50 protein-coding genes, 1 tRNA gene, 1 pseudogene and 1 other annotated feature (1 of these 53 only partly in view) are annotated in these 57671 nt (G+C 36.7%); of the genes and pseudogenes, 44 read left to right on the plus strand and 8 right to left on the minus strand.

The genetic code is table 11. From position 1 onward, the window contains the following. From secA to whiA, 14 genes are all read left to right on the plus strand, one after another. Window positions 1–332, plus strand: the final stretch of a protein-coding gene (secA, locus tag RZ79_RS01935) for a preprotein translocase subunit SecA (RefSeq protein WP_054449759.1). It extends 2032 nt beyond the left edge of the window; only the last 332 of its 2364 coding nucleotides appear in the window; the start codon falls outside the window, past its left edge; it ends in the stop codon at window positions 330–332. Between the two features lie 56 nt (window positions 333–388). Beyond that, window positions 389–1505 (plus strand): peptide chain release factor 2 gene (gene prfB / locus RZ79_RS01940; protein ID WP_155457555.1). Its coding sequence is split into 2 segments (ribosomal slippage): window positions 389–460 and window positions 462–1505, totalling 1116 coding nucleotides; the frame shifts between segments, so codons are not numbered across the junction. A gap of 10 nt (window positions 1506–1515) precedes the next feature. Continuing rightward, entirely contained in the window at window positions 1516–2670 is a 1155-nt protein-coding gene (locus RZ79_RS01945; protein ID WP_054449761.1) for a PDZ domain-containing protein, read from the plus strand. Between the two features lie 57 nt (window positions 2671–2727). Then, on the plus strand, window positions 2728–3006 hold the full coding sequence (locus RZ79_RS01950; protein WP_053795219.1) for a PspC domain-containing protein: 279 nt from the start codon (window positions 2728–2730) through the stop codon (window positions 3004–3006). An 11-nt stretch (window positions 3007–3017) separates the two neighbouring features. Beyond that, window positions 3018–3353: a phage holin family protein gene (locus tag RZ79_RS01955; RefSeq protein WP_053792512.1), complete on the plus strand. Its 336-nt coding sequence runs from the start codon at window positions 3018–3020 to the stop codon at window positions 3351–3353. A 63-nt stretch (window positions 3354–3416) separates the two neighbouring features. Continuing rightward, window positions 3417–4355 (plus strand): HPr(Ser) kinase/phosphatase, encoded by a 939-nt coding sequence (gene hprK / locus RZ79_RS01960; protein ID WP_041152536.1) that lies wholly within the window; start codon window positions 3417–3419, stop codon window positions 4353–4355. A 24-nt stretch (window positions 4356–4379) separates the two neighbouring features. After that, the gene (lgt, locus tag RZ79_RS01965) at window positions 4380–5201 is read left to right on the plus strand and encodes a prolipoprotein diacylglyceryl transferase (protein WP_034531938.1); all 822 of its coding nucleotides are present in this window, start codon (window positions 4380–4382) and stop codon (window positions 5199–5201) included. Between the two features lie 21 nt (window positions 5202–5222). Further along, entirely contained in the window at window positions 5223–6239 is a 1017-nt protein-coding gene (locus RZ79_RS01970) for an NAD(P)H-dependent glycerol-3-phosphate dehydrogenase (RefSeq protein ID WP_054449762.1), read from the plus strand. A 44-nt stretch (window positions 6240–6283) separates the two neighbouring features. Beyond that, on the plus strand, window positions 6284–7159 hold the full coding sequence (gene galU / locus RZ79_RS01975; RefSeq protein WP_034531942.1) for a UTP--glucose-1-phosphate uridylyltransferase GalU: 876 nt from the start codon (window positions 6284–6286) through the stop codon (window positions 7157–7159). Between the two features lie 84 nt (window positions 7160–7243). Then, window positions 7244–8167 carry a thioredoxin-disulfide reductase gene (gene trxB / locus RZ79_RS01980; protein ID WP_034531944.1) on the plus strand — a complete coding sequence of 308 codons (924 nt, stop codon included), beginning with the start codon at window positions 7244–7246 and terminating at the stop codon, window positions 8165–8167. A gap of 153 nt (window positions 8168–8320) precedes the next feature. Then, a complete protein-coding gene (gene uvrB, locus RZ79_RS01985) occupies window positions 8321–10333 on the plus strand; it encodes an excinuclease ABC subunit UvrB (protein WP_282570585.1) in 2013 nt (670 codons plus the stop codon). A 12-nt stretch (window positions 10334–10345) separates the two neighbouring features. Continuing rightward, window positions 10346–13201 carry an excinuclease ABC subunit UvrA gene (uvrA, locus tag RZ79_RS01990; RefSeq protein ID WP_054449764.1) on the plus strand — a complete coding sequence of 952 codons (2856 nt, stop codon included), beginning with the start codon at window positions 10346–10348 and terminating at the stop codon, window positions 13199–13201. A 104-nt stretch (window positions 13202–13305) separates the two neighbouring features. After that, window positions 13306–14292, plus strand: coding sequence for a gluconeogenesis factor YvcK family protein (locus tag RZ79_RS01995; protein ID WP_034531947.1), 987 nt, complete (start codon window positions 13306–13308; stop codon window positions 14290–14292). 11 nt (window positions 14293–14303) lie between these two features. Then, window positions 14304–15242, plus strand: a complete 939-nt coding sequence (gene whiA, locus RZ79_RS02000) for a DNA-binding protein WhiA (protein WP_034531949.1) — start codon at window positions 14304–14306, stop codon at window positions 15240–15242. A gap of 52 nt (window positions 15243–15294) precedes the next feature. On the opposite strand, the gene clpP is transcribed toward whiA, so the two are convergent. After that, a complete protein-coding gene (gene clpP, locus RZ79_RS02005) occupies window positions 15295–15888 on the minus strand; it encodes an ATP-dependent Clp endopeptidase proteolytic subunit ClpP (protein ID WP_034531950.1) in 594 nt (197 codons plus the stop codon). Between the two features lie 98 nt (window positions 15889–15986). Further along, window positions 15987–16058: transfer RNA gene (locus tag RZ79_RS02010), tRNA-Arg, on the minus strand. Window positions 16059–16312: 254 nt separating this feature from the next. On the opposite strand from RZ79_RS02010, the gene gap reads away from it, so the two are divergent. From gap to RZ79_RS02070, 12 genes are all read left to right on the plus strand, one after another. Further along, entirely contained in the window at window positions 16313–17326 is a 1014-nt protein-coding gene (gene gap / locus RZ79_RS02015; RefSeq protein WP_054449765.1) for a type I glyceraldehyde-3-phosphate dehydrogenase, read from the plus strand. Between the two features lie 163 nt (window positions 17327–17489). Then, entirely contained in the window at window positions 17490–18704 is a 1215-nt protein-coding gene (locus RZ79_RS02020; protein ID WP_034531954.1) for a phosphoglycerate kinase, read from the plus strand. 173 nt (window positions 18705–18877) lie between these two features. After that, on the plus strand, window positions 18878–19639 hold the full coding sequence (gene tpiA / locus RZ79_RS02025; RefSeq protein ID WP_054449766.1) for a triose-phosphate isomerase: 762 nt from the start codon (window positions 18878–18880) through the stop codon (window positions 19637–19639). Window positions 19640–19737: 98 nt separating this feature from the next. Continuing rightward, entirely contained in the window at window positions 19738–21057 is a 1320-nt protein-coding gene (gene eno / locus RZ79_RS02030) for a phosphopyruvate hydratase (RefSeq protein ID WP_034531957.1), read from the plus strand. 101 nt (window positions 21058–21158) lie between these two features. Beyond that, the gene (locus RZ79_RS02035) at window positions 21159–22685 is read left to right on the plus strand and encodes a ClC family H(+)/Cl(-) exchange transporter (RefSeq protein WP_237756529.1); all 1527 of its coding nucleotides are present in this window, start codon (window positions 21159–21161) and stop codon (window positions 22683–22685) included. Between the two features lie 100 nt (window positions 22686–22785). Further along, entirely contained in the window at window positions 22786–23025 is a 240-nt protein-coding gene (gene secG / locus RZ79_RS02040) for a preprotein translocase subunit SecG (RefSeq protein WP_034531960.1), read from the plus strand. Window positions 23026–23175: 150 nt separating this feature from the next. Next, window positions 23176–25527, plus strand: coding sequence for a ribonuclease R (rnr, locus tag RZ79_RS02045; protein ID WP_054449768.1), 2352 nt, complete (start codon window positions 23176–23178; stop codon window positions 25525–25527). A 21-nt stretch (window positions 25528–25548) separates the two neighbouring features. Then, the gene (gene smpB, locus RZ79_RS02050; protein WP_054449800.1) at window positions 25549–26022 is read left to right on the plus strand and encodes an SsrA-binding protein SmpB; all 474 of its coding nucleotides are present in this window, start codon (window positions 25549–25551) and stop codon (window positions 26020–26022) included. 83 nt (window positions 26023–26105) lie between these two features. Beyond that, complete coding sequence (locus tag RZ79_RS02055; RefSeq protein WP_054449769.1) at window positions 26106–26795, plus strand: uracil-DNA glycosylase; 690 nt, start codon at window positions 26106–26108, stop codon at window positions 26793–26795. Between the two features lie 11 nt (window positions 26796–26806). Continuing rightward, a complete protein-coding gene (gene pta, locus RZ79_RS02060) occupies window positions 26807–27772 on the plus strand; it encodes a phosphate acetyltransferase (RefSeq protein ID WP_054449770.1) in 966 nt (321 codons plus the stop codon). A 19-nt stretch (window positions 27773–27791) separates the two neighbouring features. Further along, complete coding sequence (gene tsaE, locus RZ79_RS02065) at window positions 27792–28268, plus strand: tRNA (adenosine(37)-N6)-threonylcarbamoyltransferase complex ATPase subunit type 1 TsaE (RefSeq protein WP_054449771.1); 477 nt, start codon at window positions 27792–27794, stop codon at window positions 28266–28268. A 2-nt stretch (window positions 28269–28270) separates the two neighbouring features. Then, window positions 28271–28846 carry a GNAT family N-acetyltransferase gene (locus RZ79_RS02070; protein ID WP_054449772.1) on the plus strand — a complete coding sequence of 192 codons (576 nt, stop codon included), beginning with the start codon at window positions 28271–28273 and terminating at the stop codon, window positions 28844–28846. On the opposite strand, the gene RZ79_RS02075 is transcribed toward RZ79_RS02070, so the two are convergent. Further along, entirely contained in the window at window positions 28789–29325 is a 537-nt protein-coding gene (locus tag RZ79_RS02075) for a 3'-5' exonuclease (protein ID WP_054449773.1), read from the minus strand. The two genes, RZ79_RS02070 and RZ79_RS02075, sit on opposite strands and share 58 nt — an antisense overlap. Window positions 29326–29489: 164 nt before the next feature. Between RZ79_RS02075 and murB the strand changes: the two genes are divergently transcribed. Together murB and RZ79_RS02085 are read left to right on the plus strand one after the other, a co-directional pair. Beyond that, window positions 29490–30374 (plus strand): UDP-N-acetylmuramate dehydrogenase, encoded by an 885-nt coding sequence (gene murB / locus RZ79_RS02080; RefSeq protein ID WP_054449774.1) that lies wholly within the window; start codon window positions 29490–29492, stop codon window positions 30372–30374. A gap of 11 nt (window positions 30375–30385) precedes the next feature. Then, window positions 30386–32347, plus strand: a complete 1962-nt coding sequence (locus RZ79_RS02085; RefSeq protein ID WP_054449775.1) for a cation:proton antiporter — start codon at window positions 30386–30388, stop codon at window positions 32345–32347. 30 nt (window positions 32348–32377) lie between these two features. On the opposite strand, the gene RZ79_RS02090 is transcribed toward RZ79_RS02085, so the two are convergent. Continuing rightward, on the minus strand, window positions 32378–33037 hold the full coding sequence (locus tag RZ79_RS02090; RefSeq protein WP_053795238.1) for a DUF1361 domain-containing protein: 660 nt from the start codon (window positions 33035–33037) through the stop codon (window positions 32378–32380). A 160-nt stretch (window positions 33038–33197) separates the two neighbouring features. On the opposite strand from RZ79_RS02090, the gene cdaA reads away from it, so the two are divergent. The 8 genes and pseudogenes from cdaA (at window position 33198) to RZ79_RS02135 (ending at window position 43875) form a co-directional block, all read left to right on the plus strand. Further along, entirely contained in the window at window positions 33198–34043 is an 846-nt protein-coding gene (gene cdaA, locus RZ79_RS02095) for a diadenylate cyclase CdaA (RefSeq protein ID WP_041152555.1), read from the plus strand. Next, the gene (locus RZ79_RS02100) at window positions 34043–35002 is read left to right on the plus strand and encodes a CdaR family protein (protein WP_041152556.1); all 960 of its coding nucleotides are present in this window, start codon (window positions 34043–34045) and stop codon (window positions 35000–35002) included. Before cdaA ends, RZ79_RS02100 begins: the two co-directional genes overlap by 1 nt. A 36-nt stretch (window positions 35003–35038) precedes the next feature. Continuing rightward, window positions 35039–36391, plus strand: a complete 1353-nt coding sequence (gene glmM, locus RZ79_RS02105) for a phosphoglucosamine mutase (RefSeq protein ID WP_054449776.1) — start codon at window positions 35039–35041, stop codon at window positions 36389–36391. Window positions 36392–36693: 302 nt separating this feature from the next. Next, window positions 36694–38517, plus strand: coding sequence for a glutamine--fructose-6-phosphate transaminase (isomerizing) (gene glmS, locus RZ79_RS02110; protein ID WP_054449777.1), 1824 nt, complete (start codon window positions 36694–36696; stop codon window positions 38515–38517). A 292-nt stretch (window positions 38518–38809) separates the two neighbouring features. Then, a complete protein-coding gene (locus RZ79_RS02115; protein WP_162200344.1) occupies window positions 38810–40429 on the plus strand; it encodes a glycoside hydrolase family 73 protein in 1620 nt (539 codons plus the stop codon). A 65-nt stretch (window positions 40430–40494) separates the two neighbouring features. Next, window positions 40495–41532 (plus strand): annotated as a pseudogene (locus tag RZ79_RS02120) (ABC transporter ATP-binding protein); the annotation flags it as partial. Between the two features lie 188 nt (window positions 41533–41720). Continuing rightward, window positions 41721–42029: a hypothetical protein gene (locus tag RZ79_RS02125; protein WP_053795998.1), complete on the plus strand. Its 309-nt coding sequence runs from the start codon at window positions 41721–41723 to the stop codon at window positions 42027–42029. A 658-nt stretch (window positions 42030–42687) separates the two neighbouring features. Then, a complete protein-coding gene (locus RZ79_RS02135; RefSeq protein WP_054449779.1) occupies window positions 42688–43875 on the plus strand; it encodes an aminotransferase-like domain-containing protein in 1188 nt (395 codons plus the stop codon). A gap of 44 nt (window positions 43876–43919) precedes the next feature. Here RZ79_RS02135 and RZ79_RS02140 read toward each other — a convergent pair whose 3' ends face one another. Beyond that, window positions 43920–45956, minus strand: coding sequence for a KUP/HAK/KT family potassium transporter (locus RZ79_RS02140; protein WP_054449780.1), 2037 nt, complete (start codon window positions 45954–45956; stop codon window positions 43920–43922). A gap of 161 nt (window positions 45957–46117) precedes the next feature. Between RZ79_RS02140 and RZ79_RS02145 the strand changes: the two genes are divergently transcribed. Then, the gene (locus RZ79_RS02145) at window positions 46118–47218 is read left to right on the plus strand and encodes an SLC13 family permease (RefSeq protein ID WP_054449781.1); all 1101 of its coding nucleotides are present in this window, start codon (window positions 46118–46120) and stop codon (window positions 47216–47218) included. Between the two features lie 74 nt (window positions 47219–47292). After that, window positions 47293–48078, plus strand: coding sequence for a glucose-1-dehydrogenase (locus RZ79_RS02150; protein WP_054449782.1), 786 nt, complete (start codon window positions 47293–47295; stop codon window positions 48076–48078). A gap of 47 nt (window positions 48079–48125) precedes the next feature. Here RZ79_RS02150 and RZ79_RS02155 read toward each other — a convergent pair whose 3' ends face one another. After that, window positions 48126–49457, minus strand: coding sequence for an MFS transporter (locus RZ79_RS02155; protein ID WP_237756535.1), 1332 nt, complete (start codon window positions 49455–49457; stop codon window positions 48126–48128). 181 nt (window positions 49458–49638) lie between these two features. Here RZ79_RS02155 and RZ79_RS02160 point away from each other — a divergent pair, with 181 nt between their 5' ends. Both RZ79_RS02160 and RZ79_RS02165 read left to right on the plus strand, forming a co-directional pair. Continuing rightward, window positions 49639–50529: a magnesium transporter CorA family protein gene (locus RZ79_RS02160; protein ID WP_054449784.1), complete on the plus strand. Its 891-nt coding sequence runs from the start codon at window positions 49639–49641 to the stop codon at window positions 50527–50529. 239 nt (window positions 50530–50768) lie between these two features. After that, window positions 50769–51638 (plus strand): GRP family sugar transporter, encoded by an 870-nt coding sequence (locus tag RZ79_RS02165; protein ID WP_054449785.1) that lies wholly within the window; start codon window positions 50769–50771, stop codon window positions 51636–51638. A 49-nt stretch (window positions 51639–51687) separates the two neighbouring features. Here the strand turns inward: RZ79_RS02165 and RZ79_RS02170 are convergent, their stop codons facing one another. Beyond that, window positions 51688–52194, minus strand: a complete 507-nt coding sequence (locus RZ79_RS02170; protein WP_054449786.1) for an HdeD family acid-resistance protein — start codon at window positions 52192–52194, stop codon at window positions 51688–51690. A 176-nt stretch (window positions 52195–52370) separates the two neighbouring features. On the opposite strand from RZ79_RS02170, the gene RZ79_RS02175 reads away from it, so the two are divergent. Continuing rightward, a complete protein-coding gene (locus RZ79_RS02175; protein ID WP_054449787.1) occupies window positions 52371–52697 on the plus strand; it encodes a hypothetical protein in 327 nt (108 codons plus the stop codon). 24 nt (window positions 52698–52721) lie between these two features. Here the strand turns inward: RZ79_RS02175 and asnS are convergent, their stop codons facing one another. Then, a complete protein-coding gene (gene asnS / locus RZ79_RS02180) occupies window positions 52722–54110 on the minus strand; it encodes an asparagine--tRNA ligase (protein WP_053791592.1) in 1389 nt (462 codons plus the stop codon). A 58-nt stretch (window positions 54111–54168) separates the two neighbouring features. Beyond that, window positions 54169–54377, minus strand: a binding site (T-box leader). Between the two features lie 157 nt (window positions 54378–54534). On the opposite strand from asnS, the gene RZ79_RS02185 reads away from it, so the two are divergent. The 3 genes from RZ79_RS02185 (at window position 54535) to RZ79_RS02195 (ending at window position 57581) form a co-directional block, all read left to right on the plus strand. Next, window positions 54535–54927 (plus strand): tautomerase family protein, encoded by a 393-nt coding sequence (locus RZ79_RS02185; protein ID WP_054449788.1) that lies wholly within the window; start codon window positions 54535–54537, stop codon window positions 54925–54927. A 303-nt stretch (window positions 54928–55230) separates the two neighbouring features. Next, the gene (locus RZ79_RS02190) at window positions 55231–56193 is read left to right on the plus strand and encodes an NAD(P)H-quinone oxidoreductase (protein WP_054449789.1); all 963 of its coding nucleotides are present in this window, start codon (window positions 55231–55233) and stop codon (window positions 56191–56193) included. A gap of 185 nt (window positions 56194–56378) precedes the next feature. Continuing rightward, window positions 56379–57581, plus strand: a complete 1203-nt coding sequence (locus RZ79_RS02195; RefSeq protein ID WP_054449790.1) for a GH25 family lysozyme — start codon at window positions 56379–56381, stop codon at window positions 57579–57581. The last annotated feature ends 90 nt before the right edge of the window (window positions 57582–57671 follow it).

Genomic DNA, 57671 nt, shown 5'->3' on the forward strand with positions numbered 1-57671 from the left:
ATAAATCAGCTGATGAAATCAAGGACTTCTTGGTTGAATTATCTGAAAAAGTTTATAATGAAAAGAAAGAACAACTATACGACCCAGAACAAATGCTAGAATTTGAAAAGGTTGTTGTATTAAGAGTTGTTGATTCTCACTGGACTGATCATATTGATGAAATGGATCAATTGAGACAATCAATTGGTTTAAGAGGTTATGGTCAATTGAACCCATTAGTTGAATACCAACGTGAAGGTTATCAAATGTTTGAAGAAATGGTCTCAGATATTGATTACGATGCCACAAGATTGTTCATGAAAGCTGAAATCAGACAAAACATCGAAAGATAATAATAAAGCGAAGATGAACAGAAGTTCACTTCGCTTTTTTGGTAAGGAGAGTAAGAATGGAACTAGCTGATGCTAAAAATGAAATAAGTCAAATCAAAAAAGCCATCCAAGGCTTTAGGGGGTCTCTTTGACTTAGATTCCCTTCAAGAAAGCATTGAAATTAATGAAGCCAAGATGGCCGAACCTGGATTCTGGGATAATCCAGAAACTGCCCAAAGCTTTATTAATGAAAATAATCGATTAAAGAAAAAATACGATAATTTTAATGAACTAAATGAAGAGGCTGAAGACCTAGAGGTTAACCTAGAATTAATCGAAGAGGAAAACGATGATTCTATGATGGAAGAATTCGAAGAAACTTTAGCACAAACTAAGTCACATCTTGAAAAGTACAGATTAGGGATGCTACTAAATGGTAAGTATGATGCCAACAATGCCATTCTGGAAATTCATCCAGGAGCGGGTGGAACTGAATCACACGATTGGGGCATGATGCTGTTTAGAATGTATACCAGATGGGCTGATCAAAATGGATTCAAATTAGAAACATTGAACTACCAAGCTGGAGAAGTGGCCGGAATTGATACTGCCACCATCATGGTTAGTGGTGAAAATGCCTACGGATACCTAAAATCAGAAAAAGGTGTTCACCGTCTAGTTCGAATTTCACCATTTGATTCTGCCGGACGTCGCCATACATCATTTGCTTCTGTCGATGTAATGCCAGAACTAGATGACACTGTCGACATTGAGATTAATCCTGCCGACTTACGAGTTGATGTTTACCGTGCCAGTGGTGCTGGTGGACAACACGTTAACAAAACATCTTCAGCAGTTCGTATTACTCATGAACCTACCGGGATTGTTGTGGCCAGTCAAGCTCAACGTTCACAACTACAAAATAGAGAAACTGCCATGAACATGTTGAAGTCCAAACTTTACGAACTAGAAGAAGAAAAAAAGGAACAGCAAAAGGCACAACTCGAAGGTGAACAAAAAGAGATTGGTTGGGGGTCGCAAATCAGATCTTATGTTTTCCATCCATATTCAATGGTTAAAGACCATCGAACCAATTATGAAACAGCAAAGGCGCAAGATGTTATGGACGGCGACCTAAATCCATTCATTAATGCATACTTGCAATGGAAACTAAGTAAAAGAAATCCAGAATAGGGGAATTTAAATGAATAATTTATGGATGACATTGTTAATATTTATTCAGCCAGTACTATGGTTGGGAATATTAAGAAATTACATTATCTACCGTAAGCGTATCAAACGTGAAAGAAACGACTTTAACACTTCAATTTCTCCAAACGATTTTGAAATGAAACATTTTTGGCTAAGCTTCATCGTGTTAGGAATTGTCGGAAGCATAATTTCAATGGTACTAGGAATTTATCTATCACTTCCTTGGATCATTATCTATGAAGCATTGCTACTAATAAACTTAATTATTATTCCAGGTCAATTCTTTACAGTGTTAAATCTATTAATTGCGACAGCTTTGACATTTGTAACGTATAAATTTGACTTGTTTACGTATATTAATACAGAAGGTATCAACACTTCATCTACTTCGCTATCAAATGCATTATTGCTGTTAGTGACAGTATTTTTTGTTTCCGCATTGTACATGAAGATGTTCTTAGGAAACTATCAATCACCAAAGATTTTTAAAAACCAACGTGGTAACAAGGTTGCCGGTTATTTAAACAAGGAATTTGCGGTCCTACCAATTGCCGTATTAATTCCAGGTGATCAAATTCATGCATTGATTAGTTGGTGGCCAGTATTTTCAATGGGTCAACATCAATTCACAATCTTTATCCTACCGGTATTGATTGGGATTAGATTTACCATTTTCAAATCAATGCCAAAAGAATTTTTCAAAAAGTTATCTAATCGATTGTTATGGTTAACATGTTTGGGTATTATTCTAGTTGTTGCAACTTATCTACTAAATGGTGTCGATAACATTGAATTGATTTCAATGACAGTGATGGCAGTATTATACCTACTAGTTCTAATCAGAACTAAACGTAAAGACAACAAGAAATCTAAGTGGTTTTCAGATGCGGTTAACGGTCTAAGAGTAATTGCCGTTAGAAGAGACACGCCAGCTGAAAAGATGGGTGTTGAAATGGGTGATTTAATCATTGAGGTTAACAACATTAAAGTAAGTACCGAAGACGATTTCTACAAGGCCACTTTGACTTCACCAACATTTTGTCGATTGAAGGTATTGAACCGTCAAGATCGTATCAAGATTATGGAAAGTGCCATTTACAGTGACTCACCAAATGAACTAGGTGTAGTTGTAATTAAAGAAAAATAACTTAAGATTGATTTAATAAACATTATTTAAAATGTCATTTAATGAGGAGGCTTTATGATGACTAAAATTTACCGTTCTCAATCAGATCGATTATTAACAGGATTATTAGGTGGAATTGCCGAATACTTCCATATCAACTCACAACTTTTAAGAATTATATTTGTTGTTCTATCTATTATTCCGGGCCATCTAATTGGCGGACTATTGCTTTATGTAATTTGTTTAGTAATTGTTCCGGCTAACCCCAACGTTTATGGTGGTGGACACACTACTTACAAACAAACTCGACGCAATTTAACTGACGTTGATGAATTTAATGATAAAAATGATAAATAAGAGGTGACACCATGAGAGTGTTAGGCAGAATATTGATTAACACGTTGCTATTTGTTGCGATTGCTGGTTTCTTTCAAGGCAGCTTTTACGTTGCTTCTTTTGAGACTGCGATTGTAGCTGCAATTGTTTTAGCGATTCTAAATGCATTGGTAAAACCAGTATTGTTTATCTTATCCTTACCAATCAACTTGGTAACCTTAGGATTATTCAGTATTATCCTGAATGGAATTATGTTGGAATTAACATCTTTTGTGGTGGGCAATACTTTCCATTTTGCTTCATTTGGAATGGCAGTGATTGTTGCATTGATTATGTCAATTTGTAACGTCATATTGTCAGACTACTAAAAAATTTTTAAAAACATCTAATAACATGATAAAATTATCTTATAACGAAGTGGAGGAAAGGCTATGGCATACAGTGTAACGGTCGCAGATCTTGTTGAAAACACCCACCTAGATATTTTCTATGGTGAAGAATACTTAGATCGACCAATTACCACGAGCGATATTTCACGCCCTGGTTTGGAATTAACAGGATACTTTAACTACTACCCATCAAAGAGAATTCAATTACTGGGTATTACTGAAACATCATATGCTAAAGGAATGGATAGCAATGAACTTTTTGATGTAATGAAGAAAATGTGTTTACCAGAAACACCAGCATTTGTTATTTCAACTCAACTAGATCCACCTGATGAATTAATCCGTGCTGCTAAGAACCAACACATTCCAGTATTAGGTTCTAAGTTAACAACTTCTCGAGTACTAAGTAACATGACTAACTACTTGGAAGGTAAATTAGCCGAAAGAAAATCTATTCATGGTGTGCTAATTGACGTATATGGTTTAGGGGTACTAATGACAGGGGACTCTGGAATTGGTAAGAGTGAAACTGCCTTGGAACTTGTTAAACGTGGTCACAGATTAATTGCCGATGATCGCGTTGAAGTATACCAACAAGATGAACAAACACTAATTGGCCAAGCACCAATGATTCTAAGACACCTACTAGAAATTAGAGGAATTGGGATTATCGATGTGATGAACCTATTTGGTGCCGGTGCCGTTCGTTCACAGACTAAGGTTGATTTGATTGTTCACCTTGAAAACTGGTCTGATGACACTCCATATGATAGATTAGGTAATGGAGATGAAACCCGTCGTATCTTTGACGTTGACGTGCAAAGAGTAAGCATTCCAGTTAAGACTGGTCGTAACTTAGCTATCATTATTGAAGCGGCAGCCATGAACTATCGTGCTAAGAAGATGGGTTATGATGCTACAAAGGTATTTGATGATAACCTAAACAGTTTAATTAAAGAAAATTCAGGTAACAAAAAATAATCCTCTTTTTAGGAAGTGAAAAAAATGTCAATTGCGTTAAATCCAATTGCGTTTAATCTTGGACCTATCTTAGTTCACTGGTACGGGATTTTTATTGCTACCGCAGTACTAATTGCCGTTTACCTTTCAGTTAAGGAAGGAAGAAAACGCGGGATTCAACCAGATAATATTTACGATATGATTCTATGGGCTTTACCAGTGGCAATCATTTGTGCCCGTATTTATTATGTTGTATTTCAATGGTCATACTACAGTCAACATCTAAATGAAATTGTTAAAATCTGGGATGGGGGAATTGCCATTTATGGTGCCTTGATTGGTGCGTTTGTCGTGGTATTCTTATACTGTAGAAGTAAATTAATCTCAGTTTGGGCAATGCTTGATGTGATCGCACCAACTGTGATTATGGGCCAAGGAATTGGTAGATGGGGAAACTTCATGAACCAAGAAGCCTTTGGTAAGATTACCAGCTTAGCGTTCTTGAAGTCGCTACACCTACCCAATTTCATTATTAACCAAATGTTTATTCAAGGATTTTATCGCCAACCAACATTCTTGTATGAATCACTATGGGACTTGTTAGGATTTGTTCTATTGATGAATCTTCGTCAAATCCAAGGATTCTTCAAGCGTGGTGAAGTGGTATTATCTTACGTTATTTGGTACTCATTCGGTCGATTCTTTGTCGAAGGGATGAGAACAGATAGCTTAATGCTATTTGGTGGAATTCGAGTTTCACAATTATTATCGATTATCCTATTCGTGGGAGCAATCGGATTAATGATTTATCGTCGCAAAAATGATTCTGATTTACCTTACTACCTCGATGGTAGCAAGTTACAATAATTTTAAGGAGCTATATTTATTATGGTAGAAAAAATTGCAGTATTAGGAGCAGGCTCATGGGGAAGCATGCTTGCTAATATTTTAGTTGAAAATGGTAATGAAGTACGTTTATGGTCATACAAACAATCACAAGTTGATGAACTAAACAACAAGCACACAAACGAAAAATACATCAAAGATTTTACATATCCCAAAGAACTAGTTGCTTACGCTGATATGAAGGAAGCAATTAGAGATGTTGATGATATTTTATTTGTTGTTCCAGCACAAGTTACAAGAAGTACTGCAAAACAAGTAAACGAAATCCTAGAAGAACTAGATATGAAGGTAAACATTATTCATGGTAGTAAAGGGATTGAACAAAAGACTTACAAACGTATGTCAGAAGTTCTAGCTGATGAAATCGATGAAAGTCATCGTAAATCAATCTCAGTTATTTCAGGTCCTAGTCAAGCAGAATCAGTTGCTAAACACGATATTACTTTGGTAACTACTGCTTCAGAAAACATCAAAGATGCTGAACATATTCAATCATTATTCATTAATGATTACTTCAGAGTTTATACTAATGATGACATCATCGGTGTTGAAATTGGTGCAGCTCTAAAGAACATCATTGCTATTGGTGCCGGTGCACTTTACGGTCTAGGCTACACTGACAATGCTAAAGCGGCATTGATGACTCGTGGACTTGCCGAAATTTCTCGTTTGGGAACTTCATTCGGTGCTAACCCATTAACATTCACTGGTCTATCAGGATTCGGTGATGTGATCGTGACTGCAACAAGTAGTGACTCACGTAACTGGCGTGCAGGATATCAACTAGGTAAGGGAGAGACCTTAGATGATATCGTTAAGAACATGGGAATGGTTATTGAGGGTATCGCAACAGCAGAAGCTGCATACGAACTAGCCAACCAACGTGGCATTGACATGCCAATTACTTCAGCAATCTACAAGGTATTACACAAGGAAATTACAATTGATGATGCAATTTCTCAACTAATGCACCGTAAGGGTAGAGCTGAATTAGATTAATATTTAAGAAATAGGAAAATATGATAAAATAGGAGTTTATATTCATGAAGAAAATCAAAAAAGCAATTATCCCAGCAGCAGGTTTAGGAACTAGATTCCTTCCAGAAACTAAGGCAATGCCAAAGGAAATGCTACCAGTAGTTGATAAGCCAGCTATTCAACTAATCGTTGAAGAAGCTATCGCATCAGGAATTACTGACATCTTAATTATTATTGGTAAGGGTAAACGTGCTATTGAAGATCATTTCGATTCAAACACTGAACTTGAATTGAACCTTGAATCAAAAGGTAAGGATGAAATGCTAAAGTCTGTTAAGGAAACTAACGGTTTGAACATTTACTTTAAGCGTCAAGAACATCCTAATGGTCTAGGTGATGCTGTTCATACTGCTAAGAGTTTCGTTGGTGAAGATCCATTTGTTATCATGCTAGGTGATGATTTGATGACAGATGAAACTCCATTAACTAAGCAATTAATCGACAGTTATGAAGAAACAGGTTCATCAACACTTGCTGTTATGAAGGTTCCTCATGAAGACACATCAAAATATGGTGTTATTAACCCAGCTAAGGAAGTTAGCGACGGTTTATACGATGTTACTAATTTCGTTGAAAAGCCAAACCCAGAAGATGCTCCAAGTGATTTAGCAATTATTGGTCGTTACCTATTAACTGCAGACATCTTTGACATCCTAGAAAACACTAAACCTGGTAAGGGCAACGAAATTCAATTAACTGACGCTATCGATACTCTAAACAAAAAGGGTAAGGTATACGCTCACGAATTCAAGGGTGACAGATACGACACTGGTAACAAGTTCGGTTGGTTGCAAACTAACATCGAATTTGGTCTAAAACACCCAGAAGTTTCTGATGAATTAAAACAATACATCAAGGACTTAGCTAAGAAGTTAGATTAAAATTAGTTTGTGTGCAAATTAATGGACAAATGTTTTATATGATAGTAAAGTATCATATATTAATTCAATGAAAGGAGGAGCTTAATTATGGAAAAATATGACGTAATTATTATTGGTGCAGGTCCTGGTGGAATGACATCTGCACTATATGCTTCTCGTGCAAATTTATCAGTAATGATGATTGACCGTGGTATTTATGGTGGTCAAATGAACAACACTGCTGAAATCGAAAACTACCCTGGATTCAAGTCAATTCTAGGTCCGGATTTAGCGAAAGAAATGTATGAAAGTTCCACAAACTTCGGTGCCAAGTACGAATATGGAACAGTTGAATCAATCGAAGACAAAGGTGATTCTAAGATTGTTAAGACTGACCAAGGTAGTTATGAAGCAGGTGCCGTTATCATTGGTACTGGTTCACAATACAGAAAGCTAGGCGTTCCTGGCGAAGACGAATATGGTGGAAGAGGTGTCTCATACTGTGCCGTGTGTGATGGGGCATTCTTCAAGAACCGTGAAGTTGTCGTTGTCGGTGGTGGAGATTCAGCTATCTCTGAAGCACTATACCTTGCTGGTTTAGCTTCAAAGGTTACTGTTATTCACCGTCGTGATCAACTACGTGCACAAAAGGTTATCCAAGACCGTGCATTTGCTAACGACAAGATTGAATTTGTTTGGGACACTAACGTAACTGAAGTTGTTGGTGACAACATGAAGGTTACTGGTGTTAAGACTATCAACAACAAGACAAACGAAGAAGGCGAAATCGCTGCTTCAGGTGTCTTCATCTATGTTGGTAACAACCCAATGACTGAACCTTTCAGTAACTTAAACATTACTGACGAAAAAGGTTGGATTAAGACAAATGAACGTATGGAAACTTCAGTAAAGGGGATCTTTGCTATTGGTGACGTACGTGAAAAAGAATTAAGACAAGTAACTACTGCTGTTGGTGACGGTGGTATTGCTGGTCAAAACGCATTCGAATACGTATCTTCATTACACTAAAAAGTATGATTAAAAAGACTGGTCAAATGGCCAGTCTTTTTTGTGCCTATGAGGAGAACATTAGTTTTAGAAAGTTTGTTCGTATGTTAAAATATTATTAAACTACAGTGAATGAGCATAGAGCTCCGAGTTAAAAACAAAGGAGGACTTTGTTTGGAAATAAAACGTGAAGAGAACAATAAATTTGATTTAGTTTCGAAATACAAACCCACTGGGGACCAACCTGAAGCAATTAGTAAGTTAACTAAGGGCGTATTGGATGGTCAAAAGAACCAAATATTATTAGGGGCCACTGGGACTGGTAAGACCTTTACCATTTCTAATGTGATTAAAAACGTTAATAAGCCTACATTGATTTTGTCTCATAATAAGACACTTGCTGGTCAATTATACAGTGAGTTTAAGGAATTCTTCCCTAATAATGCGGTTGAATACTTCGTCAGTTATTATGATTACTACCAACCTGAAGCGTACGTTCCATCAAGTGATACCTATATTGAAAAGGATTCTTCAATCAATGATGAAATTGATAAACTACGTCATGCGGCTACTAACTCATTGCTTACCAGAAATGATGTTATTATCGTCGCATCCGTATCATCCATCTTTGGATTAGGTAGTCCTAAGGAATACTACAAGCACACCATTCCATTGAGTGTTGGTCAACAAATTGAAAGAGATGAACTACTTAGAAAGTTAGTCGAAATTCAATTTGATAGAAACGATATCGATTTTCAACGTGGTCGTTTCAGAGTCCACGGGGATGTTGTCGACATTTTCCCAGCTTCTGGTGATCAACATGCATACCGAGTTGAATTCTTCGGTGATGAAATCGATTCAATCAAGGAAATCGATACATTAACTGGTGAATTCATTGGTAAGAAAGATGACATCATCATCTTCCCAGCTACCCACTTCTTGACCGATGATCAAAACATGGATCACGCTTTGAAGGGCATCAAGGAAGAAATGAAGGAACAAGTTGCCGAATTTGAAAAAGATGGTAAGTTACTAGAAGCCCAACGTTTGAAGCAACGTACCACATACGATATCGAAATGATGGCCGAAATGGGTTACACCAACGGGATTGAAAATTATTCCAGATATATGGATAACAGAAAACCCGGTGAAGCTCCATACACATTACTAGACTTCTTCCCCGATGATTACTTGTTAGTTGTCGACGAATCTCACCAAACATTGCCACAAGTAGGTGGAATGTACAACGGTGATAAGGCCAGAAAAGAACGTTTAATTGAATATGGATTTAGACTTCCAAGTGCTTTGGATAACCGTCCATTGAAGATGCCTGAATTTAAAGAACGTGTTAACCAAGCAATCTACATGTCAGCCACTCCTGGTCCACGTGAACTAGAAGAAACCGCTGAAAAGAATATCGTACAACAAATTATTCGTCCAACCGGACTATTGGATCCAACTGTCGAAGTGCGTCCAATCATGGGTCAGATGGATGACTTAGTTGGTGAAATCAACGAACGAATTGCCAAGAACGAAAGAACGTTTGTAACCACCTTGACAAAGAAGATGTCCGAAGATTTAACTGATTATCTAAAGGACTTGGGAATTAAGGTTGCATACCTACATTCTGACGTTAAGACACTTGAACGTACTAAGATTATTCGTGATCTTCGTTTAGGTAAATACGATGTGTTAGTTGGAATTAACCTTCTAAGAGAAGGGATTGATGTCCCTGAAGTGTCATTGGTTGCCATCTTGGATGCCGATAAGGAAGGTTTCCTAAGAAATGAACGTTCATTAATTCAAACCATTGGTCGTGCCGCCAGAAATGAAAATGGTGCGGTTATTATGTATGCCGATAACATGACCGATTCAATGCAAAAAGCGATTGATGAAACCGCTAGAAGAAGAAGTATTCAAAAGAAATACAACGAAGACCATGGTATTACACCACATACCATCAAGAAGCCAATTAGAGACCTTATTAGTTACGACAATAATAAGAATGATGATTCATCAGAAGATCACTCATTTGTAGAATCAGATTTCCAAAAGCTATCTAAGAAGGATCAAAAGCAAATGATTGAAACATTGACCAAGGAAATGAAGCATGCAGCTGCTAAACTTGATTTTGAAAAAGCGGCAGCTTTACGTGATACTGTCATGGAATTAAAGGGTCAAATGTAAGGGGGCAAAAACTTGCAAAACGATAAAATTGTCATTAAAGGTGCAAGAGCACATAACTTAAAAGACATCAGTGTTGAAATTCCTAAGAACAAATTGACTGTTATGACCGGTTTATCTGGTTCAGGAAAGAGTTCATTGGCATTCGATACACTATATGCTGAAGGACAACGTCGATACGTAGAAAGTTTGTCCTCATACGCACGTCAATTTTTGGGGCAAATGGACAAACCAGATGTTGATTCAATCGAAGGATTAAGTCCAGCAATTGCGATTGACCAAAAGACTACTTCCAAGAACCCACGTTCCACAGTTGGAACCGTTACTGAAATTAACGACTACTTTAGATTGTTATGGGCACGTGTTGGAACGCCAATCTGTCCAAACGATGGAACTAAGATTACTAGACAATCAATTGATCAAATGATTGATGAAGTCCTTGCTTTGCCTGAAAGAACTAAACTTCAAATCTTATCACCAGTGGTTAGACAACAAAGAGGTCAACACAAGAAGTTTATTGATAAGATTAAGCGTGAAGGTTTCGTTAGATACCGTGTCGACGGTGAAGTTCACGAAATCGAAGATGATGTTCAACTAGATAAGAACAAGTATCACGATATTGAAATCGTGGTAGATAGAATCATCGTTAAAGATGGTATTAAGTCTCGTTTATCAGACTCACTTGAAACCGCATTGAGACTAAGTGATGGTTATGCCGTTGCTGATTTAATGGGGAAGGGTGACAACCTAATCTTCTCCGAACACTATGCATGTCCACTTTGTGGATTTACCGTTAGTGAATTGGAACCACGTCTATTCTCATTCAACTCACCAATTGGTGCTTGTCCGAGATGTGATGGTTTAGGGATGAAACTAGAGGTAGATGAAAGTCTAGTTGTTCCTGACAAGGATAAGACATTAAACGAAGGAGCAATCGAACCCTGGAATCCAATTAGTTCTAAATTCTACCCAAGCTTGCTAGAACAAGCCTGTGAAGCATTTGGTATCGATATGGATACTCCATTTAAAAAACTTCCTAAGAAGCAACGTGACCTGATTTTATACGGTTCAAACGGTAAAGAATTCCACTTCCACTTCAATAGTAACTTTGGTGGCATTAGAGATACCGATGCACCTTTTGAAGGGGTTATTAATAACATTGACCGTCGTTACAAGGAAACTAACAGTGACTTCACCAGAGACCAAATGCGTCTATATATGACAGAATTAACATGTCAAACCTGTCACGGTTTCCGTTTAAACAAGGAAGCACTAAGTGTGAAGGTCGACGGACTAAACATCAGTGAAGCTACCAACCTAGACGTTGTTAAAGAACTAAACTTCTTCTCTCAATTGAAGTTCGGTGAAAAGGATAGTGTCGTTGCCAAGCCAATCCTAAAGGAAATTATCGATCGATTAACTTTCTTGAAGAACGTGGGATTGGATTACTTAACGCTTTCCAGAACTGCTGGAACACTATCCGGTGGGGAATCACAACGTATTCGTTTAGCCACTCAAATTGGTTCAAACCTATCAGGAGTGCTATACGTATTGGACGAACCATCAATTGGTTTACACCAACGCGATAACGATCGTTTGATTTCTTCACTAAAATCAATGCGTGACTTAGGTAATACACTAGTTGTCGTAGAACACGGTGAAGACACCCAACGTTCTGCTGACTATATCGTTGATATCGGACCGGGTGCCGGAACCAACGGTGGTAATGTAATGGCCGTCGGAACCCCAGACGAAGTCGCTCAAAACGACAACTCATTGACTGGTCAATACCTATCAGGTAAGAAGTTCGTCCCAGTTCCATTGAAACGTCGTAAGGGTAACGGTAAGAAGATTAAGGTTACCGGTGCTTCTGAAAATAACTTGAAGAACGTTACCGCCGAAATTCCATTAGGTGAATTTAACGTCGTAACTGGGGTTTCCGGTTCTGGTAAATCAACATTGATTAATCGCATTGTTAAACGTGCGATTGCCCAAAAGCTAAACCATAACTCCGAAAAGCCAGGTAAGTACAAGTCAATCTCTGGTTACAAGAACATCGATAAGCTAATTAACATTGACCAAAGCCCAATCGGAAGAACGCCTCGTAGTAATCCTGCTACCTATACCGGAGTTTTTGACGACATTAGAACATTGTTTGCTGAAACTAACGAAGCTAAACTTCGCGGATACCAAAAGGGTCGTTTCAGTTTCAATGTTAAGGGTGGTCGTTGTGAAACCTGTCATGGGGATGGAATTCTAAAGATTGAAATGAACTTCCTACCAGACGTTTACGTGCCTTGTGAAGTTTGTCATGGTAAACGTTATAACGCCGAAACACTGGAAGTTGAATACAAGGGAAAGAACATTTCCGATGTCTTGGACATGACTGTCGATCAAGCACTTGATTTCTTCTCATCGATTCCAAAGATTACTAGAAAACTAGAAACTATTGATGAAGTCGGGTTAGGATATGTTCAACTTGGCCAATCAGCAACTACTTTGTCTGGTGGGGAAGCACAAAGAATGAAGCTAGCTTCTGAACTGTACAAGAAGTCAGCAGGAAATAACTTGTACATCCTAGATGAACCAACCATTGGGTTACACACAGATGACATTGACCGTTTGCTAGTTGTCTTACACGAACTAGTCGAACAAGGCAATACTGTTTTAATTATCGAACACAACCTAGACGTGATTAAGACAGCCGATCACATTATCGACTTAGGACCTGAAGGAGGAGACGGTGGTGGTGAAATCATTGCTACTGGAACTCCTGAAGAAATCGTGAAGGTCAAGGAAAGTTATACTGGTCAATACTTAAAACCAGTCTTGCAACGTGATACCAAACGAACTAAAGAAGCAAGAAAATAAAAAAAGCGTGATGACACGCTTTTTTATTTGCCTTTGAAATGACACGCCCGGGTATGTGTGTTATACTTTCTTAGTTGAAAAAATTGAGAGGAGGAAACGATTTGATGAAAGACAATCAAGCCAGAAAAAACGTTGTCGTCATCGGTGGCGGAACTGGTTTACCAGTAATCTTAAATAACCTAAAGAACGAAAGTATTGATATAACCGCGATTGTTAACATCTCGGATGATGGTGGATCATCAGGTCGTTTGCGCAATGAAATTAATATTGTTCCTCCTGGAGATATTAGAAATGTCTTAGTGTCATTGTCCAATCTGTCAAAGGACAAACTGGACTTATTTCAATACCGTTTCAAAAAGGGCGATCATTTCTTGTCTGAACATTCGCTAGGTAATTTAATCATTGCCGCGATGACAGAAATGAAGGGTGATGTAAACATCGCCGTTGAAGCACTAAGTCAGATGATGGAAATCACTGGTAAGATTTATCCAGCCACCAACGAGAAGTTACAGCTATGCGCAGAATTCGAGGATGGTTCAACTATGACTGGTGAATATGAAATTACCTATGCGGATAAAAAAATTAACCGTGTTTGGGTAGAATCCAGTGACAATCAAGACGAAATTCCACATGCAAACCAAAAGGTTATTGATGCCATTTTGGATGCTGACCAGATTGTGTTAGGCCCGGGCAGTCTATTCACCAGCATCTTGCCAAACCTAATGATTAAGAACCTAGGAGAGGCTGTTTTAGCGTCTAAAGCACAGGTGGTATACATTTGTAATATCATGACGCAAAAGGGAGAAACTGACCATTTTTCAGACGCTCAACACATTGAAGTATTGAACCGTCATATGAATTCCAACTTCATTGATGTCGTAATCGTAAACAAACAACCAGTTGATACCGATTTAATTAATCGAGAAGTGTTTAACGAGATTGAAAATCCGGTTAGACACGATGAAAAAGCAATTCAGGCAATGGGATGTGAATGCATCTATGATGACTTCTTAATGTTAAGTCACCAAGGGGCATTCCATGACGGAAAAAAGGTTGCCGATACTTTATTCAAACTGGTTTCAAAAAGATAGGATGATTAAAAATGTCATACGCAAGTGACGTAAAAAAAGAGCTAACAACTTTAGAAGTTCATAAGGAAAACGCCAAGGCAGAACTAATGGCTCTAATTCGAATGAACGGTTCGATTTCGTTAGCTAATCACAAAATTATTTTAAATATTCAAACCGAAAATCCAGCCATCGCTCGTCGTATCTACAAATTGATTTTAGAGTTCTACGAGGTGGAAAGTAAGCTTGTTGTTAGAAAGAAAATGAAGTTAAACAAGAACAATGTTTACGTCGTAAGAATTGCTAACCAAGCTCAAGCAATCCTAGATGACTTAGGGATTTTTGATAACTATCAAATCGTGGAAAGAGTGCCAATCGAATTACTAAAGGATGATTCTCAAGTGAGATCATATCTAAGAGGGGCATTTTTAGCTGGTGGTTCAGTGAACAATCCAGAAACTTCCAGATATCATCTAGAAATTTACTCATTATATGAAGAACATAATGACATGATTTCTGAAATGATGAATAAATACGAATTGAATTCAAGAACTACCGATCGAAGAAGTGGATACATCACATACTTGAAGGAAGCAGAAAAGATTGCAAACTTCTTGCAATTAATTGGGGCCACTAATGCGATGTTGAAATTCGAAGATGTCAGAATAATGCGTGATATGAGAAATTCTGTGAACAGATTAGTAAACTGTGAAAATGCTAATATGAACAAAGTTGCCAATGCTTCAACTAAGCAAATTTCTAATATTCAATTCATTGATGACACCGTTGGATTGGACAAGTTACCTGAAAAACTCTACGAAGTTGCCATCACCAGAATGAAGATGCCAGAAGTGAGTTTGAAGGAATTAAGTGAATCATTACCAAGTGGGGCGATTTCTAAGTCAGGAATCAACCACCGTTTGAGAAAGATTAATGAATTCGCTGATAAAATCAGAGAAGAAGCCGTTTCATAAAAGGGCACAAAAAAAGACGTTAACTTCAGTTAACGTCTTTTTTATTATCTAATTATTTTCTTTCAGAACTGTTAGTCATGATGCTATCAATCAATCCGTAGTCGACAGCTTCTTGAGCGCTTAAGTACTTATCACGTTCAGTATCTAGGTTAACCTTTTCAATTGATTGACCTGAGTTTTGAGCTAAGATTTCGTTGATCATCTTTCTAGTCTTTAAGATTGATTCGGCAGCAATAGCAATTTCAGTTTGTTGGCCTTGAGCACCACCAGAAGGTTGGTGAATCAATACTTCAGAGTGAGGTAGAGCAAAACGCTTACCTTTAGTACCTGAAGAAGCCAAGACACTGGCCATTGATGCAGCCATACCCATAACGATAGTTTGAACATCAGCCTTGATGAATTGCATAGTGTCGTAGATGGCCATACCGGCTGTTACAACACCACCAGGTGAGTTGATGTATAAGTAGATGTCTTTTTCAGAATCTTGTGCATCTAGGAATAATAATTGAGCAATGATGGTGTTTGCCATATTGTCTTCAATTGGACCAGATAACATAATAATTCTGTCTTTTAATAATCTTGAGTAAATGTCATATGCGCGTTCACCGTTTGATGATTGTTCTATGACAGTTGGGACTAAATTCATAATTTTATCCTCCCTTGCTTTCAATTCAATTTGAATTACATTAATTTTATCTCAATGGTCAATTAAGGTCAAATGATTTTATCTGACTTAATCACCAATGCATCTGGAGGGAATCGAACCCCCATTGAAAGAACCGGAATCTTTAGTGCTATCCATTACACTACAGATGCATCTCAACAGGTTAAACTATAAATGAAAAAGGGGTTAAATTCAAGAAACACACTGAGGTAATTGATTTGCAAACTAAAATTAGCACTGATATACTTATAGTGTAAGGATTTGATACAGAAAATAACTGTTACAAATTAGTACTGGTTATTTTTTTAAAATTACTGAGCATGTATTATAGACTGATCGGTAAAAAAGTAGTAGTATTTAATCCGTACGTAGTACTCAAATTTATTTCTCTAGGAGGAAAACAGTTATGACTGTAAAAATTGGTATTAACGGTTTTGGTCGTATTGGTCGTTTGGCTTTCAAACGTATCCACGAACTAAACTCAGACGAAATTGAAGTTGCTGCTATTAATGATTTAACAACTCCTTCAATGCTTGCATACTTATTAAAATATGATTCAACACATGGTAAATTCCCAGGTGAAGTTACTTCAACTGATAACGGAATCGTTGTTGACGGTAAGGAAGTTCCAGTTTACGCTGAACGCAATGCCGCTGACCTACCATGGGTTAAAAATGATGGTGTTGACTTTGTACTAGAATGTACTGGTTTCTACACTTCAGAAGAAAAATCACAAGCTCACTTAGACGCTGGTGCAAAGCGTGTTCTAATCTCTGCACCTGCTGGTCAAATCAAGACTGTTGTTCCTGGTGTTAACTTGGATACTTTAACTGCTGACGACAAGATCGTTTCAGCTGGTTCATGTACTACAGGTAGTATCGCTCCTACAGCATACTTCTTAAACAAAGACTTTGGTATCAAAGTTGGTACTATGACTACTATCCACGCATTCACTTCAACTCAAGCTATCCTAGATGGCCCTCGTGGTAAGAAGTTCAGAAACAACCGTACTGCTTCAACTAACACTATTCCTCACTCAACTGGTGCTGCTAAGGCCTTAGGTCTTGTTGTTCCAGAACTTGACGGTAAGTTAAACGGTGTGGCTCAACGTGTTGGTATCGTTGACGGTTCATTAACTGAATTAACTGCTATCGTTGACAAGAAGAACGTTACTGCTGACGAAGTTAACGCTAAGATGAAAGAACACACTGAAGGTAACGAAGCATTTGGTTACAATGACGAACCAATCGTTTCAAGTGATATCATTGGTGATACTCACGGATCAGTATTTGATGCTACTCAAACTGATGTTACTACTTTTGGTGATGACCAACTTGTTAAGGTATGGTCATGGTACGATAACGAATGGGGCTTCACTTGCAACATGGTTCGTACTTTACTACACTTCGCTCAACTATAATCTAAATTATAATTTAGCAAGGCATAAGGTGGAGGAGGCAATTGCCTCCTCCATTTTTTATAACAATTACTTTCTGCTTAGAAATTCTTTGAAATAAAGAAATAAATGAAGTATATTGAAATTGTTACATCAATTTTAAATAATTTTTGGGAGGTAATCTAGATTGGCTAAGACAGTTGTTTCTGATTTAGATTTAAAAGGCAAAAAAGTTTTAATGCGTGTCGACTTCAACGTTCCTATTAAAGACGGTGTTGTTGGTGACACAAGTCGTATCGTTGGTGCTATTCCAACAATCAAGTACGTAATCGAACATGGTGGAAAGGCAGTTCTATTCTCTCACCTTGGTCGTATCAAGACTGAAGATGACAAGAAAGAACTATCATTACGTCCAGTTGCTGCAAAGCTTTCTGAACTAATTGACAAACCTGTTACTTTCGTTCCCGAAACTGAAGGTGCAAAGCTTGAAGAAGCTATCAACAACATGAATGATGGTGACATCGTTGTTGTTGAAAACACTCGTTTTGAAGATGTTGTAAATGGTGAAAACGTAAAACGTGAATCTGGTAATGATCCTAAGTTAGGTCAATACTGGGCTTCACTAGGTGATTGCTTCGTAAACGATGCATTCGGTACTGCTCACCGTGAACATGCTTCAAACGTTGGTATTGCACGTGCAATGGAAGCAGAAAACAAGCCAGTTGCCGCTGGTTTCCTAATGGAAAAAGAAATTAAATTTATCGGTGGTGCCGTAAACAATCCTAAACGTCCATTTGTTGCCATCTTAGGTGGTGCAAAGGTTTCAGATAAGATTGGTGTTATCGATAACCTATTAGACAAGGCTGACCACATCATCATTGGTGGTGGTATGACTTACACATTCTACGCAGCCAAAGGTTTCACTATTGGTAACTCACTAGTTGAAAAGGACAAGATTGACACTGCTAAGGAAATCCTTTCAAAGGGTGGCGACAAGATTGTTCTACCTGTTGACTCAGTTGTTGCTCCAGAATTCAACAATGATGCACCTACTCAAGTAGTTGGTGAAAACATTCCTGATGGCCAAATGGCTCTAGACATTGGTCCTAAGAGTATCGAACTATTCGAAAACGTTCTAAGAGACGCTAAGACCGTAGTTTGGAACGGACCTATGGGTGTATTCGAAATGAGTAACTTTGCCAAGGGTACTTTAGCTATTGGTAAGTTCTTAGGTGACTTAACTGACGCTACTACTGTTGTTGGTGGTGGTGACTCAACTGCCGCATGTAACGAACTAGGTGTAGCTGATAAGCTATCACACGTTTCAACCGGTGGTGGTGCTTCACTAGAATACATGGAAGGTAAGACTCTTCCAGGTATCGCCGCTATTACTGATAAATAAGAATAATATCTTTTTAAGATTCGATGTATAACATCGGGTCTTTTTTTTGTATAATAAAAGGAGTGAAATTTTTATTAAAACAGCATGCGCAATTTGTTAATATCAATTATTTAGTGATACTATTGATATATAGCGATTTGTAATAATCTGTTTAAAAGAATAGGAGGTAAAAAATGAGAACTCCTTTTATCGTTGGAAATTGGAAAATGAATTTAACATTACATGAAGTTGAAGAATTCTTAGATGCAGTTAAAGGAAACCTACCAGATCCTAAAGACGTTGAATGCGCAATTGCTGCATCATCAATTTACATGGATGTATTAACTAGATTTTGTAAAGAAGAAACAAATCTAAAAACTGCCGCTCAAAACTGTTTCTACAAAGATTCAGGTGCATACACAGGAGAAGTAAGTCCAATGGCACTTGCTGATATGGGTGTTAATTACGTTATGTTAGGTCATTCAGAGCGTCGTAAATACTTTGGCGAAACCAATAAGATGATTAACAAAAAGGTTAAGGCTGTTTTAGCTAACAACATGGTACCGATTATTTGTTGTGATGAAACAATGGCCAAGAGAAAGACCTATGATGAAATGAACTGGGTAGTAAATCCAGTAATTGAAGCATTAAAAGGGATTTCAGAAGACGATGCTAAGAAGATTGTTATTGGTTATGAACCAAGTTGGGCAATTGGAACTGGAAAATCAGCCAGCGGTGCTGAAATTCAAGAAGCATGTTTTCTAATTCGTGAAACATTGAAAGATTTGTATGGTGATGATATTGCCAACCAAATCCGAATCGTTTACGGGGGAAGCGTTAACGCCAGAAATGTTTCAGAAATTATGAGTCAAGATGATGTTGATGGGGTCTTACCTGGAAAGAGTAGTTTAAATGCCAAAGAATTCATCAAAATTGTCAATTACCAAAATAATTAACAGATTGAACAGTTTTTTATTGAAACTTGGTCTGTAAAATAATAAAATGAAAGTAGCCTTGATTCCGAGGTAACAACTTTCATTAAGGAGAGAATAAAATGTCAATTATTTCAGATATTTATGCTCGAGAAGTACTAGATTCTCGTGGAAATCCTACAGTTGAAGTAGAACTATATACTGAAGCAGGTGCAATGGGACGCGGTATCGTTCCTTCAGGTGCATCTACTGGTGAACACGAAGCCGTTGAATTACGTGACGGTGATAAAAACCGTTTCATGGGTAAAGGTGTTACTAAGGCTGTTAACAACGTTAATAACATTATCGCTAAGGAAATCGTAGGTTACGATGTAACTGATCAAGTTGCTATTGATGAAGCTATGATTAAATTAGATGGTACTCCTAACAAAGGTAAGTTAGGTGCCAACGCTATTTTAGGTGTTTCATTAGCTGCTGCACGTGCTGCTGCCGATGAACTGGGTGTTCCTTTATACAACTACTTAGGTGGTTTCAACGGACACGTATTACCAACACCAATGATGAACGTTATCAATGGTGGTAAGCATGCCAACAACAAAGTTGACTTCCAAGAATTCATGATCATGCCTGTTGGTGCGGAAACTGTTAAAGAAGCCGTTCGTATGGGTTCAGAAACTTTCCACAACCTAAAAGCTATCTTGAACGAAAAGGGTTACTCAACTGCCGTAGGTGACGAAGGTGGTTTTGCTCCTGACTTGAAGAACAACGAAGAACCATTCGAAATCTTGGTAGAAGCTATCCAACGTGCTGGTTACAAGCCAGGTAAAGACGTTTCAATCGCCTTTGACTGTGCTGCTTCAGAATTCTACGATGCAGAAACTAAGAAGTACAACTTAGTAGGTGATGGTAAGTCATACTCTGCTGATGAATTTGTTACATTACTAGAACAATTAGTTGACAAGTACCCAATTATCTCAATCGAAGATCCATTGGATGAAAACGAATGGGCAGATTGGCAAATGGCTACTGAACGTCTAGGTAAGAAAGTTCAAATCGTTGGTGACGATTTATTCGTAACTAACACTGATTACCTACAAAAAGGTATTAAGATGGGTGTTGCTAACGCAATCCTTATCAAGCTAAACCAAATTGGTACTTTAACAGAAACTGTAAACGCTGTTGAAATGGCTAAGGAAGCTAACTACACAGCTATCATCTCACACCGTTCAGGTGAAACTGAAGATACTACAATTTCTGACTTAGTTGTTGCTCTAAACGCTGGTCAAATTAAGACTGGTTCAATGAGTCGTGGCGAACGTATCGCTAAGTACAACCAACTAATGAGAATTGAAGATCAATTAGCTTCAGTTGCAGAATACAAGGGTATCAACTCATTCTACAACCTAACTGAAGAAGCTCGTAACAACGTTATTAACAAATAATAACTAACTGTTACTAAAAAGCATTGAATTATTTCAATGCTTTTTTTGTACATAAAATTATATGGTATGATTGTTATACCAATTAAAAGAAGGCGAACATATTGCAAAGTGATAATTTAAGACGATTTAAATCAGTGCTGTACGGTTTATTAATTGGACTTGCAGTCGGAATGGTGGTTAGTCTATTTAGAGTATCGATTGAAGGACTATCAGACCAATTTTTAAAACTAGCGAAGCTAGCGCGAACTAATTTTTTTGTACTAATTATTTTAATCATCTTGAATTTACTAATCGCATTTTTCGTATATTACTTAGTAAAACGAGATAAAAACATCAAGGGATCAGGGATTCCACAGGTTGAAGGGCAGTTAAACGGTGAACTAGACTATTCATGGTTCTCCGTCTTAAGCAAGAAGTTCATTGGTGGAGTGCTTGCCATTTCCAGTGGGCTATTTTTAGGCCGTGAAGGTCCTTCAATTCAATTGGGTGCAGCTACAGCTCAGGGACTAGCAGATACCTTTAAACAAACAAAACAAGCACGTAAAACAATCATCTCTGGTGGAGCAGCCGCTGGTTTAGCAGCTGCATTTAACGCTCCAATTGCCAGTACATTGTTCGTGCTAGAAGAAATCTATCACAACTTTTCAACATCAGTCTGGTTAACTTCTCTTTCCGCCGCAATCAGTGCGAACTTCGTTTCAACTGCGGTCTTTGGGAAGGTGCCGGTATTACACATGAGTTATTCACATGTGATTCCGCTACATATTTATCCATACTTAATCGGATTAGGAATCGTGATTGGCATCGGCGGTTTAATTTATGAGTACGCCACACTTCACGTCAACGATTGGTATGAAAAACTAGACTGGATTCCCAACATTGTCTGGGTATTGATTCCATTTATTCTAGTCATTCCATTTGAAATGTACTTACCCACAATCGTAGGTGGGGGTAGCACAATGGTGCTAACGATTGCCAAGTCCGCACCAACCATTACGGTATTGCTATGGTTCTTGTTGATTCGTTTCGTGATGTCGATACTATCCTATTCAACTGGATTACCCGGTGGAATTTTCCTACCAATGCTTTCATTAGGGGCATTGATTGGGGCGATTTATTCAGAGGTGTTGATTCAATTAGGCGTATTACCACAAAGTTATTTTGTTAACTTCATCATCATCTCAATGAGTGGGTTCTTTGCCTGTGTCGGTAAGGCACCATTTACCGCTATTCTCCTAATTACCGAAATGGTTGGATCATTGCAAAATCTAATGTCATTGGCATTTGTCACATTGGTGGCATACGAAGTCACCGACTTATTAGGCGGTAGTCCAATTTACAATGAAATGTTGCAAAAAATGTTGAGCCCGCAAAAGTTGTCAACAAGTGGACAACTAACTAACCTATATTTTTCAGTTCAATTGGGATCAGACATGGATGGAAAAGCCGTTAAATCAATCAATTGGCCAGACGGTTGTTTGATTAGTTCCATCAAAAGAAATGAACAATGCATTATACCTGATGGAGATACAATTCTAAGAGCTGGGGATAACATTGAAATATCCACAAACTATGACAACCGTGGTTACGTATATACACATGTGGAAAAACTCACATTAGATAATTAAAATTTTGATTAATTGGCATGTTAGAAAGTATTATGATAAACTAAACAGTAAAGATAAAGTTAAAGATGAAACCTATGTATTTTAGGTAGGAGGCAACGAATTGTATAATTTCTTAATGAATATAATTTGGATTGACAGTGTATTAATTATCATCGCTGTCTTGATGCAACCAGCAAAGACTAACAACGATGCAATGTCTTCTTTAACCGGTGGTGCTGATGATTTGTTTGCCAATTCTAAGCCACGTGGTTTTGAAGCCTTTATGCAAAAAGTAACAGTTGTATTATTGATTATTTTCTTTGCATCAGCATTAGGATTAGTTTGGTTATCATCACACTAGTTGATAAGACTCCTGTAATTTTTACAGGAGCTTTTTTTATGTGAAAACGAAAAAACCGTTTAGGATAGACGGTATAAAAATGTTAGAATACTAGATATGAGTTGTCGAATTTGATTTAAGATCGAAAATTTAAAACTTAAGGAGTAAATCGTGGAAGATAATAGTTTAAAACAAGAAATTCATGCTGTTCTGCAAAAATTCCCAAATCGCGAATTTTCAGTAGAAGAACTAGCCGATGAATTAGGATACCATGGTGCAAATGCATTTAAACTAATTGTCCAATCATTAGCTGTGCTAGAACGCGAAAAGACAGTTATGGTTACTGAAACAGGCAATTTTAAGTTAAACGTGCAAGGTGAAACAATCGAGGGAACTTTTCATGCAAATCCAAAGGGGTTCGGATTTGTTAACTATGACGAAAACCTAGAAGATGCATTCATCGCACCTGACAACACACTACAAGCAATGAACGGTGATACTGTTCAAATCGAAATCGTAAGACGTGCCGACCAAAATTCTGGTAAAGGTCCAGAAGGTAAGGTTGTAAACATCGTTGAAAGAAACTACGAACAAGTAGTTGGTGAATTCACCCGTACTGACGACGATCATGGATACGTAGGACAAGTTAAGCTAAAAGAAAAGAAGCTTATTAACTACAAGTTTTACGTTACTGGTGTTGGTCTAAAGCCTACACCAGGTGAAGTAATTACTGCCGAAATTACTGAATACCCAAATGCTGACCACCCAGATTACATGGTTGGTATTGCTAAGGAAGTAATCGGAAGCGTTGATGACCCAGGAATCGACATCCTACAAATCGTATACGCTCACGATATTCCAGCTCAATTCCCAGAAGACGTATTGCAAGAAGCAGACGCGATTCCAGAAGAAATTAGTGAAGAAGAAAAGCAAGGTCGAGAAGACATTACTGATCAAACACTAGTTACTATTGATGGGGAATCATCAAAGGACTTGGATGACGCCGTTACTGTATGGAAATTACCAAATGGTAACTACCACTTAGGTGTTCACATTGCCGATGTTTCTCACTACGTAAAACCAGGTAGTCTTTTAGACGAAGAAGCATACAAGCGTGGTACTTCTGTTTACCTAACAGATAGAGTTATCCCAATGCTTCCAAGAAGATTATCAAACGGAATTTGTTCATTGAATGAAGGCGAACTTCGTCTATGTATGAGTTGTGATATGGAAATCAACCCAGCCGGAAACGTTGTTGACCATCGTATTCACCCAAGTGTGATGAAATCTAAGGCTCGAATGACATACAAGGCTGTAAATGACATCCTAGAAGCACATGATGAAAACACTATGGAACGTTACAAAGACTTAGTTCCTATGTTTGAAGAAATGGGCGAACTACACAAGATCCTATACAAACAACGTCGCCGTCGTGGTGCCATTGACTTCGATGATAACGAATCAGAAATCATCGTTGATGAAACTGGTCACCCAATCGACATTAAGCTAAGAGTTCGTGGTACTGCTGAAAGAATGATTGAATCATTCATGTTAGCTGCCAACGAAACTGTTGCTGAACATTACTGTAAAGCGCACGCGCCATTCATCTACCGTGTTCACGAAACACCAGATGGAGAACGTGTGAAGAACTTCTTCGAATTCTTAACTGCATTCGGTGTTGAAGTTAAGGGTGACCCAGATCACTTGAAGCCAAAGGTATTACAAAACGTATTAAAGAAGGTTGCTGGTAAGCCAGAAGAACCTGCCGTATCAGTTATGATGCTTAGAAGTTTGAAACAAGCTAGATATACTGACCAACCGCTTGGTCACTTTGGTCTAGGTGCTGAATTCTACACTCATTTCACTTCTCCAATCAGAAGATACCCAGATACAACTGTTCACCGTTTAATTCACCACTATGAAGACAACGGTATCAACAAGGAATCAAAGGCAAAATACGCCGGATTACTTGAAGAAATTTCAGACCATTCATCAAAGGCAGAACGTCGTTCAATCGATGCAGAACGTGATACTGATGCAATGAAGAAGGCTGAATACATGGCAGATCACATCGGAGAAGAATTCGATGCAACTGTTAGTTCAGTGCTTAAGTTTGGTATGTTTATCGAACTTGAAAACACTGTTGAAGGATTAGTTCACATTAGTCGTATGAAGGATGACTACTATGAATACATTGAAAAGTACCTAGCACTTGTTGGTAGAAATACTCACCGTACTTATAGAATTGGACAACCAGTTCGTGTTAAGGTGGTTAACGTTGATGTTGACCAAAGTGCTGTTGACTTTGATATTGTTAATCCAGAAGACACACCAATGTCTAAACTAAAACCAGAAAGCCACAGCAATGGTGCTCACGGTCGTGGTGGACGCAACAGCGGTGGTCGTCGTAACAACAACAGAAGAAACGACAACAAGAATGGTAAGTTTGGTAGAAACAACAATAACCGCCATTCAAGAAACAACAACCGTAATGGTCGTAATCATTCCAATTCAAAACATTAATTGGTTGAGAGGTGATTGATAATAGTTAAGAAGAAACCAACTAATAAAGACGATAACTTGGTTGCGCAAAATCGCAAAGCTCGTCATGATTACCGTGTTTTACAAACCTATGAAGCGGGAATTGCATTGACTGGGACTGAAATTAAGTCCGTTCGTGCGAGTCGTGTTAATCTAAAGGATGGGTTCGCCCAAATCAGAGATGGACAAGCAACATTGATGAATGTTCACATTAGTGAATATGAACAAGGTAATCAATTCAATCATGATCCACTTAGAAATCGTAAGCTACTTTTACACAAGCATGAAATCAAGCGTTTAGCAAAGGAAACAGACAAAAAGGGAGTTACAATCGTTCCTTTGAAGATGTACCTTAAGAAAGGTTTTGCTAAGGTCTTGATTGGTGTTGCTGAAGGTAAGCATGAATACGATAAACGTGAAACAATGAAGAAACGTGATCAAGAACGTGAAATCTCACGTGTATTAAAACACTACTAAAAAAGAGCGTCCCGTGATGGGGCGCTTTTTTGCGATGTGAATTTATTGTATATATGATAAAATTGTATATAGAGGTGTTATAAATGAAACCTTTTATTCACAATGACTGGTGGGATGTATTGAAGCCAGAATTTGAAAAAGAGTATTACCAAGATTTACGTAAATTTTTAGTTGAAGAATATGAAAATTATGAAATCCATCCAAACGCGAACCGAATTTATGAAGCTTTTGAATGGACACCATTCTCAAAAGTAAAAGTAGTTATCTTAGGACAAGACCCTTACCATGAACCTAATCAAGCTCATGGTTTGAGTTTTTCAGTCCTACCAGGAGTGAAGGTGCCACCTTCGCTTCGAAATATCTACAAGGAATTAGAAAGTGATTTAGGCATCAAACCGGTTAATCATGGCTACCTTGAAAAGTGGGCCAAACAAGGAGTTCTATTATTGAACTCAGTATTGACTGTAAGAGACGGAATTGCATTTTCCCACAAATCAAAGGGGTGGGAAAAATTAACTGATACTGCAATTGAAAAGTTATCACAACGTCCTGAACCTGTCGTATTTATCCTTTGGGGGAGAGCGGCTAGGGACAAGGTGAAGTTGATTAATACCAAGACCAATATTGTGATTGAATCAGCGCATCCAAGTCCATTGTCAGCACACCGTGGTTTCTTCGGATCAAAACCATTTTCAAAGACTAATATCGCCTTAGAGTCATTAGGTGAAAAGCCAATTGATTGGCAACTACCAGAACACGTTACAATCCATTAGGAGGAAGAAATATGAGTTTACTAGATGAATTAAAAGAAAAGATTAGTGGTTTAAACAAGAAAATCGTTTTCCCAGAAGGAGACGACATTAGAATCATCGAAGCAGCTAGTCGTTTAGCTGACGAAAACCTAATCCACCCGGTGCTATTAGGTGACCCAGCAGAAATTAAGCAAAGCGCCGGTGACTTTAATCTATCAAACGTTGAAATCGTTGACATTAACAACTACCCAGAAAAAGACTTCGAAGAAATGCTAGATGCACTAGAAGAACGTCGTAACGGTAAGAACACTCGCGAACAATTAGCTGAATGGCTAAAGGATGCTAACTATTTCGGTACTATGTTGGTTTACATGGACAAAGCCGATGGAATGGTATCAGGTGCAGCTCACGCTACTGGTGATACTGTTAGACCAGCTCTTCAAATCATCAAGACTCAAGAAGGAATGCGCCGTATCTCAGGTTCATTCTTAATGCAAAAGGGTGACACTAGATACATTTTCGCTGACTGTGCTATCAACATCGAACTAGACGCTAAGGGGATGGTTGAAATTGCTAAGCAAAGTGTTATCACTGCTAAACAATTCAACATCGATCCAAAGGTTGCCTTTCTAAGTTTCTCAACTAAGGGATCTGCTAAGGGTGACATGGTAACCAAGGTTCAAGAAGCTGCTGCAATGGCTAAAGACGAACTAGATGTTCCATCAGATGGAGAACTACAATTTGATGCTGCATTAATACCAGAAGTTGCTAACAAGAAGGCACCTAGTTCAGAAGTTGCTGGACAAGCTAACGTCTTCGTATTCCCCGAACTACAATCAGGAAACATTGGTTACAAAATTGCTCAACGTCTAGGTGGCTTTGAAGCATTTGGTCCACTACTACAAGGTTTGGCAAAACCAGTATCAGACCTTTCACGTGGATGTGTCGCTGAAGATGTTTACAACGTTGCAATTATTAACGCAATCCAATCTCTATAAGCAAAAGGAGGGATGATTCTTGGTTAAAGTTAACGTAGAATCACCTGATGAAACAAAACAATATGGTGAGCAATTGGCACCATTATTAAGGGCTAAAGACGTCATTTTGTTAGATGGTGACCTAGGTGCTGGTAAGACTACCTTCACTAAGGGATTAGCCAAGGGCTTGGGTATTAAACGCAATATCAAGAGTCCAACATTTACCATTATCCGTGAGTATCAAGGCGGCAGGTTGCCACTTTACCACATGGATATCTATCGTTTAGATGATGGTAGTGGGGATGAACTAGGACTAGAAGAATACTTCAACGGTGACGGTGTTAACGTTATCGAATGGTCCGAATTCATCGCTGATGAACTACCTGACAATTACTTAAAAATTGTTTTCCGTCGTGATGATGAAAAGGGCGAAGATTTTAGAATTATTTCATTTGAACCAAGCGGAAAACGTTTTGAAGACATCGTTAAGCAAATTTTTCCACAGGTGGAAAAGTAGCGATGTGTAATTTAGATGTGCGTTGTGCACAACCAGACGATGCAGCTAAGCTAATCGAATTGATTGCACAATTAAAACAAGAATCAGACCAATACACGATTTATCCAAACATTGGAAAGTTATCAGTAGATGACCAAGCCCAACAAATCATGTTGGTTAATCAAACTCGTAGTTTTATTATCGGTTTAGCATTTTTGGATGATCAACCAGTCGGGATGATTCAAGTCCAAGAACTACAAGATTCCGGAATCGGTGAGCTAGGCATTGCTGTCTTGAATCAGTATAGCCACCAAGGAATTGGTGGCCAGTTGATGGACTTTGTTATTGATTGGGCAACCTATGATAGTAACTTATCAACATTGGCACTGGTTGTGAAAAAGACCAATGAACACGCAATTCACTTATATGAAAAAAGTGGCTTTACCATGGTAAAGAAAAGGGTAATTAATGCACTTGGCAGTGTGTTATCCACACAAGAAATGCAATATAACCTAAAAAAAATAAGCACCCAGATGGATGCTTATTTTTTTACCTTGATGAATGACTTGATAACTTCATCGTCAAAGTTCTCTTGTTGATAAATTAAAATGTTAGCACAAGCTAAACTATCATCTAGCGCATTGTGATGATGGTGAAGTCTAATTCCAAGGTTTGCGCAAACCGTATTTAGTTTGTGATTCTTAAACTCTGGGAAAAGATACTTACAAGTCTTAACTGTATCCAATGTCTTGTAAATTGGAACGGTTAGGCCATAACGCATTAGGCTTCGTGATAATACACTATTATCAAATGAGTTATTGTGAGCAACTACTAATTGATCCTTGGTAAAAAATTGTTTAATTACTGGCCAGATTTCAGGAAAAGTAGGTGCTTTTGAAACATCGCTTTCATGAATACCATGAATATTCACATTTCGATAATTAAAATCTGTCTCTGGATTTATTAGAGTATAGAATTCATCAACAACTTTATTGTCTCGGACAACGGTTAATGCTAATGAACATGCACTAGCTCGTTGATTATTGGCAGTTTCAAAATCAATTGCAACGAAGTTCATTAATAACGTCCTTTCGTTTTATTCTTTCAACATTATAACATGGTCTTACTATATGATATCGTGGTAAAATTAAAAATGTAGTAATACGAGTTTATTAGTAATTAAATATTAAAAGTATGAGATTTATACTAGTAGACTCTTATAAATTATGATAATTAAGGAAAATGATTAAAATGGAAAAAATTAAGCTTTTAAAAAATGAACCATTATCAAAATATACATTCACAGAGACCGGTGGACCTGCTGACTTGGTTGCCTTTCCTAAAAATACTGAAGAAGTCAGAGAATTACTAGCAATGACAAAACGTGATAATTTACCAATCACTGTTTTAGGAAATGCTAGTAATTTAATCATCAAAGATGGTGGCATTAGGGGATTAGTTATCATTTTGACTGAAATGAATGAAATTACATCTCACGATGATTTAGTGATTGCTCAAGCAGGTGCTAGATACATTGATACTACCATTGTTGCCCAACAACACGGTTTAACCGGGATGGAATTCGCTGCCGGAATTCCAGGTAGTATCGGTGGAGCAGTCTTCATGAATGCTGGTGCATACGGTGGTGAAACCGCTGAAGTGATTGAATCAGTCACTGTTTTAACACCAGAAAATGAAATCAAGACGCTATCAAATAGTGAACTAGATTTCGGATACAGACACAGTGCTGTTCAAGACCAAGACGACATCGTTTTGGAAGCAACATTTAAGTTATCCACTGGGGATAAAGATGAAATTCAAGCGGAAATGGATCGACTAAATGAATTACGTGAATCAAAACAACCACTTGATTTACCATCATGTGGAAGCGTGTTTAAGAGACCAGAGGGCTATTTTGCTGGTAAGTTAATTCATGATGCCGGTCTTCAAGGATACCAATCAGGGGGCGCCCAAGTATCTAAGAAACATGCTGGGTTCATTGTGAACATTGACAATGCGACTGCTACCGATTACTTAAATGTAATCAAGCATGTGCAAGAAACTGTTTACGCTAAAAACAAAGTACATCTAGAAACGGAAGTAAGAATTATCGGACAAGACAAATAGGGGGATAATCCATGCAGCTTATTGAAATTATTTTATTTTTAACGTTACTACTGCTTCTATCAACAATCGTTAATCACTATGTTAAGGCCATTCCGGTTAGTTTAATCCAGGTCGTTTTTGGATGTGGATTAGCATTGATTGGTAACTTCAGCATTAACCTAAGTACAGACTGGTTTTTACTATTATTCATTGCACCGTTGCTATTTAATGACGGGCGTCGTTTTCCCAAGGATGAACTTTGGGAATTGAGATGGCCCATCTTCGCAAACGCAATCATCTTAGTATTTATCACCATGTTCTTTGGTGGTTTGTTAATTTATAAATTAATTCCATCAATGCCACTTCCAGTAGCATTCTCATTAGCTGCCATTCTATCGCCAACCGATCCTATTGCAGTTGAATCAATCGCCAAAAAGGTGCGCTTGCCAAAGAACATTTTGCACTTGGTAAACGGAGAAAGTCTAATCAATGATGCCAGTGGCTTGATTGGTTTTAAGTATGCCATCGCCGCAACTGTTTATGGTGCTTTCTCATTAAAGAATGCCGTAGGAGACTTCTTCTACATCAGTATTGTTGGTGCCATCATTGGGGTAGCCACAATGTTAGTGATCTCATTAGTGCGTAAGTGGTTATACAAGAACGGTTTAACCAACTTAGTATTTAATGTTGTTTTACAAATCGTTTCACCATTCGTTATTTACTTGCTTTCTGAAGACGTTTTCCATGCTTCGGGGGTAATTGCGGTGGTAACAGCCGGAATCGTCTACCACGTGAACAACACATCAACTCAATCATCATCAGCTGAATTACAATTAATTAGTGAACAAGCATGGAACATTATCGTTTACCTATTAAACGGAATCGTGTTCTTGATTCTAGGAATTGAACTACCATTTGCGATGGAAGCCGTTATTAACGACATGAAGTTCAATACATTCCAATCAATTGGTTATGCCGTTGTGACATGGTTGATTATTCTAATCATTAGAATTGTGTGGATTATTCTATACGAAATCTGTCACAACCTAATTACCACTAAGAAGATTGGACCCATCGACATCAGAGCAGCAAATATTGTTGGTTTCTCAGGTGTTCGTGGTGCCATCACGATGGCCGGAATTCTTTCCATTCCATTGATTACCGTTCAAAACGAAGCGTTTCCTGATCGTGAATTAGTACTATTCATTGCATCAATCGTTATCGTTTTAAGTTTACTAGCTGCGGTAATTGTATTGCCATTGATTTCTAAAAATGATCCGGTCGTTTCTTACAACAACGATAACCATTGGAGTGAAGAAAAGGCGCGTATCTACGTGTTAAACTACGTGATTGATGACATCAAACAAATGGAACGTCCGGACAAACACATTTGCAACATTTTAATTGATCAATGCGAATTGATGATTAGACAACTATCTTCAATCAAACCGGATGAATTAGAAAAGAGCATTCGTTCATTGGCCGTTGAATATGAACACCAAGCGGTTAAGAAATTAGTCGCAGACAATGTTGTTACCAGCAAGGAAGCCAATGCGATTAACTACCAAATTAACCACCGTGAATTGAAGAACTTAGTTGCATTTAACGATTTCAACTTCAAGCTAGAATTTATGTCAGCTATTCAAACAACTAAGTTATGGCTATTCAAACAACGTTCTGACAAGGAACAAAAACTAAAGATTCAAAAAGCTTTGATTATGGTCAATGACTATACCGTTCAAAAACTAAAAGAACATGGTGATTCTAAAGTCATTAAATCAATTGTGGATGAATACACCAACCTTAGTTTGGCTTTAAGAACTCGTTCATTGGATTACGAAAAGTACTACCGTATTGCCAAGGAACGTGAGCTAGAAGCTTACCGTAAGGGAATTCAAGAATTATTGATCAACGATAAGATTAGTTTGAAACTTGCTTCTAAGCTAAGACAAGAAGTTAACTACGTTGAAAATAACGAATTAAGCACAGACTAAAAAAGACAGCCAATAAAGGCTGTCTTTTCATTATTCTTTTGAATCTTTCACATCTTTTAGGATTAGATATAAAATCCAGTAGATAAAGCATTGAACAATTGTCATGATGACAACAAATACTAACATTTTTAACGTCCACATCTCAGTTAGTTGTTTAATCACCAAGCGAGGTGAGAATAATAAGTAGATGGTGTGGAATCTAAGGAATCTACCAACGTAAATTCCAATTGATGAAACGACGTTTAAAGCAAAGATTAGCAATACTTTGGCCAATTTAGAATGGATTGAAAAGAATGCGAAGCAACGGTTTACGATTTGAAATAATCCATAGAAACCAAGCATTGAGCATCCTAAAGCACTAATCATTAAGAATGAGTAGTTCATCCACATGTGAGCAGATAATCTTAATAGTCCGTTCGTTCCATATGGTTGAAGTAGTGATAAATGGAATAAGTCGGTCAATAGGTAGGGTGCATTTGGATAGAAAATTAACCAAAGTGCAAAGATTGGCCAAAAAATCCATGACTTTTCAACGTACTTATTTGTTAGTTCCAAACTCAGTTCAATGGGGATGTAACCCAAGAAGGTGTTTAATACTAAAAATTCAAACGGTGGCTTTGCGACCACGAATAAAAATATTATCCACAAAATGAAAAATAGGCGTACTTGCCAACGTGCGTTTTTAAACATGATTTGGACCCCTCAATATATTATTAACCCTATTTTAAACCTTAAACGGGAAATATTGAATGATTATTACTTAAAAATTCTATCAAAAATGATAATGCTAAAAATAAACGAAAATGAGTGATATAATATAAAATATGAATGAAATTATGGAGGAATAGGTATGGGGATAAATTGGAGTAACATCTTAACACTAAGTAACCTTTTAGATATCTTAGTTGTTTGGTTCATTATCTATGAGGTAATTATCTTACTTAAGGGCACAAAAGCTGTCCAATTATTCCGTGGTGTTTTAGTAATTGCCATTGTGAAAATTATCAGTGTAATCTTCGGATTTACAACTGTATCATACTTAACTGACCAAGTTATTAACTGGGGAGTTATAGCGATCATTATTATTTTCCAACCTGAAATCAGACGTGGCCTAGAACATTTAGGTCGAGGCTCAATTATTAAACATGCACAAAACCAAAACGTTGAAAATGAGAAGATGATTTTGGAACTTGATAAAGCCATCCAATATATGTCAAAACGTAGAATTGGTGCTTTAATGACAATTCAAATGGATACCGGATTGGAAGACTACATCGAAACTGGAATTAAGTTAGATGCTGATATCACCGGTGAACTTTTGATTAATACATTTATTCCAAATACACCATTGCATGATGGTGCCGTTATTATCAGTAATAACCGTGTTGCCGTAGCAGCTGCATACCTACCATTGTCACAAAGTAACCTAATTCCAAAGGAATTGGGAACTAGACACCGTGCAGCCGTTGGTATTTCTGAAGTAACTGATGCCTTAACCATTGTTATCTCTGAAGAAACAGGGGAAGTATCAATTACCAAGAACAACGAATTATTACGTGGAATGAATAAGGACGACTATATGAAGTTCTTACGTGATCAATTGATTACTAAGCAAGATTCAATGAATAAGAACTTATTTACAACCATCTTTAATTGGTTCGACAAAATCAAGCAATCAACAGGGGGGCAAAAGTAATGAAGAAGTTTAATAGCCCATGGTACCTAAGATTATTGGCATTGATTTTTGCTATCTTATTATTTGCTTATGTTAACCAATCAAAACTTTTTGGTTCAGGCAGTAACTATGGTAGCTCTGAAGATATTACTCAATTGACTTCTAACAAGTCAGCTAATATCTCAGTGCCACTACAATTAAACGTCGATAACAGCAAGTACTTTGTTACCGGATATCCTGAAAAAGTATCAGTTAAGATTGTAGGACCAACAGCGTTAGTTACTACCACAGTCAATACACAAAACTTTAAGGTGTATGCTGATCTTTCCAGATTAGGTGTGGGAACTCATAAGGTTCGTTTGTACCAAGATGGTTTAAACAACGAATTGAGATACTACATCAACCCAAGTTATATCTACGTTAATATTCAACCAAGAAAGACAGTGGAATTCCCAGTTAAAGCAGAATACGAATCATCAAACATTGCCGATGGTTATTCAGCTGGTAAACCGGTCCTTGGTACCAACAAGGTGAAGGTGACTGGAGCGGCCAACGAAATTGCTAAGATTAAGCAAGTTGTTGCTAAGCTAAGCATTCCACAAAACACCAAGAAGTCAGTCAGCTCTTCAGCTGTTTTAGAAGCATTAGACTCAAAGGGTCGAATTGTTAACGTCATCTTGACGCCATCAACAACTTCTGTTAATTTGCCAATAAGTAGTGGAAATAATAAAAACGTTCCACTAAAACTAAAAGTTGAAAATGGCTCTAGTAACCAAAACTATGAACTAACATCAGACACAGATAAGGTGAAGGTTTTTGGAACGAAAAAAGAGCTAGAATCAATTGATAATGTAGTCGCTTATGTTGATGTTTCTGGAATTACATCAAAGAAAGTGGTTAATGTGGAACTAGATAAGAATCTAAATAACGTTACTGGTTTCGATCCTGAAAACATTAAAGTAACAGTTATTCCACAATAGATTTTAAAGAATCGAATGATGAATGGAGATAAAATTATGAAGTATTTTGGAACAGACGGAGTTAGAGGGGTAGCTAACAAGGACTTAAGCCCTGAACTAGCTTTCAAATGTGGACGTGCCGGTGGGTACATTTTAACCAAGCACAGCCAAGTAGAAGGACAACCCCAAGTATTAGTTGCGAGAGATACAAGAATTTCTGGACAAATGCTAGAAAGTGCTTTAATTGCTGGTTTACTATCAGTCGGAATTGAAGTTCTTCAATTGGGGGTTGTTACAACCCCAGGTGTTGCTTACCTTGTTAGAACTCAAGGAGCAGCTGCTGGTGTTATGATAACTGCCTCACATAATCCAGCTGAATACAACGGTATCAAGTTCTTTGGTTCAGATGGTTACAAGCTATCAGATGAATTAGAAGAAGAAATAGAAGCAATTCTAGAAGCTGACAAGGATGATTTACCACGTCCATCAGCTAAGGGTCTAGGTAGTGTTGATGATTACTCAGAAGGTAGTCAAAAATACATTCGTTTCCTAGAACAAACAGTTCCTGATGACCTATCAGGTATGAAGATTTGTGTTGATTCAGCAAACGGTGCAACAAGTAACCTAGTATCACGCTTATATGCGGACTTAGGTATTGAATTTGAAACCATGGCAACTATGCCAAACGGTATTAACATCAACGACCAAGTTGGTTCAACTCACCCAGAAAAACTACAAAAGATGGTTGTCGAACAAGGTGCTGAAATTGGACTAGCATTTGATGGTGACGGTGACCGTTGTTTAGCTGTTGATGAAAACGGTGAACTAGTCGACGGTGACAAGATTATGTACATTTGTGGTAAGTACATGTCGGATCATGGTCGTCTAAAACAAGATACTGTGGTAACTACAGTTATGAGTAACCTAGGTATGTACAAGGCAATGGAAGCAAACGGTATGCACAATGTTCAAACCAAGGTTGGGGACAGATATGTTGTTGAAGAAATGAACAAATCTGGTTACAACCTAGGTGGAGAACAATCAGGACACATCGTCTTCCTAGACTTCAACACTACCGGTGATGGATTACTAACTAGTTTACAATTACTACACGTAATGAAGGACACTGGTAAGAAGTTATCAGAACTTGCTGATGAAGTAACTAAGTACCCACAACAACTAATCAACGTTAAGGTTAGCGACAAAGATGGTGCTCAAGCAGATGATCAAGTAAAAGCAGTTATCGCTGAAGTTGAAAAAGAAATGAACGGTGACGGTCGTGTCCTAGTTCGTCCTAGTGGTACTGAACCACTACTACGTGTGATGGCAGAAGCCCCAACACAAGAATTAGTAGATGGCTACACTAAACGTATTGCAGACGTTGTTCAAGAACGTTTTGAAATTGAATAAAAAATTAAAAGCAATCTAATTAGATTGCTTTTTTTATTGCCATTTTTTACTGTAAATTAGTCCATACCAATTTGATAAATTGTATAAAATGAGTCGAATTTAATCTTCATTTTCTTTCTATTATGCTTGTTGATACCAACATGACGCAATTTTTTAATTTTTTGCATAAACTATACCAATTTGACATTTATCAATTGACATTGATAATTAAAACTTGTAATCTAGAATATGTCGAAAATGATAAAAAAGATATAAATTTATTTAAAACAATTAATAAATAAAGAGTGAAAGGAAAATATAATATGTGTGGAATTGTTGGTGTAACAGGAAACAAAAATGCCGTTGATATTTTAGTTAATGGTTTACAAAAGCTAGAATACCGTGGTTATGATTCTGCTGGATTATACGTAAACGATGAAGGTAAGAAAGATTACCTTGTAAAGAGAACTGGTGCGATTAGTAATCTAAGAGACGCCGTAAATGATATGAAGATTAACGGAAGTGCAGGAATTGCACATACTAGATGGGCTACTCATGGAGGAGTAACTGTCGAAAACGCACATCCTCACTTCTCACAAGACAAGAGATTCTACCTAGTTCACAATGGTGTTATCGAAAACTACCGTGATCTAAAGGAAAAATACCTAAGTGATGTTGAATTCACTTCACAAACTGATACAGAAGTTGTTGTTCAATTAGTTGACCACTTCGCTGTAACTGAAAACCTAAGTGCTAAAGAAGCATTTAAGAAGACTTTATCACTATTAAAGGGTGCTTCATACGCATTCCAATTAATGGATAGAGAAGAACCAAACACTATCTACGTTGCTAAGAACAAGAGTCCATTATTAATCGGTCTGGGTGAAGACTGCAACGTTGTATGTTCAGATTCTCTAGCAATGCTAAACGTTACTCATGACTTCCTAGAATTGGATGACGGTGACTTTGTGACCGTTAAACCAGATTCAGTAACTATCGAAAACAAAGATGGTGAAGTCGTAACCGATAGACAACCATTCCACGTTGATATCGATGCTAGTGACACTGACAAGGGTACTTACCCATACTACATGCTAAAAGAAATTGACGAACAACCAAACGTTATGAGAAAGCTTTCAGCTGAATACCTAAACGAAAACGGTGATCCAGTGATTGAAGACGACTTATTAGATTCAATTAAAGAATCAGACCGTCTATACATCATCGCTGCCGGTACTAGTTACCACGCTGGTTTAGTTGGTAAGGAACTATTTGAAAAGTTGGCACAAGTACCTACTGAAGTTCATGTTTCTTCAGAATTTGCTTACAACATGCCATTACTTTCAAAGAGACCATTCTTTATCTTCTTAAGTCAAAGTGGTGAAACAGCTGATAGTCGTGAAGTATTAGTTAACCTAAACCAATTAGGATACAAGAGTTTAACAATTACAAACGTTGCTAACTCAACACTTTCACGTGAATCAAACTACACATTACTACTACATGCTGGTCCAGAAATCTCAGTTGCATCAACTAAGGCATACACAGCTCAAATTACTGTTGAAGCTATCCTAGCTAAGGCTTTAGGCGAATCATCAGAAATTAAGGCTGCTAAAGACTTTAACTTGAAGCAACAACTAGGTTTCGTTGCCACTGGTATGCAATCAATCGTTGACGAAAAGGAAATGATTAACGAAATTTCTAAGAAGTACTTCGTAAATGCTAACCGTGCATTCTACATTGGTAGAGGAATTGACTACTTCGTTTCATTAGAATCATCATTGAAACTAAAGGAAATTTCATACATTCTAGCTGAAGGTTTTGCTTCAGGAGAATTAAAACACGGAACCATTGCTTTGATTGAAGAAAACACACCAGTTGTTGGTATTATTACTCAATCAAACACTGCTGGGTTAACTAGAAGTAACCTAGAAGAAACCATGGCTCGTGGTGCTAAGGCAATTACCATTGCTACTGAATCCCTTGCCAAGAAAAACGATGATATCGTTATTCCAGACGTTGATCAACTATTAACACCACTATTGAGTGTTATTCCTGCTCAACTATTGGCTTACTACACTAGTTTGAACAAGGGCTTAGATGTTGACCATCCAAGAAACCTTGCTAAGAGTGTTACTGTTCAATAATTTATTAATCAAAAGGGTGCCTTGGGCACTCTTTTTTATTTGATGAAAATTAAAAAGAGACTAATTTTTCTTATAAGATTTTATAAAAATTTACTGTGACATGTTATAATCATTAACTGGGAGTGTTTTTGATGAAATTTACCAAGAAAACAAAAAACAATTCGAATAAACAAGCTAAGGCGGACAAGACTTTTAATAAGTTTAAAGAACAACAAAACCGCCTTAGTGCTAGCCGAAGAGGCGTAAAGAGGTAAGAGAGAATAAAAAGATGTTTAATGGAGAGAGAATAATTATGAGAAGAAAACCGATCGTCAAATCATTGCTGTATGTCCTGAGTGCGAGTGCAGTTATTTCAGCAGGACATGTTTATGTGTCACATGCAGATGATTTAGACAATGGTGTAAATAATACTGCCACCGCAGCTACCGTTAATACAAACACAACTAATTCTTCAATTAATAACGTGTTGGAGTCACAATTAACTGCTGACAATTTTATTTCAACAATTTCACCAATTGCTCAATCTATTGCCAATAGCAATAATCTATATGCTTCAACAATGGTTGCTCAAGCGGCGTTAGAAAGTGGTTATGGAACCAGTTACTTGACGCAAATTGCCAACAACTTGTTTGGGATTAAATCATTTGATGGTACCGGTGTGAAGTTAAAGACTTCGGAATACAATTCCAAGGGCCAAGCTTATAGCACATATGCATATTTCAAAAGCTATAACAGTATTATGGACAGTCTTCAAGGCTATGCTACTTTCTTGACTGTTAATTCGCGTTATGCCAACGTATTTAAGTCACAAGCTAAGGATGGATTTGAAGCAGCAACCAACATCCAAAAGGATGGTTATGCAACCGATCCAAGTTATGCTAGTAAGTTAATCAATATTATTAATACTTATAAATTAACTACTTTAGATGGTAATACGGCATCAACTAATACCAATACAAGTACACCAACTACGCCAACCACCAATAGTAGTAGTGATACAAAGAATACTAATAACACTAATAACACTAAAACTACAACTACTAAGTCTAAGAAAACACTAGCGACTGCAACTTATACATATGGTAATCCGCTAGAAACTTTCCAATTATCATCCAAGTTTGCAAACTATAATCTTTACACTCACGTTAAAGATACCACTGCTAAGAATGTGACTGGCAATTGGCCTGGTCACCTAAAAGCAGGAAGTAATGTATACGTTGATTGTCTAGCTGTACGTACTTACAAAGGTGCAAGCACTACTTGGTATCGAATCAAGACTAGTAAGAACGCTAAGAGTTATTGGGTAAGTGCTAAGGCTATTGATTTTCCAACAATTCATATTAAGGAATACAAGGGGAAGGCTAAACTAAGTCATGCAAATCGTGGACTATATAGCAATGTTTTCAATTCTCAAACATTAGCTAAATCACTAGGTTCATCTAATAGTTATAAGAATCAAACATTTAACGTAAACCAAATTGCAACCTACACTTATCACGGTAAGGAAAACACTTGGTACCGTATCAATATTTCAAACATAGGGGATGTTTGGGTAAACAAGACAGGTGTTACTTATACCAAGGCCGAAAAGAAAGTAGCGAAAAAGAAAGTTACTAAAAAGAAGGCTAAGAAGGTTGCAAAAAAGAAGACAACCAATAAGGCATCTGTTTATTCAAAGGCATCAGGACATGCATATTTAAATAACTACGGTAAGTTTGCTCTATACAACCACATTCCCGGTACTTCTAAGCACATTCAAAAGACCGCTTGGTCACAAGTGAAGGTGCCAAAGGATTACAAGGTTGGCGTTAATTTAAAAGGAATTAGAACTGAGTACAACACTACTTGGTATCGTATCGTTTTAAATCATAAGAATTATTGGATTTCTGCCAAGTCACTACTTTTTTATTAATTTGATATAATTAGTAGTTAGTTTTATAATGATTAAATCGAAATAAAATATAGGAAGTATTAAGAATGACTGAAGATTATAAGATTAAGGTTCAAAACGTAACTAAAGAGTACGATTTGTTCAAAACACAAGCTGATAAATTAAAATCATTTTTCTCCATTAAGACTGATGTTCCTCATTTCTGGTCACTAATGGGAGTATCTTTTGAAGTTAGACCAGGTGAAGCACTTGGTTTAATTGGTGTTAACGGTTCAGGTAAATCAACTATTTCTAACATTATTTCTGGAATTATTCCTCAAACAACTGGTTATGTTGATGTAAAGGGAGACACTTCAATCGTTGCTATTAGTGCAGGTCTAAGAAAGAACCTAACTGGTAGAGAAAACATTAGATTGAAGTCATTAATGCAAGGTTTAACTAATGAAGAAATCGATGCATTAATGGATGACATAGTTTCATTTGCTGATATTGGTGACTTCGTGGACCAACCTGTTAAGAGTTACTCATCAGGTATGAAATCACGTCTGGGATTCTCAATCGCTGTACACATTAACCCAGATATCTTGATCATTGATGAAGCATTATCTGTTGGGGATGATACTTTCTATCAAAAGTGTGTGGACAAGATTGCTGACTTTAAAGAACAAGGTAAGACTATTATCTTCGTTTCTCACTCACTAAAACAAATCGAATTTTTATGTGACCGTGTTGCTTGGATTAATTACGGTAAGCTAAGAATGATCGGTGAAACTCAAGAAGTAACCACTAAGTACCGTGAATTTATTGAATGGTTCAAGAAGCTATCTAAGAAAGATAAGGCTAAGTTTGAAGCAGAACAAAAACAAATTCAAAAAGACTTTGATATCGATGAATACCAAAGACAAGTTACTGAAGAAGAACAAGCACAACATCCAGATGACAAGCATGTTGCTGCTAAGGTTAAGAAGCGTTTCTACGGCTCAGTAATTAGTGAAAAGATGCCTAAGACATCAGTTCTATTTACTTGGTTAGTAACTATTGCTACTTTATTCTTCTGCTTAGTTAACGTTTCAGGACATCCACTAAGTCATATTATTGAACACCCAGCATCAATCGTAAAACCAACTAAGAAGTTAGTATTACCAAAGGGTGTTGCTAAAGATAACAAGAAGACTACAAAGAAACATCATAAAAAGACCGCTACTGAAAAGAAAACATCATCAGTAAAGGCAACTATTAAATAATCAAAAAATCCGTTTTCTTTGAACGGATTTTTTTTGCGAGGGGAGATTAAATTAAGATGGCTAAAGAAATGAAGAGTCATGAAACATTGAATTTAATTGAACAAATTACTAGGTTAGATGGTACCAAGTACATGGAAATTAGTAACATGGTTCAAAACGGGAGAGCTGAACTAGCTGCAGAACGAGGCTTCATTAAGGAAGTTCGTATCTTGCAACTAAACATTCCGCATTCAGAACACGTTATTAATTACGAAAACTATATTAACGAAAATTTCGAAATGCCAGATGAAAGCATGGATCATTTTGAAGAATGGACCAAGACACCAGAAATGGAAAAAGAAGTGGCCATGATCCTAAAAGAAAATCACGTTGGGTAATAAAAAAGGAAGTCATCGGTAGGTTGATGACTTCCTTTTATAATATGTGTCCACTTCTAATGCTGCGAAAAAATAATAGCTAAATAACGAACAACATTTAGTGGGATGACTTGAATATGTATCTACAATTATAAATGATGATATTTATTATGACAATAAATAATTTGAAAAAAAATTAAAAAAATACGACATTTATCGTGTTATTATTAAAACAATTCGCTATAACTTATCAACGATAAAATGAATTATCTGAACAATGGGAGAGTATTAATCATGAAAACAATTATTAAAGAAATATTATTAAATATCGCATTATACATTTTTCCACTCATTTTTATTATCAGTGGAATCAGTGGATCAAATGTAATGTATGTTGTTGGATTTATCCTAGCTGGAATTATTAGCGTTTTAATGGTTCTTATGTATACAACATACATATTTACCCATAAAAAGGGAGAAAGGGCCTTATATCGCATTATTTTACTGATAATCGAAATAATTATCCTGCTATTTTGCATTTACGTCGTTTTTGCTAGGTAATTTATATTAATATTAGAAAATGATTAGAAAACTATTGAAAATTTAATCTCACAGTACTATATTATTGTTAACGCGAAATTTGGCGTTAACTTTTTTATTTAGAATGGAGTGATTTTGTATGGATTTCAAGTTTTCAAGTCGTGTACCGAATGTAGATAATGATGTGGTGGGAGAAATTTTAAAGGTAGCTGGTGATCCAGAAATCATTTCATTTGCTGGTGGGCTACCTGCTCCTGAATTATTCCCGGTAAAAGAAATGCATGAGGCTGCTGATAAGGTTTTTGAAAAGCATGGTGCTGAAGCATTACAATATACCGCTGCAATTGGTAACCCGCATTTACGAGAATTAATCGTAGATCGAATGCAAACCAACAAAGAAGTAACAACCACTGTGGATAATGTTTGTATTACCACTGGTTCAGAACAATCAATTGACTTAGTTGCTAAGATGATGGTTGATAAAGGTGACGTTATCTTAGTTGAAAAACCAACATATCTTTGTGCGTTAGACGTATTCAGAAGTTATGGAGCTAAGGTTGTTGGTGTTGACATGGATGAAGACGGAATGAAGATGGACGTTTTGGAAGAAAAGTTAAATCAATATCCAGACACTAAATTCATCTACACAATTCCTAACTTCCAAAACCCAACTGGCCGTACCATGACTGCTGAACGTCGTGCTAAAATGGTTGAATTAGCCGAAGCGCATGGTGTAACTATTCTGGAAGATGACCCATATGGTGAAATCAGATATTCAGGTGTTGCTGTACCACCAGTTAAACACTTTGATAAGAATGGTACTGTGGTGTACATGAACACATTCTCAAAAATCTTAGCCCCAGGGATGAGATTAGGATGGATTGTGGCCGATAAGAAATTTATTGACATGTTTGTTGTTATGAAACAATCTGCCGACTTACATTCAGATAACTTATCACAATTTATCGTTGCTCAATACATGGAAGACAACGATCTAGACAAACATATTAAGGCAATTTCAGACGTTTATTACGATCGTGCATCTCTTATGTTAAAGGAAATTGACGAACAATTCCCTGCAGGCGTTAAGCATAGTAATCCAGAAGGAGGAATGTTTATCTGGGTAGAGGTACCTGGTAATGTTAATACTATGGACTTATTTAACAACTGCGTTAAGCATAACGTTGCCTTTGTACCAGGCGAACCATTCTATCCTGATGAAGTCATTCCCGGAACATTTAGAATGAACTTCTCCAATATGAAAGAAGATCAAATTCACGAAGGGGTTCGCCGTATGGCTGCAGCCATCGATGAAATGATGAATTAAACACAAATAAAAAGGACTTACCAAATTGGTAAGTCCTTTTTATTTTATATGTTATGTCTTGTATGAATTGAGTGGTAAATCTTTCTTTGTACTAAATATTGATCATGTTGCATGGTAATAAATAGTGGAGAAGATTCTTCAATAACATTACTGAATTCCAAACCATACCATGAGATAGGGGATGCAGTGATGTTTTGTAGGAAGATACGTCCAGAAATTAATTGTCTGTCAAAGGCATTGATTTCTGAGTTCAATGCTAAGTCAGAAGGACGTTCGTTGATGATAACGAATTTAAAGTCACCAACATTACCAGGTTTACCATTTGAAGTATACTTTTGCTTTTGTGGATCGATAACACCTTGTTTAATTAGATAGTTAACAATTTGGTGTAGGTAGATACTTACACTTTGTTGCTTTCTAAATCCAAGGTATAGTTGAACGTCAACAACATTCTTAGTATCCAACAAGTCAACAGTGTAGTTACTTTCGTAAGGATTACTTGTTTCATTAACAGTAACGAACCAGTATACTTTCGCTCTCTTTGGTTCCTTGTCTAAGATTGAATACATTGTACTACGCTTGATTTGGTAGTCGTTCTTAATCTTAGTCATGTATACCAAGTTAGAAGTGTATAGCGGAATTGATTCATCTTCACTCAAAGCAGATAGTTGGTCTTTGTATTGAGTAAGTGAAACATATTCGCTTTCCTTTTCGTAATGGTCACGACGCTTGTTACCGAAGTACCATAGAATCATGACGATTAGAATAGCACCCATGATGATTAGTGTGACGAAACCACCATGCACGAACTTAATAATACTTGCAATGAAGAAGGTAAATTCGATAACAGCAAAGAATGCAGCGATAAAGAAAGCCCATAGTCTTCTCATCTTACCTGAAAGGTATTCAAATAGAAGAACAGTAGTCATAAGCATAGTAATTGTAATTGCTAAACCATAAGCTGATTCCATTCTTTCTGAACTACCGAATGACCAAACGACGATGAAGGTAACGATACATAAGAACCAGTTTACAGTTGAGATGTAAATTTGGCTTCTAACGTTACTTGGATGTCTAACAATCATTCTAGGTAAGAATTTAAGACCAATTGCTTCATCAACTAAAGTAAATGATCCAGTAATCAATGCTTGAGAAGCGATGATTGCAGCTAAAGCAGCAATCACAATCGCAAATCCACGAAGTGAATCTGGAAGCATTTCATAGAATGGGTTTAAGTTATTTAAATTAGCAAATTGTGGGTTATGAGCATTGTTGATAACCCAAGCACCTTGTCCTAAGTAATTCATGATTAGGGCAAAGTAAACAAATGGCCAAGTACCGTAGATGTTTTTCTTACCAACGTGACCCATGTCTGAATACAACGCTTCAGCACCGGTAGTTGCCAAGAAGATACTACCTAGAATGAAGATACCTGCCTTGTTAACAGGACTGAATAGAATTTCAATCGCATATACTGGATTGAATGCACCTAAAATGGCTGGATATTTTAGCAGGTTCACAATACCCATTACAGCCAAGAAGGTAAACCAGATAAACATCACAGGTCCGAATGAATTACCAATGATTCCAGTTCCAAATCTTTGGATTAAGAACAAAACCAAAAGTACACATGAAGTAATGATTAAGACGTTTTGTTGTGAATTACTAAATGAAATCGGACCGAAGTGTTGGCCTTTCAATCCTTCAAGAGCGGATGTTACTGAAACTGCAGGAGTTAGAGTACCATCAGCTAACAATGCAGCACCACCGATTAAAGCAGGCCAAACTAGCCATTTTGCTTTTCTTCTAACTAAGGCGAAGAGGGCGAATATTCCACCTTCACCGTTGTTATCAGCACGCATTGTAATCAATACGTATTTAATTGTTGTAATCACCATTAATGTCCATATGATTAATGAAATTGATCCAATTATGTAGAATGGTTTGATGTTGGCCATTTTACCAGCATTACCGATAATTGAATTCATTACATATAGAGGTGAAGTACCGATATCACCATAAACAATTCCTAAGGTGATTAGCATTCCCATAATGGAAATCTTATCAAATTTAGCTTTCATGACTAAATCCTCCAAAAGTAATTATGTAAAATTCACACATTAATAAAGTACAATTTACCACTTATTTAAGCTAGTTTAAAGAAAAATCTGAAAAACATTCCTTCAAATGTTAAATTATATGTTAGTAACATCAATATTATTACCAGGACGGTGTACAAAAATTGATACGAACAATTTTCAAAAATATTATCTCAGATACGGTCTTAAAGATTGTAGTTGCAATCTTTTTACTCCTATTAATATTTAAACCAATGAACATTAAAGACATTGATTTAGACACCATCATGATCTTGTTTAATCTAATGTTAATCATCTCGCTAGTTAAACGAGCAAAGATTTTAGCTTATATAAGTAACTCGATTATAAACCATGTCCAAACAACACGCCAAATAACTGCTTATATTACAAGCACATCCTTTGTATTGTCGATGTTTGTGACCAATGACGTTTCTATCATTACCTTAGTGCCACTATATATTTTGATTGCAAAACAGTTAAACCTATCGATAGTCTATCCCACCGTGTTGATTACGATTGCTGCCAACTTAGGGAGTGCGTTTACACCGATTGGAAATCCGCAAAACGTGTTCTTAGTTGAGTTTTACCATGTCTCTATTCAATCGTTTCTTGCCAACTCGTTGATACTGTTGGTAATGGGGATGCTTTCGATGACGGTATTGATTTTCTTCAGTGAAAACAAACCGCTTCAAGAAACACCAATTAAAGACGTCAAAATTAAAAAAATCCATCTATTAATGATTGCGGGATTATTTGTTCTAGTCTTGCTAGCTCAATTCTCGTTGTTCTCGATTTGGATTGATACATTGATTACATTAGTAGTAGTTGAAATGTTTTCACCCAAAAGTATTGCCGATGTGGATTACTCATTACTATTGTCGTTTGTATTCTTTTTCTTGATTGTGGGGATGTTAAGCCGCATTGATCTGGTGGTATCATTGATTCATCAATTCACTCAAGACGGCATTCATACCTATCTAACATCAATCATAACTAGTCAGTTCATCAGTAATGTTCCTTCGGCCGTGTTATTGTCCAAATTTTCAGCTGATTTTACGTCCATCTATTATGGGGTGTCGATTGGTGGTCTTGGAACATTGGTTGCCTCATTGGCTAATTTATTAGCATACAAACAGGTATCACTGAATGCATCGCATACAAGTGGCAAATTTTTGAAGGAATTTACTTTCATCAATATAATATTATTGTTAGTGTTGTCATTGTTAAAGATTATCTTAATTTAATGTCAGAAAATTTCATTTTGTGGAATTTGTGTCATAATTAAAATAATGGATTCTTTTGGAAGGGAATGATTTTAATGTACACAGATTTAAATGGAAAGGTAGCAGTTGTTACTGGTGCCTCAAAAGGAATTGGAAAGGCGATTGCACTTCGTTTAGCTCAAGAACATATGAAGTTAGTATTTAACTATCATTCAGATCAAAATGGTGCACAAGAAGCTGTTGATCAAATTCGTGAAAACGGAGGAGACGCAGTTGCCGTTCAAGCTGATGTTTCAAAAGAAGAAGATGTAAATAAGTTAGTTAAAACAGCTGTTGATGAATTTGGTGATATGGATTTATTCATCAATAACGCTGGAATGGAAAAAGAAACACCAACTCACAAGTTAGCTCTTGAAGATTGGAAACGAGTAATTGATGTTAACTTAACTGGTACTTTCTTAGGTACTAAGGCCGCATTGAATTACTTCTTAGATCACAAACGTGAAGGAAACATTATTAACATGTCTTCAGTTCACCAATTGATTTCATGGCCACACTTTGCAGACTATGCTGCATCAAAAGGTGGTAGCAAACTATTCACTGAAACAGTTGCCAAGGAATATGCTGAACAAGGTATCCGTGTAAACGGAATTGCACCAGGTGCAATTAACACACCAATCAATGCTAAGAAGTTCGCAGATCCAGAATTATATGCACAAACTGCTGAATTAGTCCCAATGAATCGTATTGGTAAACCAGAAGAAGTGGCTGCTGCCGCTGCATGGTTAGCTTCTACAGAATCATCATACGTAACTGGTGAAACCATTTATGTTGATGGTGGTATGAAGCTATACCCAGAATTTAAAGATGGTCGTGGATAAAAGCACACAAAAAAGATGGTATCGAATTGATACCATCTTTTTTATTTCTATAATGCCTTGCTACCAAAATCACGAGGTTGAATAAATACTTCGATGATTGGGTATAACATTAGGATTCCTAAGAAGATGAACCCATATTCGTATGCAGTATTAACGCTGACAAAACTTGATAGCGCTGATACAACCACGGTGATTAATGAAACTCCCAAACCTTGTGCCATGGTTTGTAATACTGAGCTTAATGTATTGGCTGAGTTTCTTTCATCCATTGGAATTTCAGAGAATGTAACGGCATTGTAGCAGGTAAGTGCTAGTGAACGACCACATCCTGAAATAAACGCTAGACCAGCAATGATGAAACGAATTGTAGTAGGTTGAATCCATGCCAGTGCAGCCGTACTGATTCCAACAGTAAATAGTGCAATTAATAATGAAGCTTTGTACTTAATATGTCTGATAATTACGTTTGTAAATGGTTTGATACCAATGTTTCCGATGAAAACGAAAATGACATAGTATCCAGCAACCAATGCTGACCAGTGGAATACGGTTTGTAAGTACACTGTTAATAGGTAAGGGAGGGCACCAACAGATAACCATAGGAATGTTCCACCGGTTTGATAGATTCTAAATGAACTGACCTTTAAGGCCTTAATATCAAATAGGGGGTTATCTACATGTGATAAATGATGACCGACCACTAGAATCATTAATAGACCGATTAGTACCAAGATACCAGCTGTAGGCCAGTATTCTCTACCATAAGTGGCAATTTCAGCACCGATTAGGATGAAACCAGATGAGATGGCAATTTCGATAAAGCCTAGGAAATCAAACTTAGTGCTGCTCTTTTGAGTATCTTTTTCAACTAACTTAATACCGATAATAATTGCTAATAATCCGATTGGCACGTTGATTAAGAAAATCCATTGCCAAGTAAGATACTTAACGAAGAATCCACCAATGATAGGTGCAATCGCTGGAGCGATTAGTGCAGGCCATACTAGGTAGTTAGCCATTCTAAGTAGTTGGTTGGATGGTGTCTTTTCCAACATGATTAAACGAGCGGTAGGAGTCATTAGTGATCCAGCAAACCCTTGGATAAAACGACTCGCTAATAGAAATGAGAAGGTAGGTGCAATAGCATCACCTAATGAACTTAAGACGAATAGTAAGGTTGCCAATAGCCAAGCATTTTTCTTACCAATTCGTTTAGCAATCCACCCGCTTAATGGGATGAAGATAGCCATAGTAATAAAGTAGATACTTACCGTTAATGAAAGTGAAGAAGTAGGCACGTTTAGACTTCTTCCAATGTACGGTAAAGCAGTTGTTACGATTGTCGCATCTAAAAATTGCATGAATAGACTTGAAGCCATCAATAATGCGACTTTGATATAATTGCTGATAATAAATCATTTCCTTTCCTTTCCTATATTTATACTTAAAAAAGTATATCATAAATTTTTTTTAAGATTAATGTAATGATTTGACGGATGAAAGTGATACTGGAATAATTAAAAATATATTGGCGTGCGAAATAAAAGGGGGCAATTTTAATTGATTAAAATTCATCAACTAACTGATTCAACATGGGTTGAAATGGTCGATGCCAACACCAAGGAAGTTGTTGAAACCATCGATAAATACAAACTACCAAATATCTTAAAAGGGTATATGTTAGATGCCCATGAACATTCTCGTTTTGAATATGATCCGGTCAAAAAGTATTCTGTCATGATTATGCGTGCACTAATTAGTGGACAAGATGAAAACGTACAAACTTCACCGGTTGTCATTGCTTTTACCAATGATTTAATTATTACCAAGAGTGATTCAAGATACCGTATCAAACAAGAAACTAGATGTAACAAGTTCGATATGGTGTTTAACATGCTACAAAGAATTAACAAGCCATACATGAATAAACTAGATCAAATCAACGAATCTGTTGAAAATTTACAAAACAAGCGTAGTAAGAATAGCGTTAACAATCACCATCTAAACGAAATCGCAATTCTAAAGAATGACTTGGTATACTTAAAGACGGCTACTGCTGCTAATATCATGTCAATCAATCAACTACAAAAGTCTAGTGATAACTTTGAAATTCCGATTTCATTTAACCAACGTCAAGACCAACACATCGACGATGTTGCTGTTGAATACGAAGAAAGCAAGTATATGTTTGATGTGCTAGACGAAATCGTTAGTCAGATTGAAGATACATACAGTAATATCATTAATAATAATCTAAATGATGTTATGAAGGTGTTGACTGTTTGGTCATTAATCCTAGCAATCCCACCAATTATTAGTGGATTCTATGGGATGAATGTGAATGTCCTTCCGTTCGCTAACAGCAGTTGGTCATGGTTCTTCACATTGGTTATCACTGTAGCTATTATTTATTGGATGATTTACTACCTAAAGAAACATCACGATTTATAAAATTACAAAGCTGATTATGTTTTCATAGTTGGCTTTTTGTTTGAATTAGGAAAGGAAAGTGATGTGAAATATTAAGAAAAGGTAAAAGTGATAATTAATTAATGTAAGCGCTTTACTATGCATTAGAATGAATGTATAATGAAAAATGTTAAATGGTGGAGTATAGCTATTGCATTGCTACACTAGAAGAAAAACAAAAAGTATAATTATAATCAGAGTATAAAAAAGGAAGTGTTAAGATGGATATCTTAATCGGAATATTACCTGCTCTTCTATGGGGGGTAGGACCACTAATCGCTACCAAGTTTGGTGGTAAACCTGTTGAACAAGTGTTAGGAACTGGATATGGTCAATTAGCAATTGGTATAATTATTTACCTATTTACTAGACCTGCTATTTCATTTCAAGAATTCCTATGGCCATTCTTAGGTGGGGTTGCATGGGCAGTTGCTCAATACATGCAATTCAGCTCATTTACTAAGATGAATGTTTCTACTGCAATGCCTATCTCAACTGGTCTTCAATTAATTGAAATTCCACTTTGTGGAGTTATCTTCTTTGGTGAATGGGGATCACCTTTAGCTAAGTTAATCGGTTTCTTAAGTATCGCACTATTGATTCTAGGAACTACTTGTACTAGTTACGTTGACAAGGGAGTTGTTAGAAAGAAACTTGATTACAAAGCTGGTATGCCATTATTAATCATTGGATCATTTGGTTACACTGCATGTTCTGTTTTCCCAAGAATTACTAACGCTTCTGGATTAGTTGGATTGTTACCACAAACATTTGGTATGTTCTTAGGTGCTGTTGTTGTTACATTTGTACTAAACGGTAAAGCAGCATTTGGTTACTTAAAATCAAAGGTTACATTCAAGAGTGGAATCATTGGTTTACTAGGTGGATTAGGTACTTTAGCATACTTAACTTCATTGAAGTTAAATGGTGTTGCTAACGCATTCCCACTAACTCAAATGAACGTTGTTGTTTCAACTTTAGGTGGTTTAATCATTCTAAAGGAAAACAAAAACAAGAAAGAAATTATTTTTACAGTTATCGGTTTATTAATGATTGTGGTTGCCGCAATTCTAATCGGTCACTTAGAATAGTCAAATAAAAAAGACCTACCATTATTGGTAGGCCTTTTTTTATTTGGATTTAAATTGAATGAACGATCATTAAAATTCCGCTCACTAGGAAGAAAATTCCAACCAAGAAAGCAACTGATAACGCAGATGCCACTGGGGAAATTAATAATAAAATACCAACGATTATACCTAAGATAGCAAAGACTACATCCATAATGTAGTAACCGTGGCTGACATCTTTAACATATTTAGCAAGTGATAATGCTGTTAATGAGTCTAAAATGAACATAATTGCAAAGAAAATAGCAATGTATAACATTCCAAAAGCACCATTGAATAACATTAATACACCGATTAAAATATCTAAAATACTGTTAAAAATAATCCAACCCTTTGAATCGAAGACATCACGCATATGGGTAAGCTTAAAAATACCTCTAATGATTGAAAATACTGCAACAATAAGTACAACAGTACTAAATGCTACATCGGGTCTAGATACTGAAATAATCCCAGCAATTACTCCCAAAATGCCGACGATAAATGAGAATGGATCAAATTCATTGATTCTATTCATAAATTTCACCTCTTTTAGTTGAGATTACCCTAATTATAATTCAATCTAATATTGCAAAATCAATTTAAAACGTTTTTTAAGTAATTTTTAAGGTTTATTTTTTAAGGGGAATTTTTTTAAACTATTTAGAATTATCGGTATAATTAGAAATATTATAAATGATTGAAGGAAAAATAATGGGTAGAGTAATTACAGTTTTAGAACGCCATAAAAATCTTATCAAAGTTAAGTTCCGTGGTGAGTTTGGTTACTTCTTTCCAGACACGAATTTAGTTAATCAATCATCCAATGTTGAAACCTTTGTTGATGCCGAAAAGACACTGGCAAAACACTTAGCCAAAGAAGATGATCAACTAATCATGGTGCCACGTGGCTTTGATGTCGATGACTTATTATTCATTGTCCAAGCAATTTCAAAAGAAGAAATCAAAGTAGGTAACGAGGGTGATTTAGGCATCTTTGAGATTAATCCCGATGGCAAAATAAAAAGACAGGCAGAATAATCTGCTTGTCTTTTTTAAAATGTATTAGAATTTAGCGCTACCTGGTTCACGTGGGAATGGGATAACATCTCTAATGTTTTCCATACCAGTAACGTACATAACTAGACGTTCGAAACCAATACCGAAACCGGAATGCTTGATTTCACCGTACTTACGTAGGTCTTCGTACCAGTCATATTCTTCTGGATTTAAATCAAATTCTTTGATTTTGTCGTTTAAAACGTCGTAACGTTCTTCACGTTCACTACCACCAACAATTTCACCGATACCTGGTACTAAACAGTCAGCAGCGGCAACAGTTTTACCATCATCGTTATCGCGCATGTAGAATGCTTTGATATCTCTTGGGTAATCAGTTAAGAAAGTAGGGCGCTTGTAAACATCTTCACACAAGTATCTTTCGTGTTCAGATTGTAAATCAATTCCCCATTCAACCGGAACTTTAAATTCAACATCTGCATCTTGAAGTAATTTCACAGCATCAGTGTAGGTTACACGAGCAAAATCTTCACTAGCAGTCTTTTGTAATTTTTCGATTAGACCTGGTTTAACATTTTCATCTAGGAATTCTAGTTCGTCTTTAGCATGATCTAAAACGTAGTTGATAACATATTTTAGTAAACCTTCAGCGACATCCATCATACCTGGTAGGCGAGTGTATGCCATGTCTGGTTCAATCATCCAGAATTCTGAAGCATGACGAGGAGTGTGTGAGTTTTCAGCTCTAAAAGTAGGACCAAAAGTGTATACATTCTTGAATGCCATGGTGAATGCTTCTTCTGGAAGTTGACCACTAACAGTTAGGTTAGTTTCAGTCTTGAAGAAGTCTTTTGAGTTGTCTACGTGACCTTGGTCATCCTTTGGAAGGTTATCCATGTCCATAGTTGTAACTCTAAACATTTCACCGGCACCTTCAGTATCACTACTTGTGATGATTGGTGTGTTAACGTAAACGAAGTCATTGTGTTGTAGGTATTCGTGAACTGCAAATGCAGCTAGTGAACGAATTCTAAATACTGAGTAGAAAGTATTAGTACGTGGACGCAAGTGAGCGATAGTACGTAGGAATTCGTAAGAAGTCTTTTTCTTTTGTAGAGGATAGTCAGAGTCTGAACGACCAACTAGTTCTACTTTTTCTCCGTGCACTTCAAAAGGTTGAGGAGCATCTGGAGTCTTCACAAAGGCACCTTCAACGGTGATTGTTGAAGCGATTGGAAGCTTACTGATTTGTTCAAAGTTTTCGTTACTCTTTTTAACGATAATTTGAGCGCTCTTGAAGCAAGAACCATCGTTTAATTCGATAAAACTAATGTTTTTTGAACCACGAATGGTCTTAATTGAACCTTCAAGAGAAACTGTTGTGTTGTCTTCTAGATCTTTAGTATATAGATCCTTAACACTTAGTTGTGTCATGTGATTCACGCCTTTCCGTAAACTATAAATAGCGGTAAATAAAAAACTTTCGCCCAAAAATTAGGACGAAAGTTCCGCGGTACCACCTAAAGTGCCTATAACTAGGCCACTCAATCAAATAACGCATTGATGCGCGTTCGTTTCTACTAAAGATTCAAAACGAAAACAAATAGGTGTTATTCATTGATGAAAGTATTATTAAGCTCTCACTATCCTTAACTCGCTGCTAAGATTCATCAATTACTCATCCGTATTTATAGTTCTATCATATTAACTATTTTCACATTTAAATATTACCACTATTTTGACATCAATTACAATATAAAAGTAGGGCAAAGACAAAAAAGCATATTGATTGCATTAGATATGTAAATATTGGATAATAAATCCATCAAATACTTATTTTATGTAAGGAGAACGAAAAATGCCAAAAATGAATATTGACATAATCAAGGGCCACGACCGAGATTACTTAAAGCAACTAATGGATATTTCCTACCATGTCATGTTAGACTGCTTCGGTGCTCCAGACGGAGATAGATATCAAATTCTAACTCAACATGAAGATTTTGAAATGAATATTTTAGATACCGGACTAGGTTTTGATCGTACTAACGACGTTGTCGTATTTAGTCTTACCACTAGACCAAGAACTAAGGAACAAAAGTTGAAATTCTACCACGACTTGGCTGAACAACTGGAAGACAAGCTAGGTATCAAGAAGAGCGACTTAATGATTAACTTAACTACCAATACCGATGAGGACTGGAGTTTTGGAAATGGAGTCGCTCAATTTATTGATGGTCCACTAAAATAAAAAAGTGCGGTTATTGAGCCGCACTTTTTATGTAGAGTTAGTTTGTAAGTTAAGATAACAAGCTGAGTTGAAAAGGTGTATCAAGTTATCAGCTTCAACTCGATAATAGCACGATACGGCGACATCGTTAACTAAAAGTTTAGTAACAAAGTATAAGATATATTATTAGAAATATTAAATGAAATAATCATAATTTAATTGTTGGGTTAAAAGTAGCTAATATATTTTGTTAGAAACTAGCAATCACAGCAATTAGACACATTGTCTATCTTAAATGAAAATAAAAGAGTGAGGTTTATATATATGAAAGTGGTTAATATTGCCAGCGCAAAAAAATTGAATTCATTGGTTGATGCCCCCATGCCAGAACTAAAAGAGGGGGATGTTTTAGTTAAAATTCATGCAGTCGGATTGAACCATGTTGATTTGTTATGGGCGGATCAACAGGTTAAACCAGACGATACAATTTTAGGTTTGGAAATGGCTGGTGAAGTCGTTGACGGAAATAATACTAAGTATAATGTAGGAACTCGCGTAATGGGATTGATAGATAACGGTGGATATGCTGAATACATCGCAGTTCCGGCAGAACGATTAATGCCAATTCCAGCCAACATTGATTACAAGAAAGCGGCCACGATTCCAGAGAGTTTTCTAACCGCTTATCAAACGCTATTTACCATCGGAAATCTGCATGATAATCAAACTGTCTTAATTCATGCGGGAGCTAGTGGTGTAGGAACTGCTGCAATTCAATTGGTTAAGCAACTTACCAAGGCTACCGTCATTACAACTTCTAGTACCAAGAAGACCGATATTTGTTTAGAATATGGTGCTGATTACGCAATTGATTACCGCAATAGCGACTTTGCAGAAGAGGTACAAAGAATTACCGATGGTCACGGTGCCGACTTAATCTTGGACTTCATTGGTGCCAGTTATTATCAACAAAACATTAAGTCAGTTGCAATGGACGGACAAATCATCCTAATTGGTAATCTTGGTGGAAGTGAAATCAAAGACGTTAATATCATGGACATTATTGGGAAGAGGATCACCATTACTGGAACTTTGCTTTCATCCAGAAGTAGCGAGTATAAAGCCCAATTGATTAATGATTTTAGCAATGACGTGTATGATTTGTTAGCGGATGATAAAATTAAACTATATGTAAGCAATGAATTTGATTTATCTGAATCAGCACAAGCTTTAACATGTATGCGTGAAAAACAAAATACCGGTAAAATCATCTTAAATGTTAAGTAGAAAGACGCCTAATATGGGCGTTTTTTTATTGTTTTGAAAAATGTCAAGATTAAAAATTTTACAATTTGTAACCAAACATTTAATAATTTGTAAAGAAATTGGGGAAAATTGTAACTTGTGTATATCATTCTCGCAATATTTAGATTGTACAATAGAGATAATCATAATTGTTAAAGGATGAGAGTATGTATAAACTAAAGTATTTATTGATGAGTTTTGGGGTTGCGTTGATTGGATTTCTATGTATTTCTGTCACTTCTGTGAGGAGTAATGCCGTATCCAACAACGTTTACGATTTATCTGAATGGCAAGGTAACTTCACTGATAGTCAAGTGAAGACGTTGAAGAACGAAGTACCTTTCGTAATTCTTCGTGTTCAATTCGGTAGTGCCTACCATGATAAGACCTTTGCCCACAACGTTGCTTTAATGAAGAAGTATGGTGTTCCATACGGAGTATATTCATTTAGTCAGTACACCAGTCCTTCAGATGCAGCTAGCGAAGCAAAGACATTATACAATCGTGCTCCAGAAGCTAGATTCTATGTTAACGATTATGAACAACAAACTGTTAAGTCAGGTGGAACTAATGCGGCTACCAAAGCATGGGTTGATGCCTTGAGACCACTAGTTGGTAATAGAAAGATTCTTTTCTACTCATACCAAAGTTTCATGACTTCTCATGCAGCTGAAGCCGTTAGTTCATATGATGGTTATTGGTTAGCCGCTTATCAAACAAATGAACCACAAAGAGAACATGTTTTATGGCAATACACAGATCATTTCTATTCCCCAGCATTGAACCAATATGTTGATGCTAGTGTGTTAACACAAAAAAATAGTTCTTGGTTTATTGATTCAACAAATAACAGTAACAATAACAAACCAAGTAAGCCAAAATCCAATGTGAAATACACAAAGGAAAACAAGACATTGACTGTGAAAACAGCGGCTAAGTATAACTTCTATAACCATGTTCCTGGAAACAACTACTTTAGTGAACTTCACAGAACCCACTACGGTCGTACATTCCATGGTAAGAATGTTACGGTAGATTTAAAGGCAACCGTAAATGGTCGTACTTATTATCGTGCATACGAAAATGGTAAGTTATTAGGTTGGATCAACCAAAATGGATTAGGTCCACACATTAGTTATTCTAAAGTTAACATGTATAAAAAAGTTAAATTAAATAGTAACTATACATTTTACAACCATGTAACACAAAGTCATTTCGCTGATTTCAAGACAACTGGAACAGCAAAAGAGTTTGCTGGGAAAACTGTCCACATTACTGGTCGCGCAATTAAAGATGGTTGGAAGACTTATTACTACAAATGCTATTACGAAGGTAAGTTAATCGGCTGGATTTACCAACGTGGAATTTAGTAAATAAAAAGACATTGTTTAGACACGATGTCTTTTTTTTGCAGAAAATTTGATAAAAAATTTAAACTTTTTCATTAGAAAAATGTCTAA

It is taken from the genome of Apilactobacillus kunkeei DSM 12361 = ATCC 700308 (assembly GCF_001281265.1).
In the GTDB taxonomy this organism is placed as follows: Bacteria; Bacillota; Bacilli; order Lactobacillales; family Lactobacillaceae; genus Apilactobacillus; species Apilactobacillus kunkeei.

Excerpts from the sequence above, each read along its gene's own strand:
- RZ79_RS01945 (WP_054449761.1), top strand. The coding sequence starts at position 1,516 with ATGAATAATTTATGGATGACATTGTTAATATTTATTCAGCCAGTACTA.
- RZ79_RS01950 (WP_053795219.1), top strand. The coding sequence starts at position 2,728 with ATGACTAAAATTTACCGTTCTCAATCAGATCGATTATTAACAGGATTA.
- RZ79_RS01955 (WP_053792512.1), top strand. The coding sequence starts at position 3,018 with ATGAGAGTGTTAGGCAGAATATTGATTAACACGTTGCTATTTGTTGCG.
- hprK (WP_041152536.1), top strand. The coding sequence starts at position 3,417 with ATGGCATACAGTGTAACGGTCGCAGATCTTGTTGAAAACACCCACCTA.
- lgt (WP_034531938.1), top strand. The coding sequence starts at position 4,380 with ATGTCAATTGCGTTAAATCCAATTGCGTTTAATCTTGGACCTATCTTA.
- RZ79_RS01970 (WP_054449762.1), top strand. The coding sequence starts at position 5,223 with ATGGTAGAAAAAATTGCAGTATTAGGAGCAGGCTCATGGGGAAGCATG.
- galU (WP_034531942.1), top strand. The coding sequence starts at position 6,284 with ATGAAGAAAATCAAAAAAGCAATTATCCCAGCAGCAGGTTTAGGAACT.
- RZ79_RS01995 (WP_034531947.1), top strand. The coding sequence starts at position 13,306 with ATGAAAGACAATCAAGCCAGAAAAAACGTTGTCGTCATCGGTGGCGGA.
- whiA (WP_034531949.1), top strand. The coding sequence starts at position 14,304 with ATGTCATACGCAAGTGACGTAAAAAAAGAGCTAACAACTTTAGAAGTT.
- clpP (WP_034531950.1), bottom strand. The coding sequence starts at position 15,888 with ATGAATTTAGTCCCAACTGTCATAGAACAATCATCAAACGGTGAACGC.
- gap (WP_054449765.1), top strand. The coding sequence starts at position 16,313 with ATGACTGTAAAAATTGGTATTAACGGTTTTGGTCGTATTGGTCGTTTG.
- tpiA (WP_054449766.1), top strand. The coding sequence starts at position 18,878 with ATGAGAACTCCTTTTATCGTTGGAAATTGGAAAATGAATTTAACATTA.
- eno (WP_034531957.1), top strand. The coding sequence starts at position 19,738 with ATGTCAATTATTTCAGATATTTATGCTCGAGAAGTACTAGATTCTCGT.
- RZ79_RS02055 (WP_054449769.1), top strand. The coding sequence starts at position 26,106 with ATGAAACCTTTTATTCACAATGACTGGTGGGATGTATTGAAGCCAGAA.
- pta (WP_054449770.1), top strand. The coding sequence starts at position 26,807 with ATGAGTTTACTAGATGAATTAAAAGAAAAGATTAGTGGTTTAAACAAG.
- RZ79_RS02070 (WP_054449772.1), top strand. The coding sequence starts at position 28,271 with ATGTGTAATTTAGATGTGCGTTGTGCACAACCAGACGATGCAGCTAAG.
- RZ79_RS02075 (WP_054449773.1), bottom strand. The coding sequence starts at position 29,325 with ATGAACTTCGTTGCAATTGATTTTGAAACTGCCAATAATCAACGAGCT.
- murB (WP_054449774.1), top strand. The coding sequence starts at position 29,490 with ATGATTAAAATGGAAAAAATTAAGCTTTTAAAAAATGAACCATTATCA.
- RZ79_RS02085 (WP_054449775.1), top strand. The coding sequence starts at position 30,386 with ATGCAGCTTATTGAAATTATTTTATTTTTAACGTTACTACTGCTTCTA.
- RZ79_RS02090 (WP_053795238.1), bottom strand. The coding sequence starts at position 33,037 with ATGTTTAAAAACGCACGTTGGCAAGTACGCCTATTTTTCATTTTGTGG.
- cdaA (WP_041152555.1), top strand. The coding sequence starts at position 33,198 with ATGGGGATAAATTGGAGTAACATCTTAACACTAAGTAACCTTTTAGAT.
- RZ79_RS02100 (WP_041152556.1), top strand. The coding sequence starts at position 34,043 with ATGAAGAAGTTTAATAGCCCATGGTACCTAAGATTATTGGCATTGATT.
- glmM (WP_054449776.1), top strand. The coding sequence starts at position 35,039 with ATGAAGTATTTTGGAACAGACGGAGTTAGAGGGGTAGCTAACAAGGAC.
- glmS (WP_054449777.1), top strand. The coding sequence starts at position 36,694 with ATGTGTGGAATTGTTGGTGTAACAGGAAACAAAAATGCCGTTGATATT.
- RZ79_RS02115 (WP_162200344.1), top strand. The coding sequence starts at position 38,810 with ATGAGAAGAAAACCGATCGTCAAATCATTGCTGTATGTCCTGAGTGCG.
- RZ79_RS02125 (WP_053795998.1), top strand. The coding sequence starts at position 41,721 with ATGAAGAGTCATGAAACATTGAATTTAATTGAACAAATTACTAGGTTA.
- RZ79_RS02135 (WP_054449779.1), top strand. The coding sequence starts at position 42,688 with ATGGATTTCAAGTTTTCAAGTCGTGTACCGAATGTAGATAATGATGTG.
- RZ79_RS02140 (WP_054449780.1), bottom strand. The coding sequence starts at position 45,956 with ATGAAAGCTAAATTTGATAAGATTTCCATTATGGGAATGCTAATCACC.
- RZ79_RS02150 (WP_054449782.1), top strand. The coding sequence starts at position 47,293 with ATGTACACAGATTTAAATGGAAAGGTAGCAGTTGTTACTGGTGCCTCA.
- RZ79_RS02155 (WP_237756535.1), bottom strand. The coding sequence starts at position 49,457 with ATGGCTTCAAGTCTATTCATGCAATTTTTAGATGCGACAATCGTAACA.
- RZ79_RS02165 (WP_054449785.1), top strand. The coding sequence starts at position 50,769 with ATGGATATCTTAATCGGAATATTACCTGCTCTTCTATGGGGGGTAGGA.
- RZ79_RS02170 (WP_054449786.1), bottom strand. The coding sequence starts at position 52,194 with ATGAATAGAATCAATGAATTTGATCCATTCTCATTTATCGTCGGCATT.
- RZ79_RS02175 (WP_054449787.1), top strand. The coding sequence starts at position 52,371 with ATGGGTAGAGTAATTACAGTTTTAGAACGCCATAAAAATCTTATCAAA.
- asnS (WP_053791592.1), bottom strand. The coding sequence starts at position 54,110 with ATGACACAACTAAGTGTTAAGGATCTATATACTAAAGATCTAGAAGAC.
- RZ79_RS02185 (WP_054449788.1), top strand. The coding sequence starts at position 54,535 with ATGCCAAAAATGAATATTGACATAATCAAGGGCCACGACCGAGATTAC.
- RZ79_RS02190 (WP_054449789.1), top strand. The coding sequence starts at position 55,231 with ATGAAAGTGGTTAATATTGCCAGCGCAAAAAAATTGAATTCATTGGTT.
- RZ79_RS02195 (WP_054449790.1), top strand. The coding sequence starts at position 56,379 with ATGTATAAACTAAAGTATTTATTGATGAGTTTTGGGGTTGCGTTGATT.